This window comes from Candidatus Cryosericum hinesii (assembly GCF_003570985.1).
Classification (GTDB): Bacteria; Caldisericota; Caldisericia; order Cryosericales; family Cryosericaceae; genus Cryosericum; species Cryosericum hinesii.
The window spans coordinates 89,158-146,376 of record NZ_QXIW01000027.1; the positions used below are offsets into that span (position 1 = coordinate 89,158).

Annotated in this window: 56 protein-coding genes and 1 riboswitch (1 of these 57 only partly in view); of the genes, 31 read left to right on the forward strand and 25 right to left on the reverse strand. The window is 58.1% G+C overall.

The features are described from left to right. From SMC3_RS05375 to SMC3_RS05385, 4 genes are all read left to right on the forward strand, one after another. On the forward strand, positions 1-980 hold a 980-nt coding region (locus SMC3_RS05375), incomplete at its 5' end, for a DNA-processing protein DprA (RefSeq protein ID WP_207799684.1). 7 nt (positions 981-987) lie between these two features. Beyond that, on the forward strand, positions 988-1,140 hold the full coding sequence (locus SMC3_RS09385) for a hypothetical protein (protein WP_165848237.1): 153 nt from the start codon (positions 988-990) through the stop codon (positions 1,138-1,140). A gap of 17 nt (positions 1,141-1,157) precedes the next feature. Beyond that, on the forward strand, positions 1,158-3,188 hold the full coding sequence (locus SMC3_RS05380; RefSeq protein ID WP_119087748.1) for a thioredoxin domain-containing protein: 2,031 nt from the start codon (positions 1,158-1,160) through the stop codon (positions 3,186-3,188). 118 nt (positions 3,189-3,306) lie between these two features. Further along, positions 3,307-3,834: an AAA family ATPase gene (locus tag SMC3_RS05385; RefSeq protein WP_119087749.1), complete on the forward strand. Its 528-nt coding sequence runs from the start codon at positions 3,307-3,309 to the stop codon at positions 3,832-3,834. Here the strand turns inward: SMC3_RS05385 and SMC3_RS05390 are convergent. From SMC3_RS05390 to SMC3_RS05415, 6 genes are all read right to left on the reverse strand, one after another. Continuing rightward, positions 3,831-4,844 carry a FecCD family ABC transporter permease gene (locus SMC3_RS05390; protein WP_119087750.1) on the reverse strand — a complete coding sequence of 338 codons (1,014 nt, stop codon included), beginning with the start codon at positions 4,842-4,844 and terminating at the stop codon, positions 3,831-3,833. The two genes, SMC3_RS05385 and SMC3_RS05390, sit on opposite strands and share 4 nt — an antisense overlap. Beyond that, a complete protein-coding gene (locus SMC3_RS05395; RefSeq protein WP_119087751.1) occupies positions 4,841-5,632 on the reverse strand; it encodes an ABC transporter ATP-binding protein in 792 nt (263 codons plus the stop codon). The genes SMC3_RS05390 and SMC3_RS05395 overlap by 4 nt, the downstream gene beginning before the upstream one ends. 3 nt (positions 5,633-5,635) lie before the next feature. Further along, on the reverse strand, positions 5,636-7,075 hold the full coding sequence (locus tag SMC3_RS05400; RefSeq protein WP_119087752.1) for a stalk domain-containing protein: 1,440 nt from the start codon (positions 7,073-7,075) through the stop codon (positions 5,636-5,638). Between the two features lie 482 nt (positions 7,076-7,557). Continuing rightward, the gene (locus tag SMC3_RS05405) at positions 7,558-9,267 is read right to left on the reverse strand and encodes a peptide ABC transporter substrate-binding protein (RefSeq protein WP_119087753.1); all 1,710 of its coding nucleotides are present in this window, start codon (positions 9,265-9,267) and stop codon (positions 7,558-7,560) included. Between the two features lie 228 nt (positions 9,268-9,495). Beyond that, positions 9,496-11,202, reverse strand: a complete 1,707-nt coding sequence (locus SMC3_RS05410) for a peptide ABC transporter substrate-binding protein (RefSeq protein ID WP_119089917.1) — start codon at positions 11,200-11,202, stop codon at positions 9,496-9,498. A 226-nt stretch (positions 11,203-11,428) separates the two neighbouring features. Continuing rightward, on the reverse strand, positions 11,429-13,135 hold the full coding sequence (locus SMC3_RS05415) for a peptide ABC transporter substrate-binding protein (protein ID WP_165846603.1): 1,707 nt from the start codon (positions 13,133-13,135) through the stop codon (positions 11,429-11,431). Positions 13,136-13,336: 201 nt separating this feature from the next. Here SMC3_RS05415 and SMC3_RS05420 point away from each other — a divergent pair, with 201 nt between their 5' ends. Continuing rightward, positions 13,337-15,070: a peptide ABC transporter substrate-binding protein gene (locus tag SMC3_RS05420; RefSeq protein ID WP_119087756.1), complete on the forward strand. Its 1,734-nt coding sequence runs from the start codon at positions 13,337-13,339 to the stop codon at positions 15,068-15,070. 84 nt (positions 15,071-15,154) lie between these two features. Here the strand turns inward: SMC3_RS05420 and SMC3_RS05425 are convergent, their stop codons facing one another. Beyond that, positions 15,155-16,012, reverse strand: a complete 858-nt coding sequence (locus SMC3_RS05425; RefSeq protein ID WP_119087757.1) for a M55 family metallopeptidase — start codon at positions 16,010-16,012, stop codon at positions 15,155-15,157. 274 nt (positions 16,013-16,286) lie between these two features. Between SMC3_RS05425 and SMC3_RS05430 the strand changes: the two genes are divergently transcribed. The 4 genes from SMC3_RS05430 to SMC3_RS05445 are packed head-to-tail and all read left to right on the forward strand — an operon-like array spanning position 16,287 to position 20,735. Next, positions 16,287-16,856: a GNAT family N-acetyltransferase gene (locus tag SMC3_RS05430; RefSeq protein WP_119087810.1), complete on the forward strand. Its 570-nt coding sequence runs from the start codon at positions 16,287-16,289 to the stop codon at positions 16,854-16,856. Then, positions 16,853-18,571, forward strand: a complete 1,719-nt coding sequence (locus tag SMC3_RS05435) for a DUF4910 domain-containing protein (protein ID WP_165846604.1) — start codon at positions 16,853-16,855, stop codon at positions 18,569-18,571. The genes SMC3_RS05430 and SMC3_RS05435 overlap by 4 nt, the downstream gene beginning before the upstream one ends. Further along, entirely contained in the window at positions 18,568-19,854 is a 1,287-nt protein-coding gene (locus tag SMC3_RS05440; protein ID WP_119087759.1) for an AAA family ATPase, read from the forward strand. Before SMC3_RS05435 ends, SMC3_RS05440 begins: the two co-directional genes overlap by 4 nt. A 20-nt stretch (positions 19,855-19,874) precedes the next feature. After that, a complete protein-coding gene (locus SMC3_RS05445; protein WP_207799116.1) occupies positions 19,875-20,735 on the forward strand; it encodes an SDR family oxidoreductase in 861 nt (286 codons plus the stop codon). On the opposite strand, the gene SMC3_RS05450 is transcribed toward SMC3_RS05445, so the two are convergent. From SMC3_RS05450 to SMC3_RS05490, 9 genes are all read right to left on the reverse strand, one after another. Then, the gene (locus SMC3_RS05450; protein WP_119087761.1) at positions 20,732-21,658 is read right to left on the reverse strand and encodes a GNAT family N-acetyltransferase; all 927 of its coding nucleotides are present in this window, start codon (positions 21,656-21,658) and stop codon (positions 20,732-20,734) included. The two genes, SMC3_RS05445 and SMC3_RS05450, sit on opposite strands and share 4 nt — an antisense overlap. Positions 21,659-21,730: 72 nt before the next feature. After that, the gene (locus SMC3_RS05455; RefSeq protein WP_165846605.1) at positions 21,731-22,072 is read right to left on the reverse strand and encodes a DUF3795 domain-containing protein; all 342 of its coding nucleotides are present in this window, start codon (positions 22,070-22,072) and stop codon (positions 21,731-21,733) included. A 70-nt stretch (positions 22,073-22,142) separates the two neighbouring features. Next, a complete protein-coding gene (gene plsY, locus SMC3_RS05460) occupies positions 22,143-22,733 on the reverse strand; it encodes a glycerol-3-phosphate 1-O-acyltransferase PlsY (protein WP_119087763.1) in 591 nt (196 codons plus the stop codon). Beyond that, complete coding sequence (locus SMC3_RS05465; RefSeq protein ID WP_119087811.1) at positions 22,730-23,722, reverse strand: ketopantoate reductase family protein; 993 nt, start codon at positions 23,720-23,722, stop codon at positions 22,730-22,732. The genes plsY and SMC3_RS05465 overlap by 4 nt, the downstream gene beginning before the upstream one ends. A gap of 114 nt (positions 23,723-23,836) precedes the next feature. After that, on the reverse strand, positions 23,837-24,880 hold the full coding sequence (locus tag SMC3_RS05470) for an NAD-dependent epimerase/dehydratase family protein (RefSeq protein ID WP_119087764.1): 1,044 nt from the start codon (positions 24,878-24,880) through the stop codon (positions 23,837-23,839). Then, positions 24,877-25,479, reverse strand: coding sequence for a TetR/AcrR family transcriptional regulator (locus SMC3_RS05475; protein WP_119087765.1), 603 nt, complete (start codon positions 25,477-25,479; stop codon positions 24,877-24,879). The genes SMC3_RS05470 and SMC3_RS05475 overlap by 4 nt, the downstream gene beginning before the upstream one ends. A 133-nt stretch (positions 25,480-25,612) precedes the next feature. Then, positions 25,613-25,996, reverse strand: a complete 384-nt coding sequence (locus tag SMC3_RS05480) for a DUF1294 domain-containing protein (protein ID WP_207799117.1) — start codon at positions 25,994-25,996, stop codon at positions 25,613-25,615. 237 nt (positions 25,997-26,233) lie between these two features. Then, on the reverse strand, positions 26,234-26,935 hold the full coding sequence (locus SMC3_RS05485; protein WP_119087766.1) for a pirin family protein: 702 nt from the start codon (positions 26,933-26,935) through the stop codon (positions 26,234-26,236). 170 nt (positions 26,936-27,105) lie between these two features. Further along, on the reverse strand, positions 27,106-27,801 hold the full coding sequence (locus tag SMC3_RS05490; RefSeq protein ID WP_165846606.1) for a RibD family protein: 696 nt from the start codon (positions 27,799-27,801) through the stop codon (positions 27,106-27,108). Positions 27,802-28,033: 232 nt separating this feature from the next. Between SMC3_RS05490 and pxpB the strand changes: the two genes are divergently transcribed. Then, complete coding sequence (gene pxpB, locus SMC3_RS05495) at positions 28,034-29,830, forward strand: 5-oxoprolinase subunit PxpB (RefSeq protein ID WP_119087768.1); 1,797 nt, start codon at positions 28,034-28,036, stop codon at positions 29,828-29,830. Then, positions 29,823-30,599, forward strand: coding sequence for a LamB/YcsF family protein (locus SMC3_RS05500; protein WP_119087769.1), 777 nt, complete (start codon positions 29,823-29,825; stop codon positions 30,597-30,599). The genes pxpB and SMC3_RS05500 overlap by 8 nt, the downstream gene beginning before the upstream one ends. On the opposite strand, the gene SMC3_RS05505 is transcribed toward SMC3_RS05500, so the two are convergent. Further along, the gene (locus tag SMC3_RS05505; RefSeq protein ID WP_119087770.1) at positions 30,589-31,071 is read right to left on the reverse strand and encodes a methylated-DNA--[protein]-cysteine S-methyltransferase; all 483 of its coding nucleotides are present in this window, start codon (positions 31,069-31,071) and stop codon (positions 30,589-30,591) included. The genes SMC3_RS05500 and SMC3_RS05505 overlap by 11 nt on opposite strands. 49 nt (positions 31,072-31,120) lie before the next feature. Beyond that, on the reverse strand, positions 31,121-31,666 hold the full coding sequence (locus SMC3_RS09805) for a DapH/DapD/GlmU-related protein (RefSeq protein ID WP_207799685.1): 546 nt from the start codon (positions 31,664-31,666) through the stop codon (positions 31,121-31,123). Between the two features lie 274 nt (positions 31,667-31,940). Here SMC3_RS09805 and SMC3_RS05515 point away from each other — a divergent pair, with 274 nt between their 5' ends. The 4 genes from SMC3_RS05515 (at position 31,941) to SMC3_RS05530 (ending at position 36,506) form a co-directional block, all read left to right on the forward strand. Beyond that, positions 31,941-33,245: an MFS transporter gene (locus tag SMC3_RS05515; protein ID WP_207799686.1), complete on the forward strand. Its 1,305-nt coding sequence runs from the start codon at positions 31,941-31,943 to the stop codon at positions 33,243-33,245. A 38-nt stretch (positions 33,246-33,283) separates the two neighbouring features. Beyond that, positions 33,284-34,093 carry a phosphotransferase family protein gene (locus tag SMC3_RS05520; protein WP_165846607.1) on the forward strand — a complete coding sequence of 270 codons (810 nt, stop codon included), beginning with the start codon at positions 33,284-33,286 and terminating at the stop codon, positions 34,091-34,093. A gap of 130 nt (positions 34,094-34,223) precedes the next feature. Next, complete coding sequence (locus tag SMC3_RS05525; RefSeq protein WP_119087772.1) at positions 34,224-34,943, forward strand: hypothetical protein; 720 nt, start codon at positions 34,224-34,226, stop codon at positions 34,941-34,943. A gap of 90 nt (positions 34,944-35,033) precedes the next feature. Then, entirely contained in the window at positions 35,034-36,506 is a 1,473-nt protein-coding gene (locus SMC3_RS05530) for a pyridoxal-phosphate dependent enzyme (protein WP_119087773.1), read from the forward strand. Positions 36,507-36,972: 466 nt separating this feature from the next. Here SMC3_RS05530 and thrB read toward each other — a convergent pair whose 3' ends face one another. Continuing rightward, a complete protein-coding gene (gene thrB, locus SMC3_RS05535) occupies positions 36,973-37,902 on the reverse strand; it encodes a homoserine kinase (protein ID WP_119087774.1) in 930 nt (309 codons plus the stop codon). A 322-nt stretch (positions 37,903-38,224) separates the two neighbouring features. On the opposite strand from thrB, the gene SMC3_RS05540 reads away from it, so the two are divergent. Then, positions 38,225-39,685 carry an aminotransferase class I/II-fold pyridoxal phosphate-dependent enzyme gene (locus tag SMC3_RS05540; RefSeq protein WP_119087775.1) on the forward strand — a complete coding sequence of 487 codons (1,461 nt, stop codon included), beginning with the start codon at positions 38,225-38,227 and terminating at the stop codon, positions 39,683-39,685. Between the two features lie 85 nt (positions 39,686-39,770). Here the strand turns inward: SMC3_RS05540 and SMC3_RS05545 are convergent, their stop codons facing one another. Beyond that, positions 39,771-40,658, reverse strand: coding sequence for an IMP dehydrogenase (locus SMC3_RS05545; RefSeq protein WP_119087776.1), 888 nt, complete (start codon positions 40,656-40,658; stop codon positions 39,771-39,773). Positions 40,659-40,667: 9 nt separating this feature from the next. Beyond that, the gene (locus SMC3_RS05550; protein WP_207799687.1) at positions 40,668-41,288 is read right to left on the reverse strand and encodes a DUF4388 domain-containing protein; all 621 of its coding nucleotides are present in this window, start codon (positions 41,286-41,288) and stop codon (positions 40,668-40,670) included. Between the two features lie 120 nt (positions 41,289-41,408). Between SMC3_RS05550 and SMC3_RS05555 the strand changes: the two genes are divergently transcribed. From SMC3_RS05555 to SMC3_RS05570, 4 genes are read left to right on the forward strand one after another with little or no spacing between them, the layout of a single operon-like run. Further along, positions 41,409-41,870 carry a COG2426 family protein gene (locus tag SMC3_RS05555; RefSeq protein WP_207799688.1) on the forward strand — a complete coding sequence of 154 codons (462 nt, stop codon included), beginning with the start codon at positions 41,409-41,411 and terminating at the stop codon, positions 41,868-41,870. 41 nt (positions 41,871-41,911) lie between these two features. Further along, positions 41,912-42,661, forward strand: coding sequence for a 16S rRNA (guanine(527)-N(7))-methyltransferase RsmG (rsmG, locus tag SMC3_RS05560; protein ID WP_119089919.1), 750 nt, complete (start codon positions 41,912-41,914; stop codon positions 42,659-42,661). Continuing rightward, entirely contained in the window at positions 42,658-43,422 is a 765-nt protein-coding gene (locus SMC3_RS05565; RefSeq protein WP_119087781.1) for a ParA family protein, read from the forward strand. Before rsmG ends, SMC3_RS05565 begins: the two co-directional genes overlap by 4 nt. Then, positions 43,409-44,293, forward strand: coding sequence for a ParB/RepB/Spo0J family partition protein (locus tag SMC3_RS05570; protein ID WP_119087782.1), 885 nt, complete (start codon positions 43,409-43,411; stop codon positions 44,291-44,293). The genes SMC3_RS05565 and SMC3_RS05570 overlap by 14 nt, the downstream gene beginning before the upstream one ends. Before the next feature lie 139 nt (positions 44,294-44,432). Here the strand turns inward: SMC3_RS05570 and SMC3_RS05575 are convergent, their stop codons facing one another. From SMC3_RS05575 to SMC3_RS05590, 4 genes are all read right to left on the reverse strand, one after another. Beyond that, positions 44,433-45,461, reverse strand: coding sequence for a radical SAM protein (locus tag SMC3_RS05575; RefSeq protein ID WP_126850795.1), 1,029 nt, complete (start codon positions 45,459-45,461; stop codon positions 44,433-44,435). Next, the gene (locus SMC3_RS05580) at positions 45,445-46,077 is read right to left on the reverse strand and encodes a hypothetical protein (protein ID WP_126859304.1); all 633 of its coding nucleotides are present in this window, start codon (positions 46,075-46,077) and stop codon (positions 45,445-45,447) included. Before SMC3_RS05580 ends, SMC3_RS05575 begins: the two co-directional genes overlap by 17 nt. Before the next feature lie 206 nt (positions 46,078-46,283). Beyond that, the gene (locus tag SMC3_RS05585; RefSeq protein WP_119086022.1) at positions 46,284-46,541 is read right to left on the reverse strand and encodes a hypothetical protein; all 258 of its coding nucleotides are present in this window, start codon (positions 46,539-46,541) and stop codon (positions 46,284-46,286) included. 36 nt (positions 46,542-46,577) lie between these two features. After that, positions 46,578-47,951, reverse strand: coding sequence for a response regulator (locus SMC3_RS05590; protein ID WP_119087785.1), 1,374 nt, complete (start codon positions 47,949-47,951; stop codon positions 46,578-46,580). 154 nt (positions 47,952-48,105) lie between these two features. Here SMC3_RS05590 and SMC3_RS05595 point away from each other — a divergent pair, with 154 nt between their 5' ends. The 11 genes from SMC3_RS05595 to thiE form a co-directional block, all read left to right on the forward strand. Further along, positions 48,106-48,798, forward strand: a complete 693-nt coding sequence (locus tag SMC3_RS05595; protein WP_119087786.1) for a hypothetical protein — start codon at positions 48,106-48,108, stop codon at positions 48,796-48,798. A gap of 72 nt (positions 48,799-48,870) precedes the next feature. Continuing rightward, entirely contained in the window at positions 48,871-49,053 is a 183-nt protein-coding gene (locus tag SMC3_RS05600; protein ID WP_119086025.1) for a hypothetical protein, read from the forward strand. A 3-nt stretch (positions 49,054-49,056) separates the two neighbouring features. Then, on the forward strand, positions 49,057-49,689 hold the full coding sequence (locus SMC3_RS05605) for a TIGR01906 family membrane protein (RefSeq protein WP_119087787.1): 633 nt from the start codon (positions 49,057-49,059) through the stop codon (positions 49,687-49,689). Positions 49,690-49,766: 77 nt separating this feature from the next. Continuing rightward, complete coding sequence (locus SMC3_RS05610) at positions 49,767-50,573, forward strand: S-methyl-5'-thioadenosine phosphorylase (protein WP_119087788.1); 807 nt, start codon at positions 49,767-49,769, stop codon at positions 50,571-50,573. 3 nt (positions 50,574-50,576) lie between these two features. Continuing rightward, entirely contained in the window at positions 50,577-51,260 is a 684-nt protein-coding gene (locus tag SMC3_RS05615) for a rhomboid family intramembrane serine protease (RefSeq protein WP_119087789.1), read from the forward strand. Between the two features lie 9 nt (positions 51,261-51,269). Continuing rightward, positions 51,270-52,103: a 5'/3'-nucleotidase SurE gene (gene surE, locus SMC3_RS05620; protein WP_119087790.1), complete on the forward strand. Its 834-nt coding sequence runs from the start codon at positions 51,270-51,272 to the stop codon at positions 52,101-52,103. A 38-nt stretch (positions 52,104-52,141) separates the two neighbouring features. Further along, on the forward strand, positions 52,142-53,701 hold the full coding sequence (locus SMC3_RS05625) for an MBL fold metallo-hydrolase (protein ID WP_119087791.1): 1,560 nt from the start codon (positions 52,142-52,144) through the stop codon (positions 53,699-53,701). Positions 53,702-53,768: 67 nt separating this feature from the next. Beyond that, positions 53,769-53,868, forward strand: a riboswitch (TPP riboswitch). A gap of 52 nt (positions 53,869-53,920) precedes the next feature. Beyond that, on the forward strand, positions 53,921-54,727 hold the full coding sequence (thiD, locus tag SMC3_RS05630) for a bifunctional hydroxymethylpyrimidine kinase/phosphomethylpyrimidine kinase (RefSeq protein WP_119087792.1): 807 nt from the start codon (positions 53,921-53,923) through the stop codon (positions 54,725-54,727). Next, entirely contained in the window at positions 54,720-55,934 is a 1,215-nt protein-coding gene (gene cytX / locus SMC3_RS05635; RefSeq protein ID WP_119087793.1) for a putative hydroxymethylpyrimidine transporter CytX, read from the forward strand. Before thiD ends, cytX begins: the two co-directional genes overlap by 8 nt. Positions 55,935-55,957: 23 nt before the next feature. Beyond that, entirely contained in the window at positions 55,958-56,776 is an 819-nt protein-coding gene (gene thiM, locus SMC3_RS05640; protein ID WP_119087794.1) for a hydroxyethylthiazole kinase, read from the forward strand. Then, positions 56,766-57,219, forward strand: the 5' portion of a protein-coding gene (thiE, locus tag SMC3_RS05645; protein ID WP_119087795.1) for a thiamine phosphate synthase. The gene runs 194 nt beyond the window's last position; 454 of the gene's 648 nt are visible here — the first part of the coding sequence; its start codon is at positions 56,766-56,768; the stop codon falls past the right edge of the window. Before thiM ends, thiE begins: the two co-directional genes overlap by 11 nt.

Genomic DNA, 57,219 nt, shown 5'->3' on the forward strand with positions numbered 1-57,219 from the left:
TCGTGGACGGCGACCGACTTAGAAAGTTGCTTGGCCGAGGCTTCCTGCTGAGCCAGGCGGTCGAACGCTGGCAGACCCGCGCCATCTGGGTTGTCACGAGTGCGGACGCGTCATATCCGCACCGGCTCAAGGAACGGTTGAAGGAAAACGCGCCAACGGTGCTGTATGGCTGTGGAGACGCCCCGATTCTGGAGACAGGGGGATTGGCTGTGATCGGTAGCCGCAATGCGACCCTGGAACTGCTGGCGTACACAGAACGCATCGGACAACTGGCGGCCAATGCACAGCAGACGGTTGTATCGGGCGGAGCACGCGGGATCGACCAAGCGTCCATGCGCGGTGCACTGGAAGCCGGTGGAACGGCTGCAGGCATGCTTGCCGACAGTCTGGAACGGGCAGCCCTCAACCGCGAGTATCGTTCCCCGCTCATGGAGGGCCAGCTGGTCCTCGTGTCATCCTACGATCCGATGGCCGGGTTCAATGTGGGCAACGCCATGCAGCGCAACAAGCTGATCTACGCTCTGGCTGATGCAGCATTGGTCATCAGCTCCGACTATCAGAAAGGCGGGACGTGGGCCGGTGCGGCGGAACAGCTGACCACCTTGAGGTTGGTGCCGGTATTTGTCCGCTCGCAGGGCGAAATCGACAAGGGACTCCAGGAACTGCAGAACATGGGTGCACTGCCGTGGCCAAACCCGAGCAACGCCGAAGACTTGGTTCGCACCCTCAGACCAGAACAGGATCCGACCACGCACAACGAAGAACAGGCGCCTGCCCCCGTGCATGAATCGATTCCGGAACCACCGGCCACAACCAAGACCAAACCCGCTCCGGCGAAGCGTCGTTCCAAACCGAGGAAGTCGGCAGGGGGTATTGCCGAGCCGACCCTCTTCGACGCCGTACCGGAAAAAACAGTTTCGAACAAACGTGCAACAACACGACATGAGAAAACTGAAGGCACAACCGATGCAGATGGGTAGAACGGCCATGTTGAAGACTGACGGGCGCAACAAGGGACCAGGAGCACTTCCTGAATTCGCCGGTGGCGACATCTTCTGGAAGCCCGCACAAGTCATCGCGGGCGGAGAGAGCGCCACTCTGCGGGTTCTGCCACATATCTTGGAGAAGCTGCAGCGCTAGCGCCGCAGGACCGGCCCATGTCCAATCACCTTGACGGCTCCGTGTCACGGTATCTGCTGCAACACGCAGACAACCCTGTCGACTGGTATCCGTGGGGAGACGAGGCGCTGGCACGTGCACGGACCGAGGACAAGCCCATTTTCCTGAGCATCGGCTACGCAGCGTGCCACTGGTGCCACGTCATGGCCCATGAGTCTTTCGAAGACCCGGACACAGCCACCACCATGAACGCCCACTACGTTTGTATCAAGGTGGACCGCGAGGAGCGACCTGACCTCGATAGCGTGTATATGGCGGCTGTCGTCGCTTTGACTGGCCAAGGCGGCTGGCCGTTGTCAGTCTTCCTGACGCCGGACCTGCAGCCGTTCTATGGTGGCACCTACTTCCCTCCCGAGCCGCGTCAGGGCATGCCTGGCTTCCCACAGCTCCTGCACACACTGGCTGATGCCTGGAGGAACCGACGAGCAGACATCACACGTGCCGGTGCTCAGGTCGTAGCGCAGCTCGTCAGTCAGTCCACTTCAGGCACGGCCGAAGGGACCTTCGACGTCGGCACACTAACAACTGCAGTACACGACCTGGTCGAACACTACGACTGGGACAGCGGCGGCTGGGGCATGGCGCCCAAGTTCCCTCAGCCGATGGCCATCGAGTTCCTTCTGCGACGCCATCTCGCTGGTGATACGACAGCGCTTGCACCCGCCGTGCATGCTCTGCGAGCGATGGTGCGGGGCGGCATGTGGGATGTGATCGGCGGAGGGTTTGCGCGCTACTCGACGGATAACTCGTGGCATGTCCCGCACTTTGAGAAGATGCTGTACGACAACGCACAGCTGGCGCGCGCGTATTTGCACGCCTGGCAGGTGACCAGCGAGGCGTCCTTCCGGCACGTGGCCGAGGAAACGCTGACGTTCGTCACGCGGGAGATGACGACCCCGCAGGGCGCCTTCCTGTCGAGCCTCGACGCCGACTCGGAGGGCGCGGAGGGCCGATATTATGTCTGGAGCCTCGAGGAGATTCGTGCGACGCTTGGGAAGGACGCCGACCTGTTCACCGAAGCCTATGGTGTGACGGCCGGGGGTACGTGGGAGGGGACAAACGTGTTGCAGCGCTCTGTTGATAACGCGACGCTTGCAGCCCATCATAGTATTGTCCAGGGCGACGTCGACGCGCTGCTGGACAACTGCCGTACCAGACTCCTCAAAGTTCGGGGCAAGCGGGTGCGCCCAGCCGCTGACGACACGGTGCTGACAGCTTGGAACGGCTTGATGCTGGCCTCGTTTGCCGAGGCGGCACGTGCCCTCGGGGACCAGAGGTACCTTGATGTCGCCATTCGCAACGCAGACTTCCTGCTCACAGCGCTGCGACCCGACGGACAACTGCGGCGCACCTGGCGTGAGGGCACAACAGGTCCGAAGGCGTACCTGGACGATTATGCTTCGCTGATTCTTGGATTGCTGGAGCTGTACCAGACGGACTTCAACAACCGCTGGTTCGTGGCCGTGCGGCTTCTCGCCGAAGAGATGCTGGCCCGCTTCACTGACCCCGCCGGAGGGTTTTTTGATACGCCCGACAGAGCGGAGCAGCTGCTTATACGTCCAAAGGACCTGCAGGACAACGCTGTCCCATCGGGAAATGCGCTCGCCGCGGAGGCCCTGCTGACCCTTGCCGCCCTCACGGGCCACACGGAATGGCGCAAGTTGGCAGAAAAGAGTCTTGACCTCGTGACTGATCTCGTGACACGCTATCCGACCGGCTTTGGACGCTGGCTGTGCGCTGGCGATTTCGACCTGGCGAAGGAGATGCAGGTCGCCATCGTCGGCGACCCTGCCGACAAGCGAACGATGGAGCTGGTCGGGGAGGTTCGCATGGCGTGGCGACCCAACCTGGTTGTGGCAGCTTCACCGACGCCCCTGCCCCCTGGGGTCCCTGACCTGCTTGCTGACCGTCCGATAGTGGACGGCCAACCCACCGCCTACGTCTGCGAAGGATTTGCCTGCCACCAGCTAGTGACGCGACCGGAGGATTTGAGGGAACAGCTGAGATGAAACGCGACGGTAAACGATCATGGCACCAATTGTGAATCCCAATAGTACCTGGTACAATGGGATTCACAATTCACGGGGGAGGTGTTGTGCAGCTGGCTTCGCCTCGTAGACTGATTGCATGAACGCATATGTTATCCTGATCACTGGTCCGCGCGCAAGCGGCAAGTCGACGTTCGCGGCTGAAGTCCACCGGGCACTGGTGGGCTCAGTCCTCCTGCACGTGGACGACCCGTTCCATGAGGTACTGGTGCAGGACCGCAGCCGGTGGAACGGCCAGGAGATCGATCTGTATGCCGTGATCCTGCGCCACGAGCTGGGTCTTGCGCGCGACCTCGCCCTGGCAGGCAGCTGCGTCATCGTCGACGCGACCGTCCTGCCGGGCCAGCTTGCCCCTCTTGTCGACAACCCGCCCGCACCCGGACTAGACATCGTCGTGCTGCTTCCCTCTCTTGAGGACTGTCTGGCAAACGAGCACCGTCCGACGCGTACCGTGCCGGTTCGAGAGGAGAAGGTGACCGCTACGTGGCAAGAGATGCAGGAATGGCGCAGGGTGACAGGAGCCTCCATCCAGGCCGTCGACGGGTGTGAAGTCGAGCGCAGAGAAACGTTGTCCGTGATCGTGAAACAGTTGCAGCAGGCGCCCTAATCCCAGTCCGAGCGGCTCCGGCGCAATAGTAGCGCGAAGACGGGCGCACCAACGATCCCGGTCAGGATACCCAGCGGGATTTCCGCCATCGTCAGGGTGCGCGCCACATCATCGATGATCATCATGTAGATTGCCCCCAGGGCGATGGAAGCCGGGATGAGCCTGCGGGAATCCGGCCCAACGATGCCGCGTGCCAGATGTGGTACGACCAGCCCCACCCACCCGATGACACCGGAGAGCGCTACGCTGACAGCGGTGGTCATAGTCGTCAATCCGATGAGAACAACCCTCATCACCGCTGGGTTTTCGCCCAGTGACCGCGCCTCGTCGTCGCCCATGGAAAGAATGTTGAGCTTCCAGCGCAACACCGTGATGGCCACCAGGCATGGCACGATCACGACAACCGCCCTGAGAAGGTCTGACCATTGCACAGACGCAAGCGAACCCATCAGCCAGAAGACGATCTGCGGCAGCTTCGTCGACGGGTCAGCCACATATTGCGCGCCAGCCACCAGCGACGAGAACAGGCTGCCGACGACGAACCCGGCGAGCACGAGGGTCACATGTGACCGGTCACGCCCGGACCTGGCGATCAGCCATGTCAACGACACGGCCACAGCTCCTGTCGCAAAAGCTGAGGCTTGTGTGACTGCTGCGCTTGCGCCCAGCAGGATAGCGACCGCTGCCCCGAACCCTGCGCCCGAGGAGACACCAAGTACATAGGGCGAGACCAGTGGGTTGTGAAACAGCCCTTGGAAGACTGCTCCGCCAGAAGCGAGCGCGGCGCCGACCAGGGCAGCTGCCAGCGCGCGGGGGAGGCGCACCTGCCAGACCACCGTATCAACGGTCGGATCCCATGTGCGGGCGATTGGTACAAACCGGGAGACCAGCACCCGCAGGACTGTTTGTGGAGTGATGGGATAGCGACCCAGGCAAAGCGACGCAAGGAGCACCACCAGCACTCCCACCCACATAAGGAGCAGAGTCGGCAGGAACCGCCTGCGCTTCATGAACCGATCCCCGCGACAATCACGTGCCGTGTGCCGTCAGTCAGGACCTCGATGGGCATGCCATACAATTGTCCCAGGTTGTCTGCAGTCAGGACCTCTTGTGGAGTCCCGAGGGCCACCAGCGCTCCGCCGCTCACCAGCCCAACCCGGTCGGCGTACTGCATGGCATCGTTTGGGTCATGGACGGTCATGATGACGGTCAGCCCACGGCGGACGGCAAGATCGCGTATCCTGCCCAGGACCAGATGCCGGTTCCGGAAATCCAGGTGCGCCGTCGGCTCGTCGAGCAGCAGGACCTGTGCCTCCTGCGCCAGCGCGCGGGCAAGCAGGACCAATTGAAGCTGTCCACCGGAGATCTGTGTGTAGGGTCGGGCGGCGATCGCACGTATGCCGAGTTCGTCCATGGCCTCCTGTGCCACCGTCACGTCATGCGGACCGGGCTGAGAGGCAGCACCCAGATGGGGATTGCGTCCCATGAGCACAATGTCCTGGACGGCATACGGGAACGCAGGGGTATGAGACTGTGGAACGGAAGCCACACGTCTGCTCACGTCACGTGCAGACAGTGACTTCAGGTCGCGCCCGTCGATGTAGATCGTCCCGGCTCGGGGGCTCAGGACCCGCTCAACACAGCGAAGGAGCGTCGTCTTACCGGCCGCGTTCGGTCCCACGATGGCGAAGACCTCGTGGGGACCCACAGCCATGGTGAGGTCGTGGAGGATCCTGGCCTCGCCGTAGGAGAAGCCAAGACCCTGGATGTCAACGACTGACGGACGCGCTTGTTCCATGCTCTACTGGGAAAGCGCTGCGAGGTCGGCCGCTGGGACCGTGAATCCATAGAACTGCTGGTAGAAGTGCGCGATCTCGACAGACATATCGAACCGGACCTGATCGGGATAGAGTTTGTGGGCCAGCCACATCGTGCCCAGAAATGACTCAGGGACCGGCATATCCCACGAGACGACATATTTCGGCATCACATAGACCCTGTGGTCCCGCACAGCCGCCACATTCTGCAGCTGGGGGTTGGTAAGGACGTCACTCACAGTGTCCTTGGTATAAGATGTGAGGATGATGACGTCTGGGTTCCAGACGAGCACCTGCTCGGGAGAAACGTCAATCTTGCCGCCGGTCAGCTGCTCGGAAACGCTCACTCCTCCCCCGTTCCTCACCATGAACGTCTGGAAGAAGTCGCCGGCAAAGGTCTTGAAGATGCCCGTCCCGGCGACGTAAACTCTCAGGCGTCTCGCAGGTTCCACTGCGCTGACCGCGTCCGCAATCTCCTTCATCTTCGTCGTCAGCAGGTTGAGCGATGAAGTCGCCTCTGCGACATGCCCGGTCAACGCACCCATCCGCTTGATGGCGTCGGTGAGCTGACCCGGCTGCTCTGCCGAGAACGCGTACGCCGGGAGGCCGACTGCTTTCATCTGCTCCAGCGCAGGGCCCTCTTCCGTCAGGACGATGTCCGGACGGGCCGCAAGCAGGGTCTCGATGTTGGCCGCATTCTGGTTGCCGGCTTCAGGGATCTGGTTCATCCGTGGGTAGATCGCTCCCATGGCCTTCCCTTTGACAGCCGACCCGAAGCTTGCGACGACGAGCTGGTCCTGTGCTCCGACGGCAAAGACAAGCTGTGTGGCAGTCGCGGAAAGGGTTGCGATGCGTACGACGCGACGTGGCACAGTCACGGTGTGCCCCATCATGTCGGTAACCTGCTCCATCTGTTTGGGCAGCGTCAGCGTGATCGTCCTGCTCTCAGCATTCCAGTTTGCAAGCCCTCCGAGCGACTGTGCGGCAAACCGGACAGGGATCATCACATGATCGAGAATGATGGTCGGCGCCACCCTGTGGTCCGTGTCGATCCAGACCGTGCGCCCGTCGACGCGCGCATTGGCATTCCCGACCGTCAGATCCACCACGTGCGACTCCAGCGACAGGCGGACCATTTTGGCAGCAGGCGTCCACTTCACGCTGCCACCGGTCAGTTCCACGACGTTACGGATCGGCACGAGGGCTCTGTCCCAGACTGCTTCGACAACAGGGACGACCTTCGAGTTTGCAACATCGATCGGGAAGCTGAAACCATTTACGGTCATCGTCGGACTCCCCACGGTGAGAACGACGGATGACACTGGTTGGTAAGCCGCCCGTACAATCGCAGACGGGAAACCGGCCACAAGCATAATAGTGACGATCAGGACAAGGCAGATGGAACGATGAACTCTGGTGTGCATAGCGCAATCCTCCGAGGCAGGTGGCAAATAAGGGCGACAACACGCCCTATCTTACCGGAGGCACAGCGCACGACGGCGCAGAACCTGAAGCCACACGCACGACGGCGTACAGCCACAGCGACAGTCCACGACGGAACTGAAGCCGGTTTACTCTTGACCACGAATAGTATAAGTTCTGGAGGCCTGGTGTCAAAGCCTGAAGCACATACGCACAGGCTGCCCTGGTACGTGGGTTCCTGTCTGCGCCGAGGAACGCCACTCGCATTACAGAGAAATGCTCGTGAGGAGCACCCCTCAGAAGCACCCCTCGCCTTACACTAAAAGGCTCGGGGGAATTGATAAGAAATGCTCAGGGGGGAACGACAAACAAGAACCTCCTTGGGGAACGGTGGCATTCCACGACATGCAGAGCGGCCGCAAGTTCGCGGCCGCTCTCTTCACTTCTGATGTGTTGGGCTGTGGTCTTCAGAGACTCCTGAAGGCTACGCCATGTAGGTAGGCTTCCAGTCGACAATTCCCAGCGCCGACTCGTAGAAGTTCTTGATGTGCTTGCTCAAAAGTACCGGGTTCGTGTAGAAGTAGACTGGAGCAATGGGCATATCGGTCATGAGGATCTTCTCTGCGGCATGCAGTACTGCCATGCGAGCCTTCGGGTCGACAGTGGCCTTTTCCTTTGCAATGAGAGCGTCATAGGCCTTGTTGCTGTAGCCAGTCATGTTCCTTCCATTGCCCGTCACGAACAGCTCCAGGTACGTATTCGGGTCCATGTAGTCAGCAGTAGGGGACCTACGAACAACGTCGTAGTTGAGGCTCGCCTCGTCAGCCAGGTAGACACCCCACTCTTCACTCCCGAGGCTGCACGTGATACCGAGGTTCTTCTTCCACATCTGCTGAACTGCCTCAGCGATGGATTTGTGCAGGTCCGAGGTGTTGAAGAGCAATGTAAAGGCAGGGAATCCTTTGCCATTGGGATAGCCGGCCTGAGCCAGCAGGGCCTTTGCAGTCGCGATATCGTTGTCCTTGAAGTATGAACCACCCACAGTGCGGAAATCGCTGCCAGGAAGTGCGTCCGGAATACCGTTGGAAACCATACCCAGCGCGGGAGTTTCTCCACCTTTCGTGATGGACTTCGTGATCTGCCCACGATTGATTGCGAGTGTCAAAGCCTTGCGCACGCGGACATCGTTGAACGGCTTCTTGGTCGTGTTGAACATATACAAGTATGTCGCAAGCATCGGAAGGATCTTTACATCGCCGGAGGCGACCAGCTTAGGCAACTCTGAGCTGGGTACGGTCACCGCAGAGTCCAACTGACCGCTCTGATACATCGAAAGAGCAGTCGAACTATCCTCGACCATGAGGAACGTGACCTTGGTCAGCTTGACATTGTTCTTGTCCCAGTATGTCGGGTTCTTGACGAAGACCATCTTGTCGTTGTGCGACCACTGTGTGAGCTTGAACGGTCCATTTGTCACATATGTCTTGACATCGGAGGCCCACTTGTCATTCGTGCTGACAACAGCCTTGCAGACTGGATACAGCGTATTGAACGCCGTCAACGCGAGGAAGTAGGCGGTGGGCGACTGGAGGTAGACCTTGAGTGTTTTGGCATTCAGTGCTTTGACGCCGACGTTCTTGCTGGGGTCGATCGGCTTCGCCATGTTGGGCTGAGCGACTTGCTTGCCTCCAACGGTCTTCATAACAGGATTACCTTTGGCGTCGACAGCCTGGGCATAGTACTTGGTGCCGACCTTGATGGATGTGTTGAATGCTTCACCGCCATACACGTAGTAGAGCTGGGTGGCGTATTGGGCAGCCAACTCCGGGCTGAGCACGCGCTTCCAGGCATACTCAAAATCGTATGCGGTGACAGGGGTTCCGTTTGTCCAATATGCATCACGCAGCGTGAAGATGTACGTCTTGCCGTCCTTGGAGATCGTCCAGCTCTTCGCGATCGCCGGCTGCGGCACATTTTTGCTGTCGAGACGCGTCAACCCATCGAAGACCTGCATCTCGACAGTGGATTCTGGAACGCCAATGGTAACGCCTGGATCGATTCCAGGTGGCTCAGCCCCCAGGTTGTACGTTACCTCCTGAGCAACTGCTGCCTTTGCTGACGGTATAACAGACAGTCCACCAGACAACGAGACCAGAAATACAGCTACCAAGACAAGTGACAGTGCTTTCTTCATACACCAACCTCCCTTTTCCAAATACGATTTGTCGCATCTTGTGGCTACCGAAATAATAACAATACGCCAGGAAAACGCAATACGACCTAGTCTGGGTGGTGACCCAAGAGTGTCCTCTGTTTCTGCAGCGGTTACGGTATCCTGTAAACATGCAGAGCGGCCGCGAACTTGCGGCCGCTCTCTTCACTTCTGATGTGCTGGGCTGTGGTCTTCAGAGACTCCTGAAAGCTACACCATGTAGGTGAGCTTCAAGTCGATGAAGCCCATTGGGGACTGGTAGAAATTCTTAATGTGCTTGCTGATCAGGACATCGTTGGTCCGGAAGAAGATCGGCATCACGGGCATGTTCGCCATAAGCATCGTCTCTGCGTCATGCATGGCCTTCATGCGCACCTTCTGATCACCGGTGCTCTTCTCCTTCATAATAAGAGCATCATACGCCTTGCTGGTCCAACCGGTGTCGTTGTTGCCGCTGCCTGTCTGGAAGATGTCGAGGAACGTGTTTGCATCCATGTAGTCGGCGCTCCACTGTGCAAAGCCTACATCGTAGAACCCGTTGTTCCGGTCATCCATGTAGACGCCGCTCTCTTCAGGACGGAGTGTGCATGTGATGCCAAGGTTCACTTTCCACATCGCCTGGATTGCTTCGCCAAGGGACTTCAACTCTTGCGATGTCCCGCTCACAATGGCGAATGCCGGGAAGCCCTTGCCATTCGGATAGCCGGCCTGTGCAAGCAACGCCTTCGCCGTGGCGATGTCGTTGTCCTTGTAATATGAGCCACCCGTAGTGCGGAAATCTTTGCTGCTGGTAGCGTCGGGCATGCCGCTGGCGACAAAGCCAAGAGCAGGGATTTCTCCGCCTCTCGTGACGGACTTAGTGATCTGCTGACGATTGATTGCGAGCGTCAAAGCCTTGCGAACGCGGACGTCGCTGAATGGTTTCTTGGTCGTGTTGAACAGCATGTAGCGCGTCGCGAGGAACGGCTCCGCCGTGGCGTCGCCGGAGGCAACCAATTTACTCGCCTCGGAGAGAGGCACGGACACGGCAGAATCAAGCTGACCACTCTGGTACATGGACAGAGCCGTCGCTGCGTCTTCGACCATGAGGTAGGTGATCTTGGTGAGCTTGACCTTATCCCTGTCCCAATAGGTCGGGTTCTTGACAAAGGTCATCTTGTCATTGTGTGACCACTGCGTGAGCTTGAATGGCCCATCGGTCACATAGGTCTTGACGTCGGAGGCCCACTTGTCATTCGTGCTGACAACGGCCTTGCAGACCGGCATCAGGGTAGGAAACGCCGTCAGGCTGAGGAAGTACGGGGTCGGGGACTGGAGGTAGACCTTGAGCGTCTTGGCAGTTAATGCCTTGACGCCGATGTTCTTGCTGGGGTCGATCTCTTTCTTCAGATCCGCAACGGGGACGTCCTTGCCCCCAACACTCTTCGTAAGAGGATTGCCTTTGGCATCAACAGCCTGGACATAGTACTTGGTGCCGACCTTGATGGACGTATTGAATGCCTGACCACCATAGACGTAGTACAGCTGATAGGCATATTCTGATGCAAGGTCCGGGCTGAGAGCGCGCTTCCAGGCATACTCAAAATCGTATGCAGTGACAGCGGTTCCATTCGTCCAGTACGCATCGCGAAGCGTGAAGATATAGGTCTTGTGGTCATTGGAGATCGTCCAGCTCTTCGCAATTGCGGGCTGTGGCACACCTTTAGCGTCCAGACGAGTCAATCCATCGAACACCTGCTCCTCGATGTTCATTTCTGGAAGCCCTACGGTAATAGCCGGGTCGATACCTGTCGGCTCGCCTCCCAGATTGTAGGAAATCTCCTGAGCGACGGCCTTGGCCGATGGCACCCTCGACAATCCACCAAAGATTGAGACGACAAAAAGCAGTACCAGGACAAGTGACAGTATTTTCTTCATACACGATCCTCCATTTTTCCACAAGAGCGTGCCGCTTTGCGGTTGTCGGAATCATAGCAATACTTCAGGAAAACACAACACGACCCTGTCGATGCGGCGACCCAACAGGGTTCTCCGTTTCTGCAGCGGTTACGGTATCCTGCAAACATGCAGAGCGGCCGCGAGTTCGCGGCCGCTCTCTTCATTTCTGATATGCTGAACTGATATCTTCGGCGTCTCCTGAAGGCTACTCCATGTAAGTGGTCTTCCAGTCGACAAATCCCAGCGTCGACTGGTAGAAGTTCTTGACGTGCTTGGTAATGAGCACAGGGTTCGTGTAGAAGTAGATTGGAATAATGGGGAAGTCTGTCATGAGGATCTTCTCTGCGTCATGCAGCGTCGCCATACGTGCCGCCGGGTCGGTAGTCGCCTTGGCTTTTGCGATGAGAGCATCATACGTCTTGTTGGCGTAGCCGGTGCCGTTGTTTCCACCATCCGTGACCCACATGTCCAGGAACGTGTTGGGGTCCATATAGTCACCGATCCAGCCTGCACGGGCAACCTGGTAGTTGAGATTGTTCCGGTCATCCAGGTAGACGCCCCACTCCTCGACCTTGAGGGTGCACGTGATACCAAGGTTCTTGTTCCACATCTGCTGGATCGCCTCGGCGATGGATTGGTGTGCGTTGGAGGTGTTGAAGAGCAGGGTGAAGGCAGGGAATCCCTTGCCTCCCGGATATCCTGCGTCTGCCAGCAACTTCTGCGCAGTTGCAATATCGTTGTCCTTGTAGAATGTACCACCAACAGTGCGGAAATCGCTGCCGGCAGCCGCGTCTGCAATGCCACCGGGAACAAAAGCCAGCGCGGGAATCTGTCCACCCTTCGTGACGGACGTCGTGATGGCGGCACGGTCGATGGCCAGATTCAAGGCTTCGCGAACGCGGACGTCGTCGAATGGCTTCTTGGTGACATTGATCTGATAGTAGTATGTTCCAAGGTACGGAAGGATTTGTGCATCGCCTGAGGCGACCAACTTGGGCAACTCTGCAATGGGTACAGTGGAACCTACATCCATCTGACCGCTCTGGAACATGGACAGAGCCGTCGATTCATCCGTGACCATGAGGTACGTGATCTTTGTAAGTTTGACAGCAGCCTTGTCCCAGTACGTCGGGTTGTTGACAAAGGTCATCTTGTCGTTGTGTGACCACTGCGTGAGCGTGAACGGTCCATCGGTGACGTAGTTCGTCACGTCGGCGGCCCACTTGTCATTTGTGCTGACAACAGCCTTACAGACCGGCATCAGGGTAGGGAACGCCGTCAGGTTGAGGAAATAGACGGTGGGCGATTCAAGATCAACCTGGAGCGTCTTGGCATCCAGCGCCTTGACACCGACGTCCTTGCTGGGGTCGATTTCTTTCGCCATGTCTGCAACGGGGACATCCTTGCCCCCCTCTTTCTTTGTAAGAGGATTGCCTTTGGCATCGACAGCCTGAACATAGTACTTGCTGCCGACCTTGATGGACGTGTTGAATGCCTGACCACCACGCACGTAGTAGAGCTGATAGGCGTATATAGCAGCCAGTTCCGGGCTGAGAGCACGCTTCCAGGCATACTCAAAATCGTATGCGGTGACAGGTGTTCCGTTCGTCCAGGACGCATCGCGAAGCGTAAAGGTATACGTCTTCAGGTCCGCAGAGATCTTCCAACTCGCCGCAATCGCCGGCTGTGGCATATTCTTGTTGTCGATACGTGTCAATCCGTCAAAGGTCTGCAATATGATATTGGCTTCCGGAATGCCCTGAGAAAGGGCTGGATCGATCGTGGCGGGCTCGGTCCCCAAGTTGTACGTTACTTCCTGCACGTTGCCTTTGCTTGTGGTGCAAGAGACGGTCCCCAAAAGAGCGACAGCAAGGAATACCGATATTAAGACAAACGAAAATGCTTTTCTCATATGATAGCCTCCCGTTCTCAACATGATTCGTGGCATCTTACGGCTACCATAAAAGTAATGCAGCTACCATAAGGATAGCCGTACATCAGGAAAAAACAACTCGATCCTGTCTGCGTATGGTCTTGCAAAAACCTGTAAGCATTATACAATCGCTCTTACGTCAGGTTTTGCTCGGTAGACGAAATACACGGGAGGAATCACATGACAAGAAAAGTTGTTGTATTCCTAGTTCTATGTATGCTGGCCGCTACGTTCGCCGGTTGTGGAACCAAGAGCACGGGTGGTGTCGCTACATCCGGCATGGCAGCCGATCAGACCGTACGGTACAATCTTGCTGTTGAGCCGGCCAGTCTCGATCCTGCGCTTGCAGACGGCAATCCAGCGCTGGGAACAGTGCTCCAGCTGTTTGATGGTCTAACACGCAATGACAAGAACAACGTGCCCCAACCGGCTATCGCAACCAGCTGGGACGTGTCGACCGACAAGCTGACCTATACGTTCCATCTTCGTGACGCCAAATGGAGCAACGGCGATCCTGTGACCGCACAAGACTTTGAGTATGCCTGGAAGCGGGCGCTGGCTCCTGAGACAGCAGGTGCTTTTTCCTATCAGCTGTACTATATCAAGAACGGCCAGGCATTTAACACATCCCTGGTGCAGGACGGCAAGTACTACGCCGCGAAGGTGGACGCGAACGGCAATCCCGTTACAACGACAGCCAACGGCAAGACCGTCCCCGTCGTCGATACGACCAAGCCGTTTGACGTCGCCTCTGTCGGTGTCAAAGCAGTAGACGACAAGACGCTGCAGGTGACCCTGGAAGGGCCTACCCCGTATTTCATCGACCTCACAGCCTACCCCACCTTGGCTCCTGTCGACAAGAAGGTGGTTGAGGCAAACGCGCAGTGGGCTGGCAATCCATCGACCTACGTCTGCGACGGTCCCTTCAAGCTCACGGAATGGGGTCACAACGATCACCTGACAATGGTCAAGAACGACACATATTGGGATGCCGCCTCGGTGCGTCTTGCTACTGTGATCTATGATATGGTTCAAGACCCGTCGACAGCCCTGACGATGTACCAGACTGGCCAGCTCGATGCCGCAGCTGAGGTCCCCTCGTCCGAACTGAAAAGCCTTATTGCTTCAGGCGATGCTCAGGTTCTCCCCTTCCTTGGCACCTACTATCTCCTGTTCAACAATAGCAAGAAGCCGTTCAACGACGAGCGTGTGCGCCAGGCCCTGACGCTGGCGATCAATCGCCAGCAGATCGTGGACAACATTACCAAGGGCGGCGAGTTGCCTGCGATGGCGTTCATCCCGTATGGCTTCGCCGATGCCACTCCAAACAGTGACTTCCGCAAAGTCGGCGGTGAAACGTACTTCAAAGACAATGACATTGCGACCGCACAGAAGTTGCTGGCAGATGCAGGATACCCTGGAGGCAAGGGATTCCCTGCCTTTACGTATCTGATCAACACCTCCCCCACACACCAGGCGATTGGTGAGGCGATCCAACAAATGTGGAAGAAGAATCTGGGCATCACGTGCTCGATCCAGAGTGAGGAGTTTGGCGTGTTCCTGCAGGACCGCAGCAGTCTCAACTATGACGTTTCTCGTGCGGGATGGACTGCGGACTACATGGACCCTAATACATTCCTCGATCTGTATATCACAGGTGGCGGCAACAATGATCTGGGATGGACCAGCAAGGTGTATGATCAGGCTATTGCAACTGAGAAAGCGACTGCTGATCAGACCGCTCGTCTCACGGCTATGCATCTCGCCGAGGATACACTGATGAAGGACTTCGCCATTTGCCCGATATACTTCTACACGAACCCTATTCTGCTGAGCAAGAGGGTCAAGGACTTCTATCAGGGCAGCATCGGGTTTCCCGACTGGAAGTACGCGTATATGGCATCAGGCAAGTAGAAGAGCAGTTCAGACAGGTTTCATGCAAGAATGCCGGGCACATCATGTGCCCGGCATTGTCATCAACTGATAGGACGCAGTTGGCTACAGGTCTTTGTCGTACTTCCCTGCGACGGTGCAGCTCATGAGGAACCGGTAGAGCTCAATCGGGTCAGCCGAGGTGTACGAAAGTTCACGGCCGCCGGAACGCCGGGAGCCGGGGATCCAGGCAGCGACGTCGCAGGCGCTGGTCGTCAGGAAGCGCACGGTCCAGGTTGACGGCGAAGTCGCCAGAATCTCGTGCTGGACGGTCCCCTGAAGCTGCTCGTCTGCAAGTGTCGTGCGACCACGGGACATCAATTGACGCGTCGCATTGGCGGCACCATCACGGATCAGCGTCTTCGATGCCTCGGGCATCAGCGTCCGCTGGGAATATCGGCCGGTGGCCCACTTGGTAGTGACAAAGACGGCGTGGGGGAAGAACTGCTGCGAGAACCCACAGTACTGCTCGTCACCGCTGCCGAAGATGAATGGGATGCCCAGGCGGGCCAGCAGGACCATGTTGAGTTCTGTCTCGCCCACGACGTGCCCGTTGGCCAGAACCTCGTAGATGGAGGCCGAGGAATAGGTGTGGTCCATGGACCCATTGCGCGTTCCGATGGGAGCATGGTAGCCGACAAACAGGGCTGCGTCGCAGGTTGCATCTGCTCCTTCGACCATGTACAGCGGGCGCGGGTAGCCCCGCACGACCTGCACATCCTGTGGAAGCCTGTCGAGCAGCAGGTTCTGCCCACGGCTGTGACTATCGGCGATGAGGATTGCAGCTTCTTTGTCGACACTCCGGATGCCTTCGATAGTGGCGCATGTCTCGCCCGTCATGAGCTCTCGCTGTTCCTGGCTGGTTTCCGACCATGACACAAGGCCGGCTATACCCTCCATATCCAGACTGATGAAGTACTTCATTTCAGATACCTCCCAGCGGCAACCGCCGCAGTAATCTACAGTTTCTCACGAGCGACATAAGTATATCCGGATTTCGCTGTTGCATGTCGCAAACATCTGCGTTGCACGCACCCATGGCGGTTTTCTGCGCCCCGCGTCCTGCATCGTGTTCATGGAACTGCATCAGCATGGCAGAAACCCGCAGTACCCAAACATGCACGTCATCGGCTCAGGCGCTTGCACCACAGTGCCCTTTTGGGTATGCTGGTCTCATCGATTCTGAGGAGGTCGTACGATGGAAAACCTGCCTGTCATCATGACTGGAACCAAGGTCGTCCTGACGCCTGCCTGCCGCGAAGACGTCCCAGCGTATTTGCGCTGGATCACGGACCCGGAACTGAATGTCTTTCTCCTCGACTATGGCAACGTATTCACACTGGAACAGGAGTATGCCTGGTATGAGGAGGCCGTCGCCAAGGCCGACAGCCACGCGGTCCACATGGACATCCGCCTGGTTGGCGATCAGAAGCTCATCGGCGACTGCGTTCTGTTCGATATCAACCACAAGGAAGGTACCGCCGAGGTCGGCATCCTGGTGGGCGAGAAGGAGTATCACAGCAAGGGGTACGGCAGCGAAGCGCTGTTCCTGCTGTGCCGGTACGGGTTCGACAAGCTGAACCTGCACAGCATCCTCCTGCGCCACCTGTCCATCAACGCCCGCGGCGACAAGGCGTACCGCAAGGTCGGCTTCCGAGAACTCGGCTGCTTCCGCGAGTCCGTCGTCCGCGACCGCGTGCGCCACGACATGGTCTACATGGACCTGCTCGAGCCCGAACTGCGCAATCCAGCAACCGGAGAGAAGTGACGCTCCGCGAAGATCTGCTCCGGGAATTTTGCCCACAGAATGCGCTCGAGCTGGAGCGCGACCTTGCCCTCCTGCATCGTTCAAAAGGCGGGCAGGGATTTGTCGACGCCATCGTCAGGTTGCAGGAATTCGTGGGGACAGGGACAGTACGCCACTATCCCTGTGGCACCACGTGCCAGGGGTATGTCGTTCCACGCCCGTGGAACCTCAAGGGCGGCTTCCTGCGCCTGTCCACCGGCGAATGGCTGGCCCCCGACCTGAGGATGGCCCCCATTGGAGGCATCTTCCTGTCCGGAGCAAGTCACGGCACCGAACGTCTCCGCGTCGTCGACGTCGGGGCAGGAACAGAGGACACCGAGTATACTCAGTCGGTCGAGGGCTGTGCCGTCCTTGCCACGGGCAAACCTCCCGTCGTCTACCGCGAAGCGGTCGCCAAGCACGGCGCGCGCTGTGTCATCACCGACTTCATGCCTACGCAGGACGCACGCATCGGCCGAACACCTGAAGAGATGCCCGATACTGTGAACTATACTTCCTTCGGCTCTGAGTCACAGGGCGAGGGCTTCGGCTTCAACGTCAGCCACCGTACGTTCAAACATCTGCAGGACATAGTCGGGAAGGAAGTCATCGAGGTCGACACCTTCTTCGACGCTGACGCCGGCACGGGCGATCTGCAGGTACTGGAAGCTCACATAGGTACACCGGGAACACAGAAGCCCATCCTCCTTCTGGCGCACCTGTGTCATCCTCGGCCGGGCGCAAACGACAACGCCAGCGGGGCTGCCCTGCTGGCCGAACTGGTGCGTGTCCTCCATACCGTGCCGCTGGAGCGAGAGGTCATCGCCCTCTGGATGCCCGAGTTCTACGGCACAATCGCGTGGTTTGTCGACCAGAAGCCCGATCTGGCATGCGCCATCAACATGGACATGGTCGGCGAAGACCAGGCGAAAACCGGCTCCACTCTGGAAGTCACAGCGACCCCATGGTCACTGCCCTCGTTCATTGCGGACCTTATGGCCGTCAACTTGACCACTCACGACTTCCGCCTGACACTCACCGGGTTCACATGGGGCTCCGACCACGCCATTCTCAACGACGCGAGCGTCCACGTCCCTGCTCTCTCGCTGACCCAGTGGCCCGACCGCTATTATCACTCCAGCGACGACACGCCGGACAAGTCCAGCGTCCAGTCCTTCGAGTGGGTGGGCCGTGGCGTTCTGGATACTCTCGCGGACCTTATCGCCGGGATCCCGGACGAGCGCGCCGCAGTAGTCGCAGCCCGTATACGTGAACAGGGACTGACAGACAGCGTACGGTACAGCGATCCATTGATACGAGACTGGGTGGCTCGGCGTACCCGTGCCGCGCTCCTCGCGCTGCAGGAGACCACCGACACGCCGGTCGTCCGCGCTGAACTGGCTGCGGCGGGCGCGACCGCTCCCATGCCGGCATTCCAGCCAAGGGTCCCTGTCATCGGCCCCATTGAGGAGGTGTGGATGACCCCGGACGACCTCCAGTGGAATGACCGTCTGATACGCGACTTCCCCTGCTGGTACCACCTCAAGGCAGAAGTTGTCAACTTCATCCAGCTGGGCGTAGAACGCGAAGACGCCCTGAAACTGGCCACCGCAGAATTCGACGCGCCGGCCGCCGCTGTCCACGCAGCACGGCACTATCTCGATCTTTTGATAGCAAAGGGGTACCTTCTTCCATGACCACACAATTCTCAGGGCCCAGCATCGTGCAGGGGGCGCTCGTCGTCCTCATCGGCCCGTCCGGATCCGGCAAGTCGACCTTTGCACAGCAACACTTCAAGCCGGCCCAGATTGTGTCGTCCGACGCCTGCCGCGCCATGGTCGCCGACGACGAAGCGGACCAGGCCGCAACCACAGCCGCATTTGCGGTCCTGCACTGTATCGTCGAACAACGCTTGCATGCCGGCCGCCTCACGGTCGTTGATGCCACGAACGTGCAGGCAAAGGCACGCCGGCCACTGCTGGAGCTCGCAGCCCGCTATCACCGTCCATCTATGGCTATCCTGTTCGAGCTTCCACCCCAGGTGTGCAAGGAGCGCAACCGGCAACGGCTGGACCGCGTCGTAGGCGACTTCGTCGTGGACCGCCAGCACGCTCAGGCGCCTGTCAGCGAGGGTGTGTTGAGTCATGAAGGATTCGATCACGTCATCGTGTTACATTCCGTGGAAGAGGCAGACGCCTTTGGAATGCCCTCTCATCCCTCGCCGACCCTGTGGCGTGACAGAGCAGGCTCCTTTGACGTGATCGGCGACCTCCACGGGTGTTGTGATGAACTCCTCTCACTGCTCAGGATCATGGGCTACAAGGTTGAGAACCCGAGCTCCCTGATTCCCCATATTACGGCGCCAGAAGGCAGGACGGCGGTTTTCGTCGGCGACTTCACGGACCGCGGACCTGACAACGTCCGTACGCTCCTGGTCGTCATGGCGATGGTCCGCTCAGGCGCTGCCCTGACCGTGCTCGGCAATCACGACGACAAGCTGCTCAGGGCATTGCAGGGAGCCCCAGTCAAGATCAGTAATGGACTCGACCATACACTGCAGGAGCTGAACGCGGCTGGAGAGGAGATGCAGGCGCTTGTCCGCGAGTTCCTGGATGAACTGCCGTCACACCTCGTCCTGGACGGTGGCAATCTGGTGGTCGCACATGCAGGCCTGCCCCAGGACCTCCACGGCATCGACTCGCCACGGGCGCGCGACGTTGCGCTGTTCGGCTCCCCGACCGGCCAGCGAGACGACTTCGGACTCAAGGTCCTCGCCGACTGGGCACATGCATACGAGGGCGACGCGGTCGTTGTCTGGGGACACCTGCCCATCGCCGAAGCGGCTTGGGTTGGGAACACCATCAACATCGACACCGGCTGCGTCCACGGAGGAAGCCTGACTGCACTGCGCTATCCCGAACGCGAGCTGGTCAGCGTGTCCGCCGCGCGCGTCTACTCCATCCCCATCAAACCTCTGTAACAGAAATGGAACCGTCCCGAATGTTACAGGACAGGGTCTGCCTGGTGACAGGCGCCACACGCGGCATTGGCGCAGCCATGGCAGAAGCTCTTGCCCGTATGGGGGCGACGGTCGTCGTCACGGGACGCAGTGCGGAGCGCGGACAGGACCTGGTGTCTGCCATCACTCGACGCACAGCCAACGAAGACGTGCACTTCCTGTGCGCTGACCTGGCGTCGATAGCGGAGGTGAACGGTCTTGCCCGGGCATTCATGGCCCACTGGGATCGCCTGCACGTCCTGGTCAACAACGCCGGAACGGTGTTCCCGACACGGCGTGCCACCATCGACGGGTACGAGGAAGTCTTCGCCGTCAACCACCTGGCTCCCTTCCTGCTCACCAATCTACTGCTTCCCGTCCTGCTTGACAGCGCGCCGTCGCGCGTCATCGTGACCTCCTCCTACGAACACCGGCGCGGGCGCATGCACTGGGACAATCTGCAGGGCGAGCGTTTCTACTTCTCGCAGCAGGCATACGCGCAGTCCAAGCTGGCAAACTTGCTGTTCGTCTATGAACTGGCGAGGCGACTGGAGGGAAGCGGGGTCACGGTCAACGCCATCAACCCCGGCCTGGTGCACACGAACATCTGCATGGACAGCGGCTGGCTCATCAGGACAGCCAAACGGATGATGGACCGGTTCTCTGCCGTGAGCCCGGAGGAGGGCGCGGATACCGGCGTTTGGCTAGCGTCATCACCTGATGTCGAGGGAGTCACCGGCCGATACTTCCAGCGCAGACACGCGGTCCGGTCCTCGCGCGCATCGTATGACGTCGCCGCTCAGCAGCGCCTCTGGCGCATCAGCGAGGAGCTGACGGGCCTGTTTGCGAAATCCGGCAGTTAGCAGTCGAACAGGAGCTCGGGAGCCGTGGGGATCCTGGGCAGCTCCAGCAGTTCGTAGTCCGTGGCGTTGATCGTCACGAACCCGCACCGCTGGTAAAGAGAGAGGGCGTTCCGATTCTCTGTCTCGACCTCGATGGTGATCCACTGGCTGCCGCTGTTTTGCAGGCCGCGGACAATGGCCATCAACATCTGTCGCCCGATACCCTGTCCCTGCATCTCGGGCCGCACTGCGAAGTGGATGATGAACACACGGCCATCACTGACGGCCGACTGAATGACACCGACGGGCCGCCCGTCCTGGGCCGCCAGGTAGGTCGTCCGCATAGGATCCTTCATCAGACGCACAAGGGCCTGTTCCTCTTCTTGAACCGGTTCTGCAAACGCTGAGGCAACAATCGCCGCCATGACGGGCACATCCTCGGCACCTGCAGGCCGGAGTTCCACCGCGTCGTGAATCGGCTCAAACGGGGGAATCCGCCTCGTATCAAGGTCCATCGTGTACTCGCTGTGGGAGTGCCGCGTCCCCATCGCCGCGGCGAACGTAGGGCCTTCCCGCGACTCCTGCGGCACGACGATCAGCAGCCGTCTCACTTCGTGTTCCTGGCATTCCCGTACCACAACTCGCGCCATACGGCGGCCAATACCCTTCCTCCGAAAGTCGGGATGGACAAGGATAGTTGCTTCGACTTCCGAGGGGTCACCATAACTGTTCATGCCCGCAAACCCAACAAGCTGTCCACTCTCGTACCACAACACATCGCTGACTGAACCCTCCGGCCGTGTCTCCAGCGTGCCGAAGTCCAGCCGTGCCTCCATCGAGTAGCCGTCTCTTCCCTCACAGACGCCCGCGAGAGCCCGAACCTGGCTGACCTGCTGCGTCGAAAGCCAGACTGGTACCATTATGCCATCGTCGTCAGTCGGCATGCGCTCCTCCAGTGCACGTCATGAGGCCGCCGCATACCCTGCAGCGGTCCGGAACTGCAACCATCAATCCGTCTACTTCGCTCTCAGACTGTCCAGGGCGGGTTTCGCCTCGGGACAGAACCCAAAGAACCCATTGATGGTCTTGCACTCGTTGTACTCGCCGCACTCGGCGCAGGTAGCGTAGCCCTTGCCATGGGCACATGCCCGCACGTCGCAGACGGCACAGTGCGAGAACAGTCGTGGTCCAGTCGACTGACACCCGTCACAGACGACGTCCTCGGGCTTGACCTCGATGCCGTAGCCTGCCGACCATTCGGCGGCCGTCTTCTCCTGCAATGGCCTGTCAGTCGTCCTGCCAGCCACATATGCCGGACAAGTCGTACAAACGAGACCACACGCTGCGATCATCTCCATATCCCTCTCCTTTGTCTGGTGAGTCATCTCACCCCGCCCTGTCCGACTAGATTCAAGAATAAGTGTCTGGTTACCAAGTAATGGGTGTATCAGGCTCAGTTCCTTTGCGAAGTCTTCTAATATTGTCCCTCAAAGCAAACACCAGGAAGGATGCTCCCAACAAAGCGAAGACAGCGTAGTATAATGGAAAGAAGATGTACATCAAAACTACCAGAACCCACGAGAATACTAAGTTAGACAAACTCGTTTTCCTGGTCACAAGAAAGATGAGCAACAAGACAGGGAAAAAGCAGACAAAATACCGTGGCCCGATGAATGCGAGAGTCGCACCATAGAAAGTAGAAGCGCCCTTTCCTCCTTTGAATCTAAGAAAGATTGGGAGGACCTGTCCAACGGTGGGAAGCAATGCGACAATCACAATCTGCCAGTGACTCGACAAGAGTGTCTTGGCTAAATATGCCGGCAAAAAACCCTTTGAGAAATCGAGGAGTGCCGAAACAACCCCCCATTTCCAGCCAAGCGCCCTTGAGACATTTGTCGATGAGGCAGATTTTGAGCCAATCGTCCTTACGTCCACTCCCTTCAATTTGCCCACCAGAAAACCAAAAGGAATAGAGCCCAGAAGATAGGCGGCAATCAAAAGCGCAATGAACACGATCATCCCCTTGCCTTCATCGTTTGGCAAATCTTCCTATTCACCGGAGTATCAATGTTGAATCGCTCCCCAATTTTTACGACTGCACCGTTATAGTAATCAATTTCGTCAATGTTGCCTTTTCCCTTCCTTCCTCTCCCTTTCGCAATTGCTTTGGCAATCCGCTTTCTGAAAAGGCTCAGAAGGGGCAAAGGAAGAGAGCCAAGCAAAGAAGCATACAGGCGCGTTGGATAGTGGTGCAAATTCAAAAATCTTCCTCCACTTTCTTTGACTGTTCTTGCATACTCTCTCAACGATTCAATTTCTTCCTCGAAAACCTTCTTGTCTGCAAAACCCTCTTCAATAGTCAACCCGTACGAAGAGGAAGACACTCCCAACAGATTCGTAAAGAGCTTCGAAAACTCCATGTTCTTGACATTTTCGGATGCAATTTCCTCGGCTTCAAGTTCGGCCTCGAGGAAAAGTTCTCTTAGATCTTGTATCTTGTCAGGCCCAAACGCCACTCCGAAAGCCAATCTTATTGGTACAAAATACGAAATTACCGTATTGTCAGCGGTTTTTTCCATGGAAACGGGGTTAAACAGGGCAACCCTTATTATTCTGATCCTTTGGGCATTCGAACCGAATATTCTCTCAAGTTCGATTCTTGCCTCTTCCGCTGCAAAAACACCATTTTGAGACAAGATCAAGTCAGGAGGGGTTTCTTGTCGTACTCTTTGGTAGTAGTACCTCACTGATGGGGCAACGGGATTTTTCGTTGTCAGAAGAATAAAATCCGGGGCAGTTTCCTTGGTAAATGCATCTTCTTCAATGACATCACATTCAAATCTTGTCGGCTTGCTCCCTTGCCTTGCAATAAGGATGTTGCCATCCTTAATATTGTCCATTTGCGCATGCCTTGCAACTCCCAGTATTTGAGCAGAGTTCCGCATCTCATGGGCAAACAGCGTTCCCGTCCTCCCACCAACACCAACAACAGCAATCTTCTTTGTCATGTCACTATTATATCCATGCGGACGTTTTCAATGGTCATTACAGCAGCTACTTCAGAACATTGCCCCCTGAAGGGTATGGATACTCCCTCCTTGACGCTGCGACATGTCCGTACATTACGCTTTAATTCTTGATCGTGCGCCGTTGCTCCGGTCGACGATAGAGGGAATTACTCGGACAGGTCTGGAGCTTGCCTTCGGGGCTTCTTGACCACTGTGACGCTTGTAGTAGGGTGACATGGCTAGCAGTTTCCGACGGATAAATGGTCGTGCGATGGGGACGAACAGCTTCTTCCATCCCAGGGTCCTCCGCTGCAGCGCCAGTGTCTCGTCAAAGCTGTAATGCTGGTAGTGCAGCAGTCGTTCGCTCTCCTCGGTGTCCATGAAGTCACAATGGAACGGCGTCTGCGAGAACGCCGACTCAGGCAGCATTCCTATGCCCAGTGCGTCGAACGAGCGCTGCATAAACTGCCGTCCGGTCACCTGGCAGGACGGCCCGCCCGCGACCATCAGTGTTTTTCCTTCCAGTCCAGGCAGCATCGCTGCCGCCGCAACCGCTGCGCCGGCGTCCATGGGTGCCAGGTACTCCATACGGTCGTCCATCCTCACCTCAAACATGAGAGGGTCCAGCTCGCCGAATTCGATGGGAGGGACGGCGCCGAACCGGAGGATGACCCATGGCAGGCCCGACGCATGCAGCATGTGTTCGCAGGTCATCTTGTGATAGGCGTAGTCCTCATAGGGGTGAAGCAGTTCGTCAGCCTTGCGGGGTGGTGCGAGGTGCTGCGTACGACCATACAGGGCGATGGAAGAGCTGAAGACAATGCGAGGCCTGCTCTTCGAGGCAAGCGCTGCCTGCAGGAGATTCCATGTGCCACCGACGTTGATGGTCTCAGCCCACGCGGGGCACTGCTCACTCTTGGGCGGGATGATGAAAGCCAGGTGGACAATGGCATCGACACCCTGCACGGCACGTGCGACGGCCTCCGTGTTGCGGATGTCACCCCAGATGATTTCGACCTTGCCGGCATAGGGCCGGGCTTTCCGCTTCGACAGGGACGACGGGATGTCCAGACAACGGACGGTCGCTCCACGGCTCAGCAGCTCATCGGCGGCATACGTTCCGACGTTTCCAAATGCGCCCGTTACGAGGACCTTCATGGTTTCCCTCCGCTCATGGACTCCATGAGCATCGACAATACACGTTGCATGAGCGCTCCCCAGTCCTGACCTTCGGGGTCCAGGATGCCCTGGAGCAGCAGCCCCAGCACGGCGCTGAGCACGAGGGTTGCTGCCAGATTCGAATTCTCCACCCGCAGGCTTCCTTCAGACACGCCGCGGTCCAGCAACTGCTGGAAGAACCCCTGGTATCTGCGAATCATCTCGACGGTGCTGCGTGCCACTTCGGGATCCGCCTTGGACTTGGCCCAGAATTCGAGCAAGATGTTCCACTTGGTACCGGCCACGTGGTAAATCTCGTTCACACCTGCTGCCATGGCCGCAACCTGCCGCGGCACGGATTCACCACCCGTCTGCGCTGCAGCAAACTGCCGATCGAGCTCTGCCAACCAGGCATTGAGCAGTGCCACAAACACCGACCCCTTGCTGGGAAAATGATGATAGAATGCGCCCTTGCTGACACCGGCGGCGTGACAGATAGTATCCACGCTGGTCACATCGTAGCCGTGTTCAGCGAAACTCTGCTCGGCAGCTGCAAGGATGCGGCTTCGTGTCTCCTGCGAACGTTCTTCCTGTTTCATGGTAACCCCCAACGGTTAAGCCTCAGACCCAGAAACCGACCGGTTGGTCTTATTATCGCCAGACGCAGGCAGCGGTCAAGCCCAATGGTGGAGACGCTGTTCGCAGATGCGGTCGGTTTGTGTAAAGGAATCGTCAGCGCGGACGCAGGAAGATGTACCAGCCGGCGACGACCACGATCTGAACGGCGACGACCAGCCAGAACCGTTCCAGGAAGCTTTCTTTGCTGGTCTTGTGGTGAAACAGCCGCATGCCGAGGAGCGCGCCGACGGTACCACCCGCAAACGCCAGTGTTAAGAGGGCTCTTTCCGGTACACGGGTTGCTCCCGTCCCCGCAACCAGCTTGTCATAGCCATAGGTGAGAAACGTGATGCCCGTGACGGCCAGTAGCCACGACTGCACCCAGTCGAGTGCCGGCAGGTACCCATGCAGCAGGAACATGCCCATGACGGCCAGCCCCAGTGTAAGAACCAACGCTCCGGTCATGGTACGACGACGGGCACGAGCAGCGACAGTCACCGCTCTCCGTGCTCCACGCCGCCCAGCGTCTCTAGGACTCTGGCTGTCAGAGTTTGCACGGTATGCGACTTTTCGATCAGGCTCGCCATAATCATCCTTATGCTCCTTTGCTCGCCGTGGCTCGGCCCGCTGGCACTCCAGATTATGATACGAAGAACCCCGTCACGTGCAACGTGACGGGGAGCTCGCCGGCGTCTTCAGAACAAGGGTGACGCCGTGAACAGAGATGGAGGGGGACTAAGTAGCAACGTCTACAAGGACGAAGCTCCCGCCCGTTGCCGAAGAAAGGGAGAGCGCTGTGATTTCCCCGGTCACTCGTCCTTGATCTCCTTGTTCCAGGAGGGTGCCGTTGAGTGAAATGGACCCGGACGTCACATACAGCAGGACACACCGGTCGCCCGTAATGGGGTACTCAAGCGCAAAGGCTGGAGAAAACGTCGACAGTGAGATGGAGGCGTCGGCATGCAGCGTCACTGCATCGGGCTGTCCCCTGCCAGAAGCCACCGTCAGCAACCGATCCTGCCGCGACATCTGAGTGAAGTCCTTCTGTTCGTGCGACGGCATCACTCCGGGCTTGTCCGGGAAGACCCAGATCTGATAGTATCGGGCTGGATCGCTCTCTTCGTTCCTCTCCGTGTGACGCGTCCCCGTACCTGCAGAGATGCGGTGCACCTCACCTGCGTGGACGGTCGTGCGTTCCCCGGCATCATCGGTGATAGTCAGTTGTCCCACGAGCATGATCGTGACGATCTCCAGCTCCTCGTGGAAGTGCATCCCGAAGCCTTCCTTCGACTGGATCAAGTCGTCGTTGAAGGCACGCAGCATTCCCAGGTGCACGTTATCCGGCACGAACCACTCGCCGTATGAAAAGAGCCAATAGGCCTGCATCCATGACAGGTCGACAAAATGGCGTTCCTGTGCCGGTATACGGGTAACCATGTGAGACCCCCTTAAACCAACCGTAAAGAAACCTGCAGAATTCCTGTTATCCGACCCTGATGTCCAAGACGACCATTCCTCTCATGCCTTTGTCTGTCTCAGGTATAGACGAAACGCGCCCTTGAGTCAAACAAGTGCCCACGATGCGCACAATTGTGGAGTGAACTGTTTCAGATCGTTCGGGGGGCTTTCTTCTTTCTCCTGCCGGTGACCTTGTAGCGCAGCCACACCAGGCCTTCACCCATTGTCTCAGCGCTGACAAGCGCGAGAGGAATGACGCCATCGGGAGATGCCAGGTCCAGCGCTCGGAACATGGAACGCTGGGACGTTCCACCAACCAGCGCAGGATGCACGAGGATACTGACCTCATTCACGAGTCCGGCCCGGAGCAACACGCCGTTCAGAATGCCACCCGAGTCAACGCGCACGGTCTGGACGCCGTAGCGCATGTTCAACTCTTCCAGTGCGGCCCTCAGGTCGACCTTCTCGGGTCCGGCAACGATGCAATCGACTCCCACCTCGGCCAGGTACTGCAGATATTCGTCCGGCGTGCTATCCGAGCAGATCGCCACGCCACCTCGCCAATAGGGCATCGCCAGCCACGTCCTCCAGCAGCGGACTCGCCCTCGACTGTCCACGATTGCCAGTAGTGGACGTGTGTCAGCCGGAAGGGCGGCCTGTGGTTCCCAAGGACCCTTGTCCCGCACCGCCGATTCAGGAGCCGCCAACACCGTGCTCGAGCCCACCAGCGTGCAGTCCTCATGCCATCTCCCCGCGAGGTCGTACAAAACCCCGACGTCGGCTTCAAACCAGTCGATACGTCCGTCAGCACTGACTGCATTGTGAATGATCACTCGAGGCAACATGTGGCACCCCCTGTGTGTTGACTGCATCATACTGCAGGAGTGAAAACGGTCAACGCGCGACTCTGCCAAAGAGAGAAACGCGGCTGACGGTGCAACAGATCGATTGCCGCCTGTGCAGGAAGGACAGACAAGGAGATCGGCTGATGAACTGCGTCACCCCCGTTGGAACCTCGTCCCCACAGTCCCGGCGAATCGGAAGAGCACTCTGAGCAAACAGCGCTATCATGATAAAATGGAATCGCAGGAATGGACCTCATCCATAGTGCAGGACGGCGACAGCTGCTGGCTGGTCGTGGTTGGAAGCGACGTCTCGCCCTCAACCAGTGCACGCGTTCACGCGCTGCAACGCGCCGTCGAGACGCTGCATCCTGCCTGGCTGGTCGAGACGGTGCTGGGATACTGCTCTCTGGGGCTGATCGTCCGGCCGCTGCAGGCCTCAGTGGAAGAGGTCGAGGAACTTGTGTCCACAGCCACAAAAAACGTCATGGTCGCCCCATCCGTTCACCCCAGGACCGTCACGATCCCAGTCTGTTATGGCGGCGCATGCGGCCCGGACATGGAGGTCGTCTGTCGGCAATCTGGACTGAGCGAACAGGAGGTCGTGCAGCGACATGTTGCAGCTGGCTACCAGTGCTCCATGCTGGGGTTCCTGCCTGGCTTCCCATACCTTATGGGCCTCGACCCACAACTGGCAACACCGCGCCTGGCAACACCGCGAACCGTCGTTCCGGCAGGGAGCGTGGGCATCGCGGGCACACAGACAGGCGTCTACCCGGTGTCCAGCCCGGGAGCCTGGAACATCATCGGCCGCACGCCTCTCACGTTGTTTGACCCGTCGCGCGAGCAGCATTCGCTGGTGCAGGCAGGAGACGTCGTTCGCTTTTCTCCCATCAGCCTTCAGGAATTTGAAGAGAAGCAGTCAGATGAATTCACATGTTATCCACAAATATGCGATGTTTCAGAGCAGGATGTTGGCGGATGTGACGTGCTCGAGCCCGGCATGTTGACGACAGTACAGGACGAGGGCCGCTGGGGACTGCAGAACATGGGGATCCCCGTTTCAGGAGCCATGGACCGACAGGCGCTGGCACTCGGGAATTTTCTGGTTGGAAACGAGGAAGGGGCGGCGGCTCTGGAAATCACACTCTCCGGTCCATGTCTGGTGTTCACGACAGATGCGCTGGTGGCACTAACGGGCGCTGACATGGGCCTGCAGGTGGATGGGCGCGATATTCCGGCATGGACTGCGGTCCTGGTACGAACCGGCAGCGTCCTCTCTATGACCGGTTGCATCGGAGCCGGTTGCCGTGCCTGGCTATGTGTTGCCGGCGGTATCGACGTTCCATACGTGCTAGGCAGCCGTTCGACACTGCTCCGGGCTGCACTGGGAGGATTCAGAGGTCGAGCACTGCGTGCGAGAGACAGTCTGCATCTGCATCCTCTGACGCAACCGACAAGGCGTCTCGATGGCTTTTCCTGCCCACTCAGGTTGCGACCGTCGTATGCCATCGATACACCAGTTCCGGTCCTGCCGGGTCCACAGACAGAATCACTGACACCCGGCGCACGACAGGCATTCCTTGACGCGACGTGGACTGTGAGTGATGCCAGCGACCGCATGGGCTGCCGGCTGGAGGGGCCACAGCTTGCGCTCGGTCACGGTGCCGATATTATCTCGGAGGTCATCCCCGAGGGAGCTGTCGAAGTGACGGGCGCGGGTTTGCCTATCGTCATGCTGGCGGACCGCCAGACGACGGGAGGATATGTCAAGCCGTTCGTCGTCGCCTCAGCAGCAATCGGACGGCTGGCCCAGCGTCGACCGGGTGACAGTATCCGCTTTTGCATGTGCTCGCTCGCTGGCGCACAGGAGATGCTTGAGAAGCAATCCTCTGCAAGAAAGGAATTGACCCACCTGCGTGCCATCTGGCGCCAGTGCCACGCAGGTGGTACACTGTTTTTGACCGTGAACGATGTACGGTACGTGGTTGAATGGCAGGACGTGACTCCTCTGGAGGTGGACCATGAGTAGAGCAGTTGATCTCAACAGCGACGTAGGCGAAAGCTTTGGGGCGTGGACACTTGGCGATGACACACATGTCCTGGACCATGTCACCAGCGCCAATGTTGCCTGCGGCTTTCACGCAGGGGACCCGCAGATCATGCTGGCAACGGTGAGGGCGGCACGTGACCGTGGTGTCGCTGTCGGAGCACACCCGGGGTATCCAGATCTGGTTGGATTCGGACGCCGCGCCATGACGTGTACCCCCGATGAAGTCTACGCCCTCTGCCTGTACCAGATTGGAGCTCTGGCGGCCCTCTGCCGTGCCGAAGGAGTCCCCCTGTGCCATGTCAAGGCACACGGAGCGTTGTACAACCAGTCGGCCAGAGATCCAGATCTCGCCCGCGCTCTTGCGCGAGCAACCCGGGACGCAGCCCCTGCACTGATCCTGCTTGGACTGCCCCGGTCACAGCACGAGGCTGCTGCCCGTGAAACAAGTGTCCCTTTTGCCGCTGAGGCTTTTGCCGATCGCGCCTACCAGGCGGATGGTTCGCTAGTCGCTCGTGCCCATGAGGGCTCCGTCCTGCACGATCCGGAAACTATCGCCACGCGCGTCATCAGGATGGTGACCGAGGAAACCGTCGAGACAATGCAAGGAGAAGTCGTTACGATACGTGCCGACTCCATCTGTATTCATGGGGACAATCCGGCTGCGTGCCAGATCCTGGAGACGGTCCGTCGTGCGCTGGACAAGGCTGGCGTGCACGTCAGCCCGCTGCGGGAAGTGCTCAGCCTCTAGCAGCCAGAACCCTCCGTTCGTGCTCCAGCAGCCACTGCTTGCGGTCGAGACCGCCGGCGTAGCCGGTGAGCGAGCCGTCGCTGCCGATGACGCGATGACAGGGAACGATGATGGCGATGGGGTTGCGCCCTACTGCTCCGCCCACCGCGTGCGCCGACCTGGGACGGTCGATCGCCATGGCAACGTCCCGGTAACTTTTCGTCTGGCCAAACGGGATTTCCCGCAACGCATGCCAGACCAGTCTCCGGAACTCTGTGCCTCCCGGGTTTAGGAGGACAGAAAACCTCTTCCGCTTGCCACAGAAGTACTGGTTCAACTCTGCAATACACTGCTGTACAACCGGTGTCACACAGGCCGCTCCCGTGTCGACGTTCTCGACAAACGTCACCGACACGATGCCATGTTCCGTGCCTGCGACCTCCAGTGCGCCGATGTCCGTGAAAAGATATCCCTTATCCAGCTGTGTCACCATACGACCCCCTGAACGACCAATCGGATACGTCGACACCCGTGACACAGGATCAGTCCTCTACGGGCAGTTCCTTGACCCGCCGGGCAGGAACGCCGGCGTACATGCCATTGGGGGCGCAGTCTTTGTTGACGACGGCTCCCGCGCCTATGACACAGCCGTCCCCGATCGTTACGCCTGGCAGAATGACTGAGCGCGCGCCGATCCAACAACCGTCCCCGACCGTGATGGGTTGGGGATTGACGTGCCCAGCCCTCTCGGTCGCCGACCCCATGATGTGCGTCGACGTGCAGAACAGCACTTCCATGCCAATGCCACATTTCTTCCCGATTCGAATGGGTGCCGAGCCGTCGAAGAAACAGCGATAGTTGACGAACGTGTCTGCGCCGATGACGACGTCACGGCCAGCAAAATAGCATCCGGGCCGAATCCCATTCGTTGTTGTCCGTATCCCATAGAGGCGCATCAATGATGCTCTGACTGGATTCACGAGAAGTGGACTGGATGCCAGCCAGTTAATGAAGAGGCCTCTCCACATGCGATCGGCAACCGTAATGATAACGCTCAGCCGGTCTGTGCCAGTATGCTGTGCTGCCATGTCCACACTCCTTGTTCGTTCTTGACCCTGCCCTTGCGTTCCCTGCCACGAACGGATTCCACACATAGGCCCCAACTGCCCACGTCGACCATGCAGAATTGGGATTCCATTCTATGCAATTCACTCCCTGTGACTACCCTGCAACTGACGAGAGGGCGCCGGCCTGCAACAGGAACGGCGCAGTTCCTGGCTGCTTGCTTTCTCTGACTGGTTTGTGCTAAACTCATGTTATTCTGTTTGTTACGCACGATCCCTGAGAAGAGAGGTTAGGTGGATGGCTGACGAAAAGGTGAACAAAGATACTTCAGCGGAGTGCTTCGATACGCAGGCCATGGTTCCTGAACGGCGCATCAGCCCACGCGATACATTCGCAGCCATGCGGTACCGGAACTACCGCATCTGGTTCGCCGGACAGCTCGTTTCACTCTTCGGGACCTGGATGCAGGTGACAGCACAGGGATACCTCGCCTACCAGCTGACCAAGTCAGTAGCCTTCCTCGGCTACGTCGCGTTCGCCAATGGCATCCCGGTCTGGCTGTTCATGCTGTATGCAGGTTCGGTCGCAGACCGCGTACCCCGCAAGACGCTGATGCTCTATACGCAGTCTGCCATGCTGGTACTGGCCTTTGTCCTGGCATTGCTGACGTTTACCGGCGCCATACGACCGTGGCACATCCTGGTCCTGGCGTTTCTGCTCGGAATCGCCAATACCTTCGACTCACCAGCGCGCCTGGCCTTGGTGGATCAGCTGGTTGACGACAGACGACACCTGCCCAATGCTGTCGCACTCAACGGTTCGATGTTCAATGTGGCCACGGCGCTTGGACCGGCGGCGGCGGGCGCCGTGTACGCCCTCCTCGGACCGGCCTGGTGCTTCACGATCAATGGCCTGTCCTTTGTCGCGGTCATCGCAGCCCTCTTGTTCATGCACCTTCGACCGGTGCCATTGTCTCCCAGGAATCAGAGCCCCATGGCAGGAATCGTGGAGGGGCTCAAGTACGTCTGGAGACACCAGAACATTCGCGCACTCATGCTCCTCATTGGCATCACGTCACTGCTCGGCCTCTCATTTGCTACGCTCATCCCCGCCTGGGCAATCAAGGTCCTTCACGGCAGCGCAACGACCGGCGCGACCATCAACGGCCTGCTCCAGTCTGCACGAGGCATTGGCGCCCTGCTGGCAGCGCTGACCATCGCGACCATCAGCCATCTGAAGGTGAAGGGACGCATTGCCGCATTCGGAACATTTGCCTATCCCATCGCTCTTCTGGCCTTTGCCTTTGCTCGTTCGATGGCCTTTGAGCTACTTCTCTTGGCCTTGGTCGGATTTGCCAGCATCCTCGTCATCAATCTTTGTAACGTGCTGGTCCAGTCGCAGGTAGAAGACTCTTTGCGGGGGCGCGTCAGTGCTGTCTACAGCCTGATATTCTTCGGCGTGATGCCCATCGGCTCGCTCCTGATAGGTTGGCTGGCACAATGGGCAGGCGAACCCGTGGCCATCGTCATCAACGCCTGTGCAGCATTGGCGGGCGCAGCTCTCATCTGGATACTTGTTCCACGTATCAGGATCATGCCATGAATGACGTGCCTGCTCAGGGTCATCACCAGGAGGATGTCATGGAAGAACACATCGGCTCGGCAACATTGCTCGGTCATGGACGAACCGCAGAGGTGTATGCCTGGAAGGAAAATAGTGCCCTCAAACTTTTTGTCCCCGGGTTTCCTCCATCGCTCATCAACCAGGAAGTGGAGGGAACAAAGGCCGCCAACGCCGCCGGCATCCCCTCGCCTCAACTCAGGAATGTCATTGTGGTGGACGGTCGCCGAGGGCTGGTACTGGAACGGCTGACGGGACACAGCATACTCACTCTACTCGGCCGTGAACCCGCGCGGATAGCGCACTATGCCGGTATCTTTGCCGAACTGCAGTCCCGCATGCATGACTGTCATGCACCAGGACTGGCATCTCGCCGCGAGGGCCTGGCGCGGCGCATCGCCCGGGCCGGCGTGGTTGCACGCGTCAAAGGTGACGCCCTGGCCGTCCTCGAGCGGCTTCCCGACGGAGATCGTCTGTGCCACTGCGATTTTCACCCGGACAATGTGCTCATGACGCCACAGGGTCCGTCTATCATCGATTGGTCGTTTGCCGCTCGTGGAACACCCGCATCCGACGCCGCACGCACTGCGCTGCTGCTGCGGATCGCGGATGCCCCTCCCGGGTCTTTTCGCGTAGCATGGGTTGAGCGCGAGGTAAGGGACCGGTTCTACAGAGCGTGGCTGAAACGTTACCGCGAGCTGCAGCCCGACGCAGCAGACGACATGTGGAGCTGGCTGCTTCCGGTGGCCGTCGCACGCCTCGCAGACGACATCCCCGAAGAGCGGCCACGCCTGATGGCACTCATCGAAGAACTGCAGCAGAAGCACTGACTGCACCAAGCTGCTCTCGTCGTTTGCTTTTCGCACGCGGCTTGGTACAATGGCGGGCTGCTCTGCATCCGTGCTTTTGGGGCAAGTTTTCATATGATGAAGCCGGGGCGTCACCCCACATGGAGGTATCATGAAAAAACTGGATGTGATCCTGCTCATCGGTCGACCCGCAGCAGGCAAGAGCGAGACAATCGACTTCCTGAAACGGCTGCCCGACGAGAAGCGACTGCAGGAGTACCACATCGCCCCGTTCGAGGAACTGGACGACTTTCTTTATGTCTGGCAGACCTTTGAGAACGACGCAATCAGACAATCCATGGGCCTTGGCAGGCGGGATACAGACGATGCCCTGTACTTCCTGGACGACCGCATCTGGGACTTCTTCATTGAACGCATCGACCTGGATTTCCGCAAGAAGCTGGCGCGGGACCGGCTGTTTCTCGAACACCACACGGTCATGATGGAGTTCGCTCGCGGCGGGGAACACGGCTTTGCCAATGCGTTCCGGCATCTGTCGGACGATGTGCTCGGACACGCAGGCATCCTGTACATCGACGTCTCCTTCGAGGAGTCCCTGCGCAAGAACCGCCGGCGCTATCGCCCCGAACAGGCCGATTCCATCCTGTACCATTCGCTCGAGGACGCCAAAATGGAGCGGTATTACAAGGACAACGACTGGGCACGCCTGTCTGAAGGACATGACGAGGGATTCATCGCAGTCAAGGGGCACCAGGTCCCCTTTGCCGTGTTTCACAACGAACCGGAGAAGACTCTCAACCCCGAGCTTCTGGGTGCTGCCTTGCGCGATGCGACCGGCAGGCTTGTCAAGCTCTTCACACACAAGGGTTGAACAAGCCTTCGGGGGTGCTAGACTAAGAAGTTGGTTTCTATAAGTGTTTTCATGCCTGACATGCAGATTCTTTGATAAGAGGAGTACAATATGGCCGTATTTGATATGACCGTCCACGAAGACGTTCTGGCAAAAACCGTCAAACTGGCTCAGGACCGCAATATCATCATCCCCACTTTCGCACAGCAGAAGGACCCGTCGCTTGTCCCGGATAAGGTCAAGGCCAGACTCAAGGGTGTCGGCCTCTGGGACGTCAACCCCATCAACCTGTTCCGCATCACGTGGCACAACGACGTGAAAACAGGCCTGTATGGCGACGTGAACTATATCGAACTCCCAAGTTCCATCACTGGCATCAAGGCTCGCGTCGTTGGCATCGTCGGCAAGTATTTCCCCACCGGCGCACACAAGGTCGGCGCTGCATTTGGCTGCCTTGTCCCGCGACTCGTGACCGGACAGTTTGACCCGGCCCGACAGGCGGCTGTATGGCCATCCACAGGCAACTACTGTCGCGGTGGTGCCTTCGACTGTGCTCTGCTGGCCACGGATGCCGTCGCCATCCTCCCGGAAGGGATGAGCAAAGAACGCTTCGACTGGCTGCGTGAGATTGGAACCAAGGAGGTCATCGGCACTCCTGGAACCGAGTCCAACGTCAAAGAGATTTACGACAAGGTGCACGAGCTGAAGACCACCCGTGGCGACAACATCGTCGTGTTCAACCAGTTCGAGGAATTCGGCAACGCACTGTGGCACTACGACATGACCGGCTCTGCATTCGAGCAGGTCTTCAACAGCATCAAGGGTCCAAGATCGCGCATGGCGGGATATGTCTCCGCCACTGGCTCTGCGGGGACCATCAGTGCCGGCGAGTACCTGAAGAAGGTCTATCCGTACAGCCATATCACGGCTGTCGAGGCTCTGCAGTGCCCGACCCTCTATGCAAACGGGTTTGGCGCGCATCGTATCGAGGGTATCGGCGACAAGCATGTCCCCTGGATCCATAACGTCCGCAATACCGATGCTGTGGCCGCCATCGACGACGAGTATCCGATGCATTTGCTTCGTCTCTTTAATGAGGAAGCAGGCAAGGTCTACCTTGAGAAGAAGGGTGTCCCGCGCGAGATCATCGAGCAGCTCAACCTGATGGGCATCTCCTCTCTGGCAAACATGGTCGCGGCAATTAAGATGGCCAAATACGAGGAGATGGACGAGAACGACGTCGTCTTCACCGTGTTCACGGATTCCGCCGACCTGTACCTGTCACGCATCGAAGAACTGCGCGCCGAGTATGGCCCCTATACCGAGATGGACGCGGCGCTCGACTATGCGAAGTATCTCGAGGGCATTCTGACGGACTGGTACCGCGAGCTCAACTATCGCGACCGCAAGCAACTGCACAACCTCAAGTACTTCACCTGGGTCGAGCAGCAGGGCAAGACTGCGGAGGAACTGCGTGAACTGTGGGAGCCAGAGTTCTGGAATCAGATCTGGACTGCTGCCCCAGCGTTCGACAGACTCATCGATCAGTTCAACGAGAGGACGGGGTTGTTGGCAAAGCTGTAGTCAGTTGTTCGTTTGTCTTACCAGTATCTTGATATGAAGAGAAACAACAAACACCCCGGCGGGTTCATGCTGGGGTGTTTGTTTATGTCCTCCACAAAATCGACTTTTCTCCACAGCCGCTGTTAATTATGTGGAAAACTGGTGGAGTCATGTACGATCGTATGGTGAACAACCTGTCGGAACCTGTGGAAAAACCCCGGCAAGGCCGGGTTTCAGAGCGCCGTTCTGAAGTCCACATCCGAGGCTCATTCCAGTGAAATATGCTCATGGTGAGGCTGAATGAATCGAAAACGTGTAATGATACGGCATATTGTTTGAAATCGTCTGTCAGGGCCACTTTTCGTGATGCGATGCTCAGAACCCGCTTTTGAAGCCACTTTACAGGTCTTCGATACAGGACAGACGGAAAAAGGAGAATCGCCCACCTTTTGCAGTGGGCGGTCATCAATTCTGAGAGGGAAAGGGACTATGCTTTCACGTCTTCGCTGGTTTGCAGGATGACTCCCTGGGCTGAAATGTCGAGGATGAACGTTTCAGCCCCTGCATCCAGCTCGATCATCGCCTTCTGCATGGCCTTGGCAACCTTCTCCGCTTTGGCGGGTTCGGCGAGAGCGGCAATGCTGGGCCCGGCTCCCGACAGGAAACTGCCATAGGCCCCGGCTCGGTCGGCGGCATGCGACACTTCGCGGAATCCGGTGACAAGCTTCTCACGGTAATGCTCGTGGAGACGGTCATGAAGCGCAAACGACAGCAGGTCATAATTGCCGCTGAAGATGCAGGCAGACAGCATTGAGGCACGACCGATGTTGAAGACGGCGTCCTTGCGCGCATACATGTCAGGAAGACACGCTCGGGCCTTCTTTGTCGACAGGAAGCTGGATGGGACCGTGACGACAACCTTGAGGTTCTGAGGAACGACCTTCATGTAGGCCACCTCGCTCTTGTCGCTCGAAGCGATGGTGAACCCACCGACCAGTGATGCAGTGACGTTGTCGGGGTGTCCCTCAATGGCGATAGCGTACTTGAGGATTTTTCCGGTATCGAACTGCGTGTTCATCAGGACCTCGAAGCATGACAGGAGACCCACGATAGCACTGGCACTGGATCCAAGACCGCGCGTCAGAGGAATGCCGGTATGAACGTTGATGCTCAGCGGCGGCAGATGCACTGATTCGGCACGCTCGAAGTAGTCCATGACCTCACTGACGAACTTGAAACCCTTTTCGTTGAGAACATCGGCGCCCATGCCTTCGAAGTGGACGCTCCACTTCTCTTCCGCAGGGAGGATCTCGACAGTATACGTACTGCGCATGTCAAGAGCTAGCCCAAAAGCGTCAAACCCTGGTCCAAGGTTGGCAGTGCTTGCAGGAACGCTGACCGTTACTCTATTGATCATGTTTGCTTCCCCCGGCGCAGCTGCAATTCCTCGATGCAGGTGTTGGCAGCGCGCGAACTATCGCAAAGCGAATTACTTGACATATCTTACCATGTCCAATGCAATTGCAAGTTCCACTGTGAATGATCGAACCAAAACTTGACCAGTATACTCCAGAAGATAAACTGAGGAGGAGGTACACGACACTATGAGGTGGAGGCCTCGACGAGCGCCCATTGCGTAGTCCTGGAACCCGGACAGACGTTCTGAACCAGGTGGCACCGGGCACCAGGATTCATCCTCGCGCGTTGACAGCAGGGGTCCGGCCGGTACACTCTTTTCCATGAGAGATCAGAGTCGTACCCCATTTTTTGATGCTGTTCAGTCGTATATCGGCAAGCACCGCGCCGGTCTCCACATGCCGGGGCACATGTCAGGTCAGGGCATTCATCCCCGCCTCAAGGAGTTCTGGGGCGAGAATGTGTTCCTTTCCGACTTGACGGAGGTCGAAGGACTCGACTACCTCCATCGCCCCATCGGCGTCGTCAAGGAAGCACAGGAGCTAGCCGCTGAAGCCTATGGCGCTATCGAATCATTCTTCCTCGTCAACGGTTCGACGGTCGGGAACCAGGCAATGATCCTCTCGACCTGCGATCCCAACGACCGCGTCATCGTACAGCGCAACTCGCACCGCTCGATGTACGGAGCGCTCATCCTCAACGAACTGCGCCCCATCTACCTTGAGGCCGAAGAAGACCGCCTGCTGCAGTTCCAGACGTTCCCATCCAAGAAAACGTTCGCACGCGTGCTCCGCGATCATCCTGAAGCCAAGACCGTCTTCGTGACCAATCCCAACTACTTTGGCATCAGTTCGGACATCGACTACTACGTTCAGAAAGCGCACGCCACAGGACGTCGTATCCTGGTCGACGAAGCCCATGGGTCGCACTTCCATTTTCACCCGGATCTTCCCAAGAGTGCTGTCGATGCGGGCGCCGACATGGTTGTCCAGAGCACGCACAAGACGCTCTCCGGCCTTACTCAAACGTCCATGCTGCATCTGGGCTCACGGCGCGTGGACAAGGAACTGGTACGAGCCACGCTCACGATGCTGGAGAGCTCGTCGCCCTCGTACATCCTCATGACGGCGCTCGACGTCGCCCGCATGCAGATGGCGACGAACGGTCACGACCTTCTTCAGCGAGCCATCGACCTCGCAGAGGATGCTCGCCGGCGTATCAACAACATCGAGGGGCTCTTTGCCCCAGGCAGGGAACGCGCTCACACCGAGGCCGTCTATGATGTCGACCTCACGAAGCTGACTGTTCATGTGTCGAGGCTGGGGCTGACTGGATTCCAGGTCGAGGAGATCCTCAACAGAGACTACAACGTCGAAATCGAGTTGTCTGACCTTGAGAACATCCTGGCATTCATCACGATCGGGACACCCAGGGAAGCGGTCGAAATCCTCATCAAAGCACTCGAGGATATCTCACGCAAACGCCACGGAAAGACCTCGACCATCGCTCCGCCGCCGCCCATCCCCAATATTCCCGAGATGGTCCTCTTCCCGTTCGAAGCATACTATGCCAAGAGGGAGCGCGTCCGCATGGAAGATTCCGTCGGGCGCATCATCGCGGAGCTCGTGACTCCCTATCCACCCGGCATCCCGATCACGGTCCCCGGGGAAGTCATGACACACGAGTGCGTGGACTACATGGTGTTCATGCGCGACCACGGCGCCGATCTGCAAGGGATCATCGACAAGACGGCCAGGTACGTGCAGGTCGTCAAGGAACGCTGATCGGTCACTGGACTCGTTTGTTGCCTCTCATGAAAACGCCCTGGCTATACGCCAGGGCGTTTGACATTCCTGAGGAGAAACAGGGTCAGGCAGTGGACGGCGGGCGGATCCGGATGAACTCGGCCTTTTCACGCAACTCCGCAATCGAGTGTGCGCCGACATAGCTGAGACTCTCACGCAACTGCGTCGCAACGTGCGCCATGACCTGGGAAGCAGTGTCCGGCGTCAGGGTATTGAGGACGACAGCTGCGGCCCCGGCCGCAAGAGCCTTGACGGCACTTGCGGCAGAGCGCACACCCATATTGCATATGATCGGCCTCCCGTAGAGAGAGGCGACATCCTCAACCTCCATGAGAGCGGACAGCTCGGGAACACCGACGCCGGACATCTCCGTCGCCTCTGCAAAGGAACTGAACCCGCTGCCAACGGCGACGATGTCCGCGCCAGCATCGATGACGTCTTTGGCTCCGGCACGTGTCTGAACGTTGCCGACCATTAGCGGCAGCCAGTCATACTCTGCTTTCACCGCCTGGATCTGGCGAAGAATCGCAAGGCGATCAGCATGCGACACATCCACGACAATGATGTCCGTCCAGACTTCCGCGAGCGAACCTATCCATTCCAGCACGCTGTCCCGTTCGAGATCGACAAGAGCGCCAACCACTGGCCGGCCCTTGAGGTCGCAGGCCGCCTCGCCATCCTTGCACATGAGCTCCTTGACCTTGCGCACCTCATGCGCCTGGTCCTCGACGCTTCCGAACAGGGGGATGATGCCAATGCCGCCCGCGCGTGCGACGGTCGAAGCCAGACGATAATCAGCCGCAGGCTGACGCGGCGATGTAACGAAGGGGGAGCGCAGCACGACATTGGTCGAGAGCCTCGATTCGAGGTTGACATCAGTTGCAGCGACCTCACTTCGGCGAGGAAGAAGCATGACATCGTCAAAGAACAGCCCTTCCCGAAGTCCCGGCATCCCACCCTTCTACTTCCGACTCCAGAGGCCGAAGAACCCACGACGCTGCAACTGCTCCCGTTCCGCATCCTGACTGATGGCTGGAACATCCACCTCGGCGGCGAGCCCCGCCTCAATGAATCCGTAGAGCGCCTTCGAAACGGCGACGCTGCCCTTGCCGGTTTTCCTGGCGATCTCACGCAGTGATGCCTTGCCATCCAGGCTTGCCATCACCTGCCACTGCTCCCTGGTAAGAGTCAAGTCTTTTGTAGCACCGTCCGCCCGCAGGGCATACACAGCATCCAGAGAACCGAGTCGCTGGCGCATTGAATTCCACTCGTCGAGAGCGGCCGTCACCTGAAGGATAATGTCCGCAACCGGCACGGACTGATCCCTGTTTTTCACTGTCTCGCCGCTTGCGAAGGAGAAATTCCCTTCCCGGAGACTGAACAGGTCGACAAGGGAGCTGTATGCCGTACCAATACCAACCTCGACATGGACTATTCGCGAATCCTCGATGTAGAACGTCGCCTGGACGCGCCCGCCGAAGATCGACGTCCCCTCGAGGTTGAGGCGGCCAGTCCCCTTGCCCTGCACAATCGTCTGGAGGACTTCGTCCACCTGGCAGTTGCCGAACTTCCCCTCAAGCATCCTTGACCCCCAGTTCCACAGCGTATGACGCATGTCCATTGTACTGTGGTGCTCGGCATTTTACAACGTTCGCGTTGCATCCTCGGAGGCCTCCGATATACTGGAAGGGTGCTCACACTCGTGCGAAATATCCTGCGTATTTTTCTCATCACCATCATCCCGGGCGTCGAAGTTCGTGGCGCGCTGCCGTATGCCATCGGTGTGCTCAAGATGTCCGTGTGGGAGGCGCTGCTAGTCGCAACGCTCGCCAACCTGTGTATCGCGCCACTGTTCTATCTCCTGGAGAAACCGCTTCTTGCGGTCGCATCCCGGTGGACATGGTTCCGGCGATACCGCGGTCGCCTGGCGGCCCGCAGTGGAAGCATATTGGCAAAGTACGGACTTTTCGTCGGGCTCGCGGTGTTTGTCGCCATCCCTTTGCCGGGGACTGGTGCCTACACGGGCTGTCTCATTGCCGAGATCGTGCGCATGAAGAAGCCCTTGGCCATTGCTTGTATCTCGTTGGGCGTCCTGGGAGCGTGCGCAATTGTTTTTCTCGCATCGGTTGGCGTCATCAAGGGCGTCCTGGCAAAGTGGCTCTGAACATCAAATTGTTCCACGTGGAACAGTAACCGGAGGACCCCATGGATATTGCTGGCAAGCTTGATCCGACGCAACTTCTTCCTGTCGTACGGAAGTCAATGAATGACTTCGCTGCCGCACTGCCTGTCGGGGAGAGGCCAGTGATATGCACCGACACGTTCTGCGCTGGGCTGGTATCGTTTCTGACCTTGCTTGCCCAGACCAACGAAGTTATGAACTTGACGTCTGACGCCGATCCCGGACACCTGCTGGCGACACACATTCGTGACTCGCTTGCGCCTTTGCTTGTGGGTCTCGAGGCCCCACACTCGCTCCTTGACATCGGAACGGGGGGAGGCTTCCCCGCCGTTCCTCTTGCACTCGCCTGGCCGACCACGACGGTCACGATGTCCGAATCGATCGGCAAGAAGGCACATTTCCTGAAGAGCCTGGTGGGCGGCGTGCCCCTTCCCGGAACATGTGTTGTCCACGGACGTGTCGAAGACCACGCGAGCGCTCTGCCTGAACGAGCGTTCGACATGATCACTGCCAGAAGTGTCGCCCATATCGCGACTGTCCTCCAGTACGCTCTCCCTCTCCTTGCAAGCAACGGCAGACTAGTGCTGTGGAAAGGAGAAAAGGACCTCGCCGAACTCCAGGACCCACCATTCGTAGCTACGCTGCATCGCGTCCACTGTACGGCCACGGTTCTCGACTATACCCTGCCGGGTGTTGAACGCAATTCCAAGCTTGTCATACTGCAGGTGACCCCGACCCTCAGCGGCCGGTCGTCCAGGAGGAACGGCTCGTGAGAATCATCGCCATTGCCAACCAGAAGGGCGGTGTGGGCAAGACGACCACCGCACTGTCGCTCGCCGCATCACTCGCCGAGCTCAACCACCACGTCCTGCTCGTCGACTTCGACCCACAGGCTAATGCAACCACAGGCCTCGGCATAAACGCAGCGCAGCTCACATCCAACATTTACACGTGCCTGTTGTCCGGGGATCCGATCGAGAAGGTCATCCAGCCCAGCCACGAACGCAACCTCTCACTGGTCCCCTCGTCGATCAACCTGGCGGGCGCCGAGCTGGAACTGGCCGGCATGGACCGCCGCGAGTACGTTCTTCAGACCCGCTTGGCTTCCCTGGACGGGTCTTGGGATTATATCATCATCGACAGCCCTCCGTCGCTGGGCCTTCTGACTCTCAACACGCTGACAGCAGCCCACGAAGTCATCATCCCCATCCAGAGTGAGTACTACGCACTGGAAGGGCTGACGCACCTGCTACGGACGATCAGCCTGGTCAAGCAGCGCCTGAACCCAAACCTTGCCCTGCTGGGCATCCTGGTAACTATGTTCGACAAACGAACCATCCTGTCCGCACAGGTCAAGGATGAGCTCGTCAAGCACTTCGGAGAGACCGTCTTCACGGCCGTCATCCCCAGGAGCATACGCATGAGCGAAGCACCCAGCTATGGCAAGACCATCCTGGAATACGACACGCTTTCCACCGGTGCTGAAGCGTACCGGCAGCTCGCCAAGGAGGTAGAATCCCGTGAACAACAGTAAGCGTCTTGGGCGAGGGCTTGACGCACTCTTCGCCAACGAACCGGCGCAGTCCGCCTTGTTGAGTGACAGGGGAGTTCGGATGCTTCGCTCTGACCAGATCGTCGCTTCGCCGCTTCAGCCACGCCGCCGCTTCGATGAAACAGCGCTCGCAACATTAGGTGAGAGCATCCGCAAACACGGCATCCTCGAACCCATCATCGTGCGCCCACGAGACGATCGATTCGAGATCGTCGCTGGGGAACGCCGCTTCCAGGCTGCCGTTCAGCTTGGCCTGGAAGAAGTTCCGGTGACGATCCGCGACCTCGACGATCGTACAGCAATGGAGATCTCTCTCTCAGAGAACCTGGAACGCGAGGACCTGTCACCTATCGAAGTCGCCGTTTCCTTCAGCGACTACCTCACCAAGTTCGGGACGACCCAGGATGAGCTCGCACAGCGTCTCGGCAAGGACCGAAGCACTGTCGCCAACCTCATCCGCCTGCTGGACCTTCCGGAAGTCGCACGTACCGCCCTGGACAACAAGACCATCACCGCCGGACATGCCCGCGCACTCCTGCCACTCAAGGACCAGCGGCAGTTTGGTACGGTGCTGGCAGAGGTGATCCGCAAGCAGCTCTCGGTTCGCCAGACGGAAGCACTTGTCCGCCGCCTGCTGACGAAGAAGCCCCGTGCGGGTGCTGTGCATGACGAGGCACTGCGCAACATCCAGGAGACCATGCAGAAACTTCTGGCCACGCGCGTCAACATACGGGGACAGGTCAACAAGGGCGTCATCGAGATCAGCTACTTCAATCAGGAGGACCTCTTGCGCATCCTCGGGATCCTGAACTCGCAGGAAGACGTCACAGACAAGGCTGGCCCCGCAAACTGACCGCGCGACCACTGTCTGTGACAACGCCCCAGCTCACGCTGGGGCGTTCCAGTTTCAACAGCGAGAAGGCAGCTCAGGAGTAGAGTCTCTCCTCGGCCGCGCGGTAGTACTGGACGGCTCCCTTCTGCGCGTCGTCAGTTCATGTACCTGCGGCAGCGAAATCGAAGCCGTCTGCCTTGAGGTCCTCGATGAAGCGGTCGATCTCGGGGTCTACCGTCTCCAGTTGCACGTTTGGATAATTGAACATGGTGCCTCCGGGTGTCTCGTTGTAGAACGGGCGGTTGCATCCCGGACATCCATGTGTCACAAACACGAAATGCCTGTGCAGGAATGACCGCACCTGGACTTCATTGAGGCCGAGGCTATGGATGCTTTTTCGGGCATCATAGGCGACACAGAAATGCTCTTCTTCCTGCCAATCCAGCAACCCTAGTAGTAACTGAAGCTTGCGGTAGGACATCAGCGCCGGCGGGGTGCCGTGCTCCATACGGGTGCCGCGAACCGGGGTAAAGGCGAACAGCGACACCAGGACGCCTGCCCGGTGCAGATCGAGCATCAGTTCGGCTGCCTCCATCTCGTCCTCCCCCAGCCCAATAATTAGGTGTGTCGAGATACGGCCGGGATACTGCCTGACCAGCCCCTTGACCAGCGCTATCGAATCGGCCAGAGACCCACCCCGAAGCTGAGGATAGAGGCGCTCGGAGCAGCAGTCGATCGCAACCCCAATACGTTGCACGCCAGCAGCAAACAGCTGGTCTGCCTCTTCGAACGTGGTCACCCTGTACGACACGGAGATCGGAACGTCGCTTGCCTGGCGGATCCGCGGCACAAGCGCGAGCAGTTGCTCCAGCACTCCGCGTGAAGCCGTTGTCTGGAAACAGACCCTCTGGAATGCCCCAGGATGGGCGACAAGCGCATCAACCAGCTCTTCCTCGCCGACCTCAGGCCAGCTGATGCGTGAAAGCCGGCTGTGATCACCGATGGCACCGCGTCCCTGTCCACAGTAGGCACAGTCGCTGGAACACTGTCCCCCGACCATGAGGTATGCCGTAGTGGGCGACGCAGCCATCCGGATATCCCTCAGGCCCAGGACAACCAGCGTGCCAATGCTTGCCCGCAGACTCACGGGCTCACCTGCCTGCATTCGCGCGTCACTTGTAGAAAACACAGCATTCCTCCACCTGTTCCACATCCTCTGCGCTCGGCTTCACGCCGACGACGCCACGGAACTGGTACTGTCTCGACAGATGCTCCAACTGCTCACCATAACTGTCAACTCTGGGATACATGCAGCCCAGGACAAGGTCTGTCGCCGGAAGCTTCAGCCTCGCATAGGCGAACACCGACTCCACAGCATCGATCGGAACAACAGGAACGTTGCCGTAGACCGTCCCCTCCGTGGGGATGAGGACCAGAAAGACCAGCGACGCCGGCTGAAACGCGATCAGTGAATCGATCGCCGCATACTCTCCGACAACAACGCCACCCTTGAGACCGATCGTGAGGTGAAGGTTGACCCTCTGCTTCGCAGACGTCAGTTCTTCCGAACTACCCGCTGCCGAGAACGCATCCACCCAGCCCTGGGCTGCGTGCAGGTAGTCGGCACCAGACCGCTGTAGATGGTAGACGTCATGGATGGTCCCATCATCCCATACATAGTCGAGGGAAACCTTGTCGAAATAGGGTGACAACGCACGGACATCCGCGTCCGACTGCAGGCCAACGTGAGCATTGATGCGTATTCCCTGCTCATGGACCCATTCGATGAATGCCAGATGTTCCATCAGGGGCAGGCAACCGTGGGAATCACTTCCACCGGACAGAAGGATGCTCCGGTACTCTCCCGATTCCAACACGCGACGGGCTGCGGCAACAGGCACCATATGCTGGAGGTAGTGTCCGTTGCAGTGGTTGCAGTGCAATGCACATTCCTCGCCCGTGACGGACACGGAGAGTGTCCGCCTGGGGACGCAATTGAAGACCACGTCTCTCAGGTCTTCCGCCCTATCTGGGGCATGTCGTTGGCAATGACGAGGGAGATGCTGAGCTTGTCCGTAACCGCGATGGCCTGATACGCCTTGTTGATGGTGGAGAGAACCGTATCCATCTCGCCGTAGCAGCTCACCGCCATGTTTCCGACGACACAGCGAACGCCGGCTGCCTCCAATGCACTCTCGAATTCCTTGATTACCACCGCCGTTCTCAAACCATCGTATGGAAACAGGATTGCTTGGACCTCAACGTTCACGAAACAGCCTTCCTTTCCAGCCCCGGCAGGGGTGAACTACAGATTATCGAGATCGTCGAGAGAAGTGGACAGCACAGCGATGACCTCTGGATCCCAGCGTCCCTCGTCAGTCTCCTTATGAAGGATCTCCAGAGCCTGATCGCGCGTGAACGCCGGACGATATGTCCGGTCACTTATCAACGCCTCATAGCTGTCGGCCACACTGACGATACGAACAAACTGGGAGACCTGATCCCCCTTCAGACCATCAGGATACCCCGAACCGTCCATCTTTTCATGATGATGCCGGACGATATCGGCCACCTCGCCGAATCCATGGACGGGTTTGATAATCTTCTCCCCGTACTCGCTGTGTCGTTGCATCTCGGCCCACTCTGAGGGATCGAGTTTGCCCGGCTTGAAGAGGATCTCTCTGCGTATGACCAGCTTGCCAACATCGTGCAGCGAACCGGCCATCTCCAGGACCCATAGTCCGTGCCCGTGGACGCCCATTCTCTTGCCAAGGATGACACTGATACTTGCGACCTTCTGGTTGTGACGTGGCTCCGTGGCCTCAGCCAGTTCAATGGCGTTCGTGATGACGCCAACGACCTCGGACAACGCGAAGCGCTGTTTGGTCATGCCCCTCAGCCGCATCAGGGAACGCATGCGCACGCGCAGTTCTTCCCACGACACAGGTTTGTTGAGAAACTCGTCAGCACCGCTCTCAAACCCCTTGAGCTTGTCCACGAGTCCCGACAGCACCGTCAACATGATGACGGGCGTCGTGCCCAGACGCTCCGTCGCACGAATCTCCTTCACAACCTCGAACCCGTTGATGTCAGGCAGAAGCCCGTCCAGCAGAATGATGTCGAAGTTATCGGTAGCAGCCTGCTCTATGCCTTCACGACCCGTCCGAACCCACGTCACCTGGTACCCCCAGCTGCTCAGCTGCTCCGACAGCGCCACCCCATCGATTGCGCTGTCCTCGACGATAAGCACGGGCGCCTGATCGCCCTCTCCCTGACGTTCGCGCGAGAAGAAAACCAGCTCGACCCTGCGAATCATGTCGTCGTAGGTGATGGGTTTGACGACATAGTCGAACGCCCCCATCTGCATCGCTTTCATGACGTCGTCGTCCTTGCTGATGGCAGACACGACGATGATGGGGATGTTCTTGGTCGACAGGGCGGTGCGAAGAGTCTCGAGGACCGTCAGGCCAGTGATGTCCGGGAGGCGGAGATCCAGCAAAATAAGGCCGGGCTGTTCCTTGACAGCCAAGTCAATGCCTTCCCAGCCAGTGCTTGCGGTGACGGCTGCATAGCCCGCTCGTCGCAACATGTCTCCATACAGATGCAGGCTCTCGATGTCGTCATCGACTACCAAGACCTTTCGTTCCACCAGCGCACCCCCGGTTCTGTCCTTGTTCATCGCCCGCTTCCAACAAACGCGCGGAAACAAATCGGCAACTGCACTCCCAACAACGCTCTTATAGAGTATTATCTATGTATCCGGGCAAAAAGCAATTCCCGGCGCAAGGGCTGCAAGCTTTGGGAACACAGGAAGGCGGACCTCGGAGGTACCAATGCGCACCTTTATCGAAACGGACTTGCAGGGCACAACTCGACAGAATGGAGAGTTCAGGGAGCAGGCGACCACTACCTCTGCTGCCCGTTCAACCCTGGTCGTTCACTCGGCCTCCGGTCACTCGGGCAAGACAACGATCTGCCGATCGCTCGTACGGGACCTTCCTTTTGAGATATATATCAAGCTGTCGCGCCACAGCCTGCACCTCGCGACACACTCGCTGGCAGCTGGAACACTGCCTATCGAAGGAGGTGATACTGGACGCCTGAGTCAGTCGGAGCGCTCTCCATGGCTTCGGCCGTTGCGTGACATCATTCTCCTTGACGGACCTCATCAGGAGACAGAGGAGGCGGTGGCCACAGCCCTTCAGCAGTGGCCCCTGGAGACACGCGTCCTCATCGAAGGCAACTGCTCATCCGTCCCGGAAAGGTCGCGCTATATGTACGTCCTGCGCTGTCCCCTTCTGCAGAGTGCCAAGCCCAACATGGGCATCATGGCTGCCCGGGCAGACCTGCTCGTTGTGAACAGGTTTCCTGGCTGTACGCCGGCCGAAGAAGCCGGCCTCCTTGCACTCCTCAGAGACTGGAACCCGCACGCGAACCAGATCTCAGGATCCGTACAGGACGCGGTGTTCATCGAGACAGTCGAAGCGGCCGTCCTCGACCTTCTCCCGCTACTGCGCTCTGCTTGAAAATGCGCTCCCACATGGCACACTGTACTGTTGGTGTCTGCTGCCGATAGAATCAGGAACCAGGAGGTTTCCATGGAAGAAGTTGCACAGGAAGTCCGCGATGAACTGCTCAAGGCAGCAACCGATGGATTTATCGATTGCGGCAAAGCCATAGCCATCGCCCGCAAGCTGAACATCGACCCCAGAGTCGTGGGCAAGGCCTGCGACTTGCTGCACATACGGGTTCGCTCCTGTTCACTCGGCCTGTTCGACTAGCCAGTGCCGGCACTTATCGTCCTCGCCACTGCCACCGCAGTAGTGGCGGTCCTGCTGACGCCGTTTTCACTCCTCGTCAACTTTATGCCACTCCAAAGACTCGTACTTTTCATGGTCGGCACAACGGGAGGCACGGCGCCTCGCTTTGGTGTGGCTGAAGCCGCCCGCCGTGTGGCAGACCTGCTCAAATATCTTGCGTTCCGCAGACCTCTGCCGAACGACGCTTTCTACTCGCCCCTGGAGCTTGCACACATGGGCGACGTCCAGGCGATCTTCCAAGGTGTCTATCTGACAGCGCTTGTCTCATGTCTGCTGACAGTTGTCCTCATTATTCTCCTTCGCAGAAATGGGCGCGACGTTCGCCGTGTTGCCCAGGCAGCCGGCATCACCGTGCTCGCTCTCGTTGCCGCTCTGGGCACCATCTCGGTCACCATCGGTTTTGATGCACTGTTCATCGCCTTCCACGAGCTCGCCTTTTCGAACAACTTCTGGCTTCTCCCTGAAGACTCTGGACTCATCCGCCTGTTCCCCGAAAATTACTTCATGAGCTACTTCTTCATCGCACTCAGTGCGACCGTCGTTGTTGCCCTGATCCTCATGATTCTGTCACGCCGCAGGCGCACTCCCCGGCTTTAACCATCGCTCATTGCTGATATAATCCTTAGGTAAGCAGCCATGCACAGCCCCTGCTGTGTATAACAAAGGAGACACTCATGGAACAACGTGCTGAAATCGGGATCATCGGTGGTTCCGGATTCTACTCTCTGCTCGATAACGCTGAGAACATCAATGTCGAAACACCCTATGGAGCGCCATCGGACCTCATCTCACTTGGTGAGATCGCGGGCCGCAAGGTCGCGTTCCTGCCCCGCCACGGCAAGCACCACCAGCTGCCACCGCACATGATCAACTACCGTGCCAACATCTGGGCTCTCAAGTCTCTTGGTGTCCGGTACATCATCGCTCCTACCGCCGTCGGTTCACTGCAGCCGGACATTAAGGTGGGTGACCTCGTCATCACTGACCAGTTCATCGACCGGACACGCCGCGCCGATACGACGTTCTACAACGGGCCTGTCGTCACCCACGTCTCCACGGCCGATCCGTACTGTCCCGTCCTGAACAGGATCGCAGTCGCGACCATCAGGAGCCTGGACTTGCCGGTGCACGATGGAGGCACCTGTGTCGTCATCGAGGGACCACGGTTCTCCACCAAGGCCGAGAGCAACTGGTTCACCCGTATGGGCTGGCACACCGTCAACATGACACAGTATCCCGAGGTCGCCCTGGCCCGCGAGCAGGCGATGTGCTACTGCAATATCTCGGTCATCACGGACTATGACGCCGGGCTGGTCGCAGAGGGAGCAGTCGACCCCGTCAGCAACGAAGCGGTCATCAAGGCTTTCACAGCCAATCTCAAGAACCTTGTGACTATCATCGAGAAGATGATCCCACAGATCCCCGGCCCCGACGAAGACTGCACCTGCTTCCATGCCCTGGACGGCGCCAGCATCGGCTAACCCATGCTTCCAATCCGCGACGACACGCCATCCCGCACGTTTCCTCTGGTTACGTTCCTGCTAGTCCTAGCCAACGGTCTCGTGTGGCTGTGGGAAGTGTCTCTTGGCGGGGGAGCGGCCCTGAACCACTTCTACTACCAGTTCGGCTTTGTCCCCGGCGTCCTGACGGGGGGCTATAAGGCCCCATCATGGGCGATAGCCCCGTATTTCCTGACGATCCTGACATCGATGTTCATCCACGGCAGCTGGGGCCATATTCTGGGCAACATGCTGTTCCTGTGGATCTTTGGCAACAACATCGAGGATCATCTCGGCCACAGCAAATACCTGCTGTTCTATCTGGCAGGCGGCGTGGTAGCCGCTCTGGTCCAACTGCTTTCCGGACCCACCTCCCAGGTCCCTACCATCGGGGCGAGCGGTGCCATCGCCGCCGTCATGGGAGCGTACTTCTTCCTGTATCCCAAAGCCAAGATTCAGACCCTGGTCTTTTTCATTTTTATCACCATCGTGCGTCTGCCTGCCTGGATCTTCCTCGGCATCTGGTTCCTGATGCAGCTGTTCGAGGGTACGTTCGGTGCAGCTCAGGGAGTCGCTGTATGGGCGCACGTGGGAGGTTTCCTCTTTGGTGTTGTGATTGCGTGGATCAGCAGCAGACGAGGACGAACCCGCACAGAGTACGAGATCTAAGGGGGACACATGCACATCCTGGTTACCAATGACGATGGGTTGTGGGCGCAAGGGATCCAGGCTCTCGTCGCGGCCATCCCTGCGGAAAACAAGATATCAGTCGTCGCGCCTGCATCTCCCCAGAGTGCCAAAGGGCACTCCCTCACCATGCACAAACCTCTACGCATTACCAGCGTAGAAAACTATGTCCACCCCGGCGTCGACGCATGGTCGGTCTCGGGAACTCCCGTTGATTGCATGATGCTGGCCCTCGACATGCTGGTGAAAGAGAAGGTCGACATTGTCTTCTCCGGTATCAACCATGGTGATAATCTTGGCGACGACCTGCCCTACTCCGGTACAGTATCGGGCGCCTATGAGGCGTTTCTGTCCGGGTACCCCAGTGTAGCCTTCTCCACGGCATTCCCGCGGACGGGAAGCCCTGGATTCGATTTCAGCCCCATCACCTGGTTCCTGCAGAAGATGCTCCCTCTCATCCCGGAACTCATCGGGATCAACCAGCCTCTCACGAAGAGCTTCAGCCACGCTCTCAACGGGAGCCTGTTCCTCAATGTCAACGCGCCCAACTGTCCGGTTTCCGAGGTCAAGGGAATCCGGGTTGTCCCTCAGGGACGCCGCCGCTATGCGCATCGTGTCACCGCCAGCGTGGATCAGTTTGGAGCCCCCATCTACTGGATAGGGGGAGACATCCCGTCCATACCGCAGGAAGGAACCGATGTGACCGCCGTAGCCGACGGATACATCAGTATCACGCCCCTGGGCATCGACCTGACGGACTATGTTCTCCTGGAGCGGCTGCAGCAACTTGGCACGTTCGCCGGCCTCACGTCGGCCCCGCAGTAGACACATCGATAACTGGCACCACGAAGGAGGGCCACTTCATGGCACAGTTTACAATGCTCGACGGCGCCACCACCATTGGCGGCACCAAGCTTCTGTTCGAGGCAAGCACGTCTCCTGATGCGACGCGTCTGCTGTTCGATTTCGGGCTCAACTATGCCACCATGGGCGCATACTTCGAGGAATTCCTTACGCCGCGCACATCGGCGGGTCTCACCGACTACCTGACGACAGGGCTGCTGCCGAAGCTGCGATTCTATCGTTCCGACCTCACAGCACTCCTTCAGGAGATGCAGCCTGAACTGGCCAGACAGCTGGCGGATCCCCACCACATCAACGCCTGCTTCATTACACACGCACATGTCGACCACACTGGGTCGATATCGTTTCTGGACGAGACCATCCCGCTGTATGCCACACCGGTTACGGCCGCCGTTCTGCGGGCCGTTGAGGAGACACAGTTCAGCTCCGGTCCAGAGAACGGCGTGACCGATTTCATCCTGCGCCCCAACCTGGGCGCCAACAAACACGGCCAGCACAGCATTGTCGACCTGGCCGGGCCCATGCAGTTTCCCGACTGCCAGGTGACACCCTTTCCGGTCGACCACAGTATCCCCGGCGCATGCGCCTATCTCATCGAGTATGACGGAGGGAAGCTGGTGTACACGGGGGACCTCCGGTTCCACGGCCGCATGGGTCATGTCACGGAGAGCAGCATTGAGGGTCTCGCCGCAGCCCACCCTGATGCCGTCCTGATCGAAGGGACCAACCTTCGTTCGAATGAAGGCTCGTCAGATCATGACACGGCATTCCGCCGCCGCTTCGCGTTCTGGTCCGAGCAGGGCGTCGAGGCGAAAGCACTCGAGGAGATTCATGGGGCCTCGGGGCTGGTCATGGCAGACTTCGGTATGAAAGACTTGGACCGCCTCATGACCTTTCAGCGCGTCGCCCATGCCACAGGACGCAGGCTGGCCATCCTCCCACGTGACGCCTACATCGTCCGGCTGGCGCAGGAAGCCGGCTATCCCACCATCGACCTGGCAGATCCGGAGCTCGTCCTGTACGTCAAGCGCGCAGGCAGCGGTACCTATGACAAGGGCGACATCAAACAGGACTGGGCCCGGTCGACCCTTCTGCGGTTCGCCGGCAGCGACCCAGACTCCGTGGATCCAAAGGATCGGCGTGACGCTGTAGTGGACGTCCTGAACGGGTCATGTCCACGTATCGTCAGGGCCGCCGAGGTTGTTGCACATCAGTCGGACTATCTGCTTTCGCTGGGCTACTGGGACGTTCAGGAGCTGTGTGACCTGCACCCCTCACGAGGTTCCCTGTACATCCACTCCTCGGCGGAAGCATTCAACGAAGAGATGTCATGGAGTCAGGAGCGTCTCGCCCGCTGGCTGGACCTCACCGGCATGGACTCCGTGCATATCCACGCCTCAGGGCATGCTCCGCAGGAAGACCTCTTTCGCATCGTCGAGCGGCTTGCTCCCACGCATGTCTACCCCATTCATACGGAACATCCGGAACGGTATGCTGAGCAATTCGGGAGCCTGGTGACACTTCTTGCTAACGGTCAGATGGCCCCGCTCCACAGTTGAGCTTCGGCTAGAGGCTCATCACGGGAGCAATTGATATCATGGTGTAACGTGATACTATGAAATAGTAAAGCAATTGCGGGGGAACTCTTCGGAGTTGAGAAGGTTAAAACCTGACCCTTTGAACCTGTCAGTTCACACTGTCGTAGGGAAGCGAATTAACGTGATAAAAGGCCCCGCTGAACTTGGCAGGTGCCTTTTTTGTTATGTAAGGAGAGAGCCATGAAAAAAGTTCTGACTATCGCTGGTTCGGATTGCAGTGGCGGCGCCGGTATCCAGGCCGATCTCAAAACCTTCGCAGCTCATGGCGTTTACGGCATGAGCGTGATTGTCTCGGTGGTTGCGGAGAATACGTTTCGTGTCATAGACATGCAGGATATCATCCCCGAACTGATCGAAAAGCAGATCGACGCGGTTTTTGAAGATATCGGAGTGGATGCTGTGAAGGTGGGCATGCTGTCGCACTCTTGCTGCATGGAAGCTGTAGAGCGCAAGCTCAGGGAATACAGACCGCAGCATATCGTGATCGACCCCGTGATGGTTGCCAAAAATGGCTGTCCCCTCATGGACCCGAATGCCGTCGACACGCTTATTCACATCATACTCCCGCTCGCAGATGTCCTTACTCCCAATATCCCGGAGGCCGAAAAAATCGCGGGATTTCAGATAACCTCCGCCGGAGATATGGAGCGAGCGGCAAAGTGCATTTATGAGCTGGGAGCAAAAAATGTCCTGGTCAAGGGCGGCCATGCCACCGGCGACGCACTGGACATCCTGTACGACGGCGAAAGGTTCTATCACTTCAGCGCAGAACGCATCAACACCAAAAACACGCACGGCACCGGATGCACGTATTCCTCTGCAATTGCTTCTAACCTTGCGCTGGGTCTTCCGTTGGAAGAGGCAGTGAAACGGGCAAAAGAGTATACTACAACAGCGATTCGGCATTCGCTTGCCATAGGAAAAGGCTGTGGGCCGACCCACCATTTTTACGACCTTTACAAAGCAGCGGGCATTTCCGATGCATAACAACAAAAAACTCGGCACGTTCAGCCTTTTCAACCTCTGGGCAGGAGCAGCCATTTCGCTTGCAGAAATCATGACTGGCGGCTTGTTCGCGCCATTAGGGCTGCTCAGGGGGATACTCCTGATCCTGGCGGGGCATCTCATCGGCTGCCTGCTCCTGTCGCTGACTGGCCTGATCGGATTTCGGGAGAAGAAGCCCGCACTGATCGCCAGCCGCATGGCATTTGGCCGATACGGCTCCTACCTGATTTCTGCGGCTAACATTATCCAGCTGATAGGATGGACAGCAATTATGCTCATCCAGTGCGCCAATTCGATCAGTGCCATCACATCAAAACTTGCCGGCTTCACGGGCTTCGCGTTGTTTGTGGTGATCGTTGGTGCCATTGTCGCGGTTTGGGTTTTTGTTGTCGATAAGGGTGGCAATGCCCTCAACAGCGCTGCAGTCATTCTACTTTTTGTGCTTTGCCTGCTGATCCTGGGACTAGTGATCGGCGGTCGGGGCATGGTTTCGTCGCCGGGCACGAGGAGCGCCGCCACAACGCTTTCGGTCGGCGCAGCACTGGAAATGAGTATCGTTATGCCGCTGACCTGGCTGCCGATAATTTCGGACTACACCATGTGGGCAAACAGTGCAAAAGCAAGTTTCTGGGGGAGTTTTTCTGGTTATTTCATAGCCAGTTCCTTTATGTACATTACCGGGCTTACTGCTGTCCTGTTTACCGGATCGTCCGATATTGCTACTATCATCCTGCATCTGAGCATCGGCGTCGCTGGACTGCTTGTGGTGGTGCTCTCGACGGTAACGACGACCTATCTGGACGTTTATTCGGCAGTCATGTCTATCCTGAACATCGCTCCGAAGATATCAAAGAGGCTGCTGATTCTTCTGATATCGGCGTTGGGAACGTTGATAGCACTGTTTTTCCCCATGGAGCAGTATGAAAATTTCCTGTACGCGATCGGCTCGATTTTTGCACCGGCCTTTGCAGTGGTGCTTCTCGACTATTTTGTTTTTCGCGCTGACCGTTCGACAACCACCTTCAACGTCCCTGGCATTCTTTCAGCCGTTATAGGTACAGCAACCTATTATTTCTTTATGAAGCTGGATCTTCCTGCTGGATCGACAGTGCCGTCGATGCTATTGACGGCAGTGGTCTACATCGTTTTTCGGAGCGTGTTGAAGGATCGAAACGCACAAAAATGTTAACAATTCAGACCAGGAGCGTGAACATGATTCAGGACATCGTAGAAAATCTCAGAGCCGTCCGCGAAAAAAAACCGCTGGTCCACCATATCACCAACTATGTGACGGTCAACGACTGTGCGAACATCGTGCTTGCCATCGGTGCTTCCCCGATCATGGCAGACGACATTGACGAGGTGGAAGCCATTACTGCTATTTCTTCGGCGCTGGTGTTGAATATCGGGACATTGAACAGCAGGACGGCGGCATCAATGTTTGCTGCCGGGAAAAAAGCCAACGAACTCAACATCCCTGTCATTCTCGACCCCGTGGGCGCAGGTGCATCAGAGCTACGGAACCGGACGATCGAAAGACTGTTGAAAGAAATAAACATAGCCGTTTTGCGCGGGAACATGTCCGAGATCCGTTTTGTTGCGGGGCTCCAAGTCACCACAAGGGGCGTTGACGCCTCTGAAGCCGACCAGAAAAGCGAAAAGGAAATCGGGCGGAACACTGCGGAGAAAGTGGCAAAACAGTTCGGTTGCGTAGCGGCGATCACGGGCGCAACGGATATCGTATCGGACGGAAAACGTACGGTTTACATCGAAAACGGGACAAATCTGCTTTCCAGTGTGACAGGAACGGGATGCATGTGTACCTCCTTGGTGGGCGCTTTTTGTGGAGCTGCTACCGACTTCCTCATCGCAGCGACAGGAGGCATCCTCTCCATGGGCATTGCGGGCGAGCTTGCAGCAGAAAGCGCCGGCGACAAGGGAAATGGCAGCTTTCACGTGGCCATCGTTGATGAAATCAGCAAACTGAACGCCGAAACCCTTGTGAAGAGAGCGAAAATCCATGAAGCCTGAGATCGATTACAGCCTCTACCTTGTAACAGACCGCGATCTGATGAGCACGCCAACGCTGGAACAGGCAGTCGAACAAGCAATAGAAGGCGGGAGCACACTTATTCAGCTGCGGGAGAAAACAGCCTCCTCGCTGGAGTTTTATCAAATGGCGGTAACCATCAAACGACTGACCGACAGCCACCATATTCCGCTGATCATCAACGACCGGGTCGACATAGCCCTGGCGGTCGACACCACTGGTGTGCATATCGGGCAAAGTGATCTGCCAGCCGGGATCGTCCGCCAGATCATCGGGAAGATCAAGATCCTTGGCGTTTCCGTCTCTTCTGTAGCCGAAGCCGTGAAGGCGAAAAAGGACGGCGCGGATTATCTTGGCGTCGGTGCCATGTTCGCCACAGGGACAAAAACCGATGCTGAACTAGTGACAATAAACGAATTAAGGG

What these genes read in the sequence shown, in the direction of transcription:
- SMC3_RS05490 (WP_165846606.1), bottom strand. Translation starts at nt 27,801, where the DNA reads ATGTTGCCTCGAGTGATCATTCACAATGCAGTCAGTGCTGACGGACGT.
- SMC3_RS05470 (WP_119087764.1), bottom strand. Translation starts at nt 24,880, where the DNA reads ATGAAGGTCCTCGTAACGGGCGCATTTGGAAACGTCGGAACGTATGCC.
- SMC3_RS05395 (WP_119087751.1), bottom strand. Translation starts at nt 5,632, where the DNA reads ATGGAACAAGCGCGTCCGTCAGTCGTTGACATCCAGGGTCTTGGCTTC.
- SMC3_RS05500 (WP_119087769.1), top strand. Translation starts at nt 29,823, where the DNA reads ATGAGTAGAGCAGTTGATCTCAACAGCGACGTAGGCGAAAGCTTTGGG.
- SMC3_RS05580 (WP_126859304.1), bottom strand. Translation starts at nt 46,077, where the DNA reads ATGGAACATCTGGCATTCATCGAATGGGTCCATGAGCAGGGAATACGC.
- SMC3_RS05450 (WP_119087761.1), bottom strand. Translation starts at nt 21,658, where the DNA reads ATGCCGACTGACGACGATGGCATAATGGTACCAGTCTGGCTTTCGACG.
- SMC3_RS05405 (WP_119087753.1), bottom strand. Translation starts at nt 9,267, where the DNA reads ATGAAGAAAGCACTGTCACTTGTCTTGGTAGCTGTATTTCTGGTCTCG.
- SMC3_RS05390 (WP_119087750.1), bottom strand. Translation starts at nt 4,844, where the DNA reads ATGAAGCGCAGGCGGTTCCTGCCGACTCTGCTCCTTATGTGGGTGGGA.
- SMC3_RS05475 (WP_119087765.1), bottom strand. Translation starts at nt 25,479, where the DNA reads ATGAAACAGGAAGAACGTTCGCAGGAGACACGAAGCCGCATCCTTGCA.
- SMC3_RS05515 (WP_207799686.1), top strand. Translation starts at nt 31,941, where the DNA reads ATGGCTGACGAAAAGGTGAACAAAGATACTTCAGCGGAGTGCTTCGAT.
- SMC3_RS05540 (WP_119087775.1), top strand. Translation starts at nt 38,225, where the DNA reads ATGAGAGATCAGAGTCGTACCCCATTTTTTGATGCTGTTCAGTCGTAT.
- SMC3_RS05445 (WP_207799116.1), top strand. Translation starts at nt 19,875, where the DNA reads ATGTTACAGGACAGGGTCTGCCTGGTGACAGGCGCCACACGCGGCATT.
- SMC3_RS09385 (WP_165848237.1), top strand. Translation starts at nt 988, where the DNA reads ATGTTGAAGACTGACGGGCGCAACAAGGGACCAGGAGCACTTCCTGAA.
- SMC3_RS05415 (WP_165846603.1), bottom strand. Translation starts at nt 13,135, where the DNA reads ATGAGAAAAGCATTTTCGTTTGTCTTAATATCGGTATTCCTTGCTGTC.
- SMC3_RS09805 (WP_207799685.1), bottom strand. Translation starts at nt 31,666, where the DNA reads ATGGCAGCACAGCATACTGGCACAGACCGGCTGAGCGTTATCATTACG.
- surE (WP_119087790.1), top strand. Translation starts at nt 51,270, where the DNA reads ATGCACATCCTGGTTACCAATGACGATGGGTTGTGGGCGCAAGGGATC.
- SMC3_RS05615 (WP_119087789.1), top strand. Translation starts at nt 50,577, where the DNA reads ATGCTTCCAATCCGCGACGACACGCCATCCCGCACGTTTCCTCTGGTT.
- SMC3_RS05465 (WP_119087811.1), bottom strand. Translation starts at nt 23,722, where the DNA reads ATGACAAAGAAGATTGCTGTTGTTGGTGTTGGTGGGAGGACGGGAACG.
- SMC3_RS05380 (WP_119087748.1), top strand. Translation starts at nt 1,158, where the DNA reads ATGTCCAATCACCTTGACGGCTCCGTGTCACGGTATCTGCTGCAACAC.
- SMC3_RS05410 (WP_119089917.1), bottom strand. Translation starts at nt 11,202, where the DNA reads ATGAAGAAAATACTGTCACTTGTCCTGGTACTGCTTTTTGTCGTCTCA.
- SMC3_RS05485 (WP_119087766.1), bottom strand. Translation starts at nt 26,935, where the DNA reads ATGGTTACCCGTATACCGGCACAGGAACGCCATTTTGTCGACCTGTCA.
- thiM (WP_119087794.1), top strand. Translation starts at nt 55,958, where the DNA reads ATGATTCAGGACATCGTAGAAAATCTCAGAGCCGTCCGCGAAAAAAAA.
- SMC3_RS05400 (WP_119087752.1), bottom strand. Translation starts at nt 7,075, where the DNA reads ATGCACACCAGAGTTCATCGTTCCATCTGCCTTGTCCTGATCGTCACT.
- pxpB (WP_119087768.1), top strand. Translation starts at nt 28,034, where the DNA reads ATGGAATCGCAGGAATGGACCTCATCCATAGTGCAGGACGGCGACAGC.
- SMC3_RS05530 (WP_119087773.1), top strand. Translation starts at nt 35,034, where the DNA reads ATGGCCGTATTTGATATGACCGTCCACGAAGACGTTCTGGCAAAAACC.
- SMC3_RS05595 (WP_119087786.1), top strand. Translation starts at nt 48,106, where the DNA reads ATGCGCACCTTTATCGAAACGGACTTGCAGGGCACAACTCGACAGAAT.
- SMC3_RS05505 (WP_119087770.1), bottom strand. Translation starts at nt 31,071, where the DNA reads ATGGTGACACAGCTGGATAAGGGATATCTTTTCACGGACATCGGCGCA.
- SMC3_RS05610 (WP_119087788.1), top strand. Translation starts at nt 49,767, where the DNA reads ATGGAACAACGTGCTGAAATCGGGATCATCGGTGGTTCCGGATTCTAC.
- thiD (WP_119087792.1), top strand. Translation starts at nt 53,921, where the DNA reads ATGAAAAAAGTTCTGACTATCGCTGGTTCGGATTGCAGTGGCGGCGCC.
- SMC3_RS05520 (WP_165846607.1), top strand. Translation starts at nt 33,284, where the DNA reads ATGGAAGAACACATCGGCTCGGCAACATTGCTCGGTCATGGACGAACC.
- SMC3_RS05525 (WP_119087772.1), top strand. Translation starts at nt 34,224, where the DNA reads ATGAAAAAACTGGATGTGATCCTGCTCATCGGTCGACCCGCAGCAGGC.
- SMC3_RS05420 (WP_119087756.1), top strand. Translation starts at nt 13,337, where the DNA reads ATGACAAGAAAAGTTGTTGTATTCCTAGTTCTATGTATGCTGGCCGCT.
- cytX (WP_119087793.1), top strand. Translation starts at nt 54,720, where the DNA reads ATGCATAACAACAAAAAACTCGGCACGTTCAGCCTTTTCAACCTCTGG.
- SMC3_RS05440 (WP_119087759.1), top strand. Translation starts at nt 18,568, where the DNA reads ATGACCACACAATTCTCAGGGCCCAGCATCGTGCAGGGGGCGCTCGTC.
- SMC3_RS05425 (WP_119087757.1), bottom strand. Translation starts at nt 16,012, where the DNA reads ATGAAGTACTTCATCAGTCTGGATATGGAGGGTATAGCCGGCCTTGTG.
- plsY (WP_119087763.1), bottom strand. Translation starts at nt 22,733, where the DNA reads ATGATCGTGTTCATTGCGCTTTTGATTGCCGCCTATCTTCTGGGCTCT.
- SMC3_RS05550 (WP_207799687.1), bottom strand. Translation starts at nt 41,288, where the DNA reads ATGCTTGAGGGGAAGTTCGGCAACTGCCAGGTGGACGAAGTCCTCCAG.
- SMC3_RS05545 (WP_119087776.1), bottom strand. Translation starts at nt 40,658, where the DNA reads ATGCCGGGACTTCGGGAAGGGCTGTTCTTTGACGATGTCATGCTTCTT.
- SMC3_RS05625 (WP_119087791.1), top strand. Translation starts at nt 52,142, where the DNA reads ATGGCACAGTTTACAATGCTCGACGGCGCCACCACCATTGGCGGCACC.
- rsmG (WP_119089919.1), top strand. Translation starts at nt 41,912, where the DNA reads ATGGATATTGCTGGCAAGCTTGATCCGACGCAACTTCTTCCTGTCGTA.
- SMC3_RS05455 (WP_165846605.1), bottom strand. Translation starts at nt 22,072, where the DNA reads ATGGAGATGATCGCAGCGTGTGGTCTCGTTTGTACGACTTGTCCGGCA.
- SMC3_RS05385 (WP_119087749.1), top strand. Translation starts at nt 3,307, where the DNA reads ATGAACGCATATGTTATCCTGATCACTGGTCCGCGCGCAAGCGGCAAG.
- SMC3_RS05600 (WP_119086025.1), top strand. Translation starts at nt 48,871, where the DNA reads ATGGAAGAAGTTGCACAGGAAGTCCGCGATGAACTGCTCAAGGCAGCA.
- thrB (WP_119087774.1), bottom strand. Translation starts at nt 37,902, where the DNA reads ATGATCAATAGAGTAACGGTCAGCGTTCCTGCAAGCACTGCCAACCTT.
- SMC3_RS05590 (WP_119087785.1), bottom strand. Translation starts at nt 47,951, where the DNA reads ATGAACAAGGACAGAACCGGGGGTGCGCTGGTGGAACGAAAGGTCTTG.
- SMC3_RS05430 (WP_119087810.1), top strand. Translation starts at nt 16,287, where the DNA reads ATGGAAAACCTGCCTGTCATCATGACTGGAACCAAGGTCGTCCTGACG.